Origin of the sequence: Mesorhizobium sp. M0991 (assembly GCF_040318915.1) — a bacterium.
GTDB lineage: Bacteria > Pseudomonadota > Alphaproteobacteria > Rhizobiales > Rhizobiaceae > Mesorhizobium.
Window position 1 is genome coordinate 174328 of sequence record NZ_JAMYNE010000006.1, and the last position, 55739, is coordinate 230066.

Consider the following 55739-nt stretch of genomic DNA (forward strand, 5'->3'; position numbering starts at 1 on the left):
CCGGTGCGATGCTTCGCCAATTTCTTGAGGGTTGCTTGTTCGCGGAACCATTCTCGCAGTGGTCTGGCGGGCATTCCGCCCCAGCGTTCGCCTGCCGGCACGTCTCTCATGAACCGCGAGGCCGCGGCAAGTTGAGCGCCCTGGCCGATGTGCAGATGGCCAGCAATCGCACTATGGCCGCCCACCGCTACGTAGTCCTCCAGCACGGTCGAGCCCGCGATCCCGACCTGGGCAGTGATCACGCAATGACGCCCGATCCGTACGTTGTGCGCAATCTGGACGAGATTATCGATCTTTGTTCCGTCTCCAATGACAGTATTGCCCGCACTACCGCGATCGACCGTGCTGTTGGCTCCGATCTCGACGTCGTTTCCGATCGTGACGCGGCCGAGTTGCGGGACTTTTACATGCCCTGAACCGCTCATCGCGAAGCCGAAACCATCCTGGCCTATACGCGCGCCCGCATAGACGATCGACCGATCACCTAAGCTGCAATGGGCTATTGAGACGCTAGGGCCGATGGAGCAGTCCCAGCCGATCACCACGTCTGGACCCAGCACCACATGGGCGCCTATTGTGGTGCCGGCTCCGATGAACACCCGATCTCCTATGACAACACCAGGATCGAGCACGACGCCGGCGCCGATCTGCGCCGATGGATGCACAAAACATCCCTCGGTGACATCAGGGCTGCCCAAAAGCGGCGGGGTTCGCAATGCCTCGGGGTGTAGCCGGGCAAGCACCTTGGCATAAACAAGGCGGGGATCCCGAACGGTGATGGGAACGGTGCCAGGCGGCACCAGATGGGCGAAGCGCTCCGTGACAAAGCAAGCGCCGGCCTTGGTGGTGCGCAAGGCGTTCGTGTAGCGTGCATGATCAATGTACGCGATATGCCACGACCGTGCCGTCTCAAGGCTCGCCCCGCTCTGCAGAAGCATGTCTGGGTTGGCAGCTGCGGGTAGCAGCACTCCCGCCTCTTTGGCGAGTTCGGCTAAAGCTAATCCGCTCGGCTGAAAGATCGGCGGCACGATCAGGCTCGGTTCATGACAGGACTGGTTTTGGTTTGATTTGATTTGCATTCATCAAAGCGTCGGTCGGCCTGTCGGGGGGCAGGGGAGTGCAGGCCGACCGACTTACCGCGGGTCCGCATACGGACGCGCAGTCCATTAATCCGGATGTCCGGCGATGGAGTTGGTCGATACAAATTCTGCTCTAGCTTTGCGGACGAGCTGGCTTGTCCGTCCAGGACGGCGGCAAACCGAGTTGCCCGCCTGCGAAATCCTTCAGGCCTGGCGACCGACCGAACCTTTCGCAAGCCTGATATTTGGGTTTGCCGCCGAGCCCGGATTTCAGCTTCTGATAAGACGGAAGCTTCGGGAAGCCAAACTTGAATGGTGTTTTGCCCGTGACAAGCATCTTGGAAAAGTCGCTTCCGAAACTCTCCGCCAGAGAGTAGGCGTCGCCAATCTGTGACATCCGCGCGCCTGTTGTCACGAAATTCGCGCCCTTCGACCACACCATCGCAGCCGCCTGTTTTCCATCCTTCGTGGTCGCCTCGGCCTCGACGGCAAGCCCGCCCAGTCCCAGCGGAATCCTCGGGACAGGGACGGAGGAGGACGCGAACGAAGCCCCAATCGACGCCGCGGTCGACAGGCCGGCGACTGTGGCGTTCGTTGGCACGATGCGGGTGACCGTCGCATGAACAACCAGATCGGCGCTTTCTCTGTCTCCCGTGACTACGAAACGATCGCTGACGCCAACGCAAAGCGCGCGGCTAACTACGGTTGCCACTAAGGCCTGATCGGCGGGTTTTATGGAGGATTGCGCTGCGGTTGGCGAAACCAGCGTAGGCTCAATGTACACTGTTTTGCTGACGTCGAGATCCTCGGGGACAGCCTTGTACTCTGCCTTCCTTATTCGCCCGTCGACCTTGGTGAGACCGTCATAGGAGGCCAGCGAGTTGTCCGGCTGGAGTGGCACCGAGGTGCAGCCGGCAACTGCCGATACAAGCAGCGACGGCAGAATCGCGGCGCCGATCGATCTATGCTGCAGCCGACCGGCAGCCTGGTTTGTATGGAAATTTGGCACTTCGTTCTCCTGTTGGGCTTGGGGAATGGAGGGAGGCAGGCGCGTGGCTACTGCGTCTGTTTCGCTGGCTGAGCGGCAGCAACCTTGTCGGTGAACACGGGCCTGTCTTGCCACAGGCTGCCACCAGCCATTTTTGTGTATCCGAGGTTGTAAACGGCGCGCATGTAGTCGGTGTTGAACGGATCGGTCATGCTGTAGGGGAGCTGCTTGTCGATCGAAGCCACGCGAAATCGAATGCCGTTCTTTTGGGCGTAGACGTAAGTGGCCAGCAGCGCACTGCGGGTCTGTGACTTGACAAGGGTGGAATTCGCCCTGGCCATGACAGAAAACGTATTGTTCGTTGTCGTGGTAAATTCTGGCATGAGCGCATTGTTGATGATGATGTACATGTTGAACTTGAGGTTCTTAGGCAGGACGCTTTTGTCCGAATTGGCTATCCACCCCTCCGGGATCGTCAGGATCTGGGTCGCCGAACCGCCGTCGGAGTGCATTTCTTCAAACGCCTCCCCTCCAGCTTCGGCCCGGATGAGGACGGCCGGATAAATGCCGGGGATACTTGCCGAGGCGATGAGTATGTCCTGGAAGAGTTTCAGCGAACCGCGCCGCCCGCTGGCGGCGATGGCGCCCATGTTCCAGATCACCGCTCTTTGGGAATCGAGGTTGGAGGTCAAAACAAGCAGTCGTCGCCCCTTGCGGTGCTCAGTTGCGATCTTTTCCAGTACGTCTTGCGTTACATAGCGCTCGACCATTTTGCGAAGCGGCTCCTGTTTCAGGAGACTTGCTCCGAACAGGCCTTTCGGTAGGAAATCCGCATCGACTAACTCCTTGGCGACACCGCTTGTATAGAGTTCCACGAGGGGCTGGTCGTAGGCAGAGCCTAGGAAGGCATAGGGCGCAATTAGCGCGCCCGTGCTGACACCGCTGACCATGTCGAATTCCGGCCGCTGTCCATTGTCCGACCAAGCCTTGAGCGCCCCGACGCTGAATGCGCCTGCGCCACCGCCGCTCGACAGGACGAGGTAGTTGATTTCCTTGTGTCTCGGGATGGGCAGCCAGGTTTGCGCGTCGCGCAGTTTCCGGGCCGAATCTGCATAAATACGAATGTCGCTGAACCCTTGGATGCTGGCTAGCGTCGCAGCCTTCGGCCCGTAAACAATGCGATCGGGCGCCAAACAGCCCGCAAGGAAGGCCAGCAGGACGATGGCCACCAGTCGATACATGTCTACCGCCTTGTCCCGGGCCATCGCCGGAAGGAACCATCAAGGTCGCCACCGGCGGTCGGCATACCCGCGACCGCTGTTCGCAATCGCGTCTGGCGGCATTAATCCCGATTTGTCGTTGCCGTGGGTTTTGTATTGTTAAGAGTTGTTTCGCCCTGCAATCCTCGCCGGCAAACGCTCTTGCGCTTAGGAAGCCGCGCCGCGGAGTCGAAGGTCGCGACCGTCAATGGTTTGACTTTTTGAAGGAACGGGCTTGGCGACGATCGTCGCACAATGTGCCAATGCCGGGCTAGTACCGCATCTTGCGGTCGGCGGTGCTATGCGGATGGTTGCCCGACCGACCTTAGCATCGAACTGAGCTGGTCCTGATGGCGGACGTTTCGTGCGCTGCCGGTTTGGCCCTTGTTCGTTTGGTTGACTGTAAAGCGCGCGCCCTCTCCCACGGGCCGTCCCCGACGACGCTTACGCCGACACCCGGATCAGATCGGCAGAGATTTTCTCCGCCAACATGATCGTGGGCGCGTAAAGATTCGCCGTGGGGATCGTGGGGAAGATGGATGCGTCCACCACCCTCAGATTGTCGAACCCGTGCACTTTTCCGGACGAGTCCACAACACTCCCCTCTCCACTCCCCATACGCAACGTGCAGGAGGAATGGTAGCTGGATTTCGCGACCCGTTTTGCCCAGGACAGCAACGTCTTATCGGTGCGACAGGCGACCTGTTCCCCGACCTCGCCCTTGAGCTTGGTCACCATGCTGGGCTGGTTCATCAAGTCACGCAATTGCCTGAGTGCGACAACCGCGAGCTTCCGGTCATGCTCTGTTCGTAGGTAGTTGAACCGAAAGGCCGGGGGAGCAAAAGGATCGGCGCTACTCAGCCAAACAAGACCCGTACTTGTAGGCCGCTGAAGGCTGACAACACACTGAAACCCTGGGGCAATGCTGATTTCACCGGCGCCGAAGCTCGATCGCGCCGCAAGACATTCTATCTGCATATCGGGCCGGCTCACCGTCTGATCGGACGATAGCATCGCTCCTACCTCGAAAAGACCAGAGGTCAGCGGGCCGCGCCGAGATAATAACCATTCCAGACCCGGCGTAAGTCCTCCACCAAAGCGCAGGGTTTGAGCGTCCGACTCGCGGGAATCCTTGACTTCATATTCAACACAGAAACAGATGTGGTCGCTCAATCCCTGACCAACTGCCGGCAAGTGAGAGACGACCGGTATGCCTAGCTGTCGCAAATGGTCCGCATGTCCGACACCCGACAGCATGAGCAGTTGCGGCGAGACTAATGCTCCTGCGCAGCAAATGGCTTCTTGATGGACCGGGATCGTGATGCGGGTGCGGTTTTTGACTACCTCGACCGCAACACAACAATGGCCCTGGAAAATGATGCGAACTACGCGCGCGTCGAGCAAGACATCCAGATTTGGCCGGACCGGCCGATTGTGGAGATAGGCGAAGGACGCACTCATTCGGCGCCCGTTGCCGATGTTGTGTTGGATGCGGTGAACGCCGCTTTGATGAGCCGCGTTGTGGTCGTGATTCACGCCGTGACCTGCCTCAACGCCCGCGGCAAGAAAGGCCTGGAACAGAGGATTGTCGGCTTTGGAACGCTCAACCTGAATCGGGCCTTGGCTCCCCCTGAACCGATCGTCGCCACCCTCGAAAGCCTCAGACATTTTCAAGAACGGCAGAACCTCATCGTAACTCCAACCCTGAACGCCATAGCTTGCCCAACTGTCGTAGTCTTCCCTGTTGCCGCGCGTCCAGTTCATCCGGCCGATAGACGAAGAGCCTCCCAACACCTTGCCGCAGGGTTGATAGACGCCGACGTCCTGGCCCCTCCTCATCTCAGGCATACCGAAATATTTCCAGTTATACCGATCGCTTATCAACGGAAGACCTATGGCCGCAGGCATGCTTCCATCGATCGACAGGTCGGACCCGCCCGCCTCAATGAGAACGACCGTTCGGGCAGAATCCTCCGCCAATCGGCTGGCCACCACACTACCGGCCGAACCAGAGCCGATGACCACGTAGTCGTATCCTCCTTTCCTGGGGGACCGCACGACTTGGATCATCTGGGTTCCCTCGATCCATGGTTAAACGGCCTGGCAACCCTGCCCAACGGGGAAGGCCACCATCGCGTCGACGGTGCGCCTGAGCTGCTGCAGGATCAGGTTGTCTTCAGAGCGGCCAGCCGCTGACGTCCGCAGTTTGATGTGGGCTAGGTCGGCGGTGGATGGCTGACGACAAGCTCATCGTTCACTCCCGATCGCGTCCGATCTTCTGGCGATCCGGTAAACCTGCGCAGGCGGCGCGTTTGCGAAAACCCATTCCATAAACGTCGCCTCAAGCCCGATCCGGTCGAGAACGGTGTCAGGTACTGGGCACCGCCAGCCGTAAGTGAACTGATAGACGGCTCCTCCCGGCCGAAGAATGTGAAAAGCGCCGTACAGAATGGCGAAAACACGCCAAGCCGGCATAGTAGAAAGGGGGAGGCTGCTGATCACCGTGCCTATTTTTTCGCCGTCAAAGGGATTGCATCGCCGCAACTCCGTTGCATCGATATCCAGCAACGCGGCGGCGGGGAACTGCCGACGTAGCACGCGGGCAAGGGACGCAGCATTTTCGACGAGCGCAATGCGCTGCTGAGGCACGCCGCGTATGATAAGCTGTCGGGTGAAGACACCGGTTCCGGGCCCAAGCTCAACCACCGGAGACTGCGCAGAACTTATTTCGCGAGTCATTGCCACTGCCAGAGCTCTCCCGGAAGGCACGAGCAAGGCCGTCCGGAAGGGAACCGACATCCAGGTTCGAAATAGAGTAGAGGGATCCAACATTGCGGAGCTCCGCATACCGACAGGCAATATTTGTTATCCGTAAGCCTAAGGCGGAAAACGCCGATCAGGCGGCAGAGTTAAGGGTGGTGCTGGCCGGAAAGTGTCGAAGGGGTAGCGCGCGAGTTAGGTACGGAAGTCCTAGAACCTATAGCCCGCCATGAGCATCCCTGAAGGCTGCACTGTTTTCCGAACAATCGGACTGTCCTTCGCGTCGCCCGTGAGGAAGCCAACCCCTGCCTGCCCGCGCACAAACCAGTTTTGCGATGCCATGTACGTTACCGAAGCTTCGATATCGAAGCGCTTAAGCCCTGCACCTGCATCATACTGCCGCAACCCCGATCTTGCCGACTGCAGAGCAGTCACCCCAAAGTAGCTTTGCATGTGATTTTTGTCGGCGAAGGTCGCCGACGCGCCCGCAGAGAGAATAAATGCGTTGTAGTGATGGGAAACGTTTGCGCCGATTTGACCAATCAGGCCGTCACTGCCCCCGAACGTCCTGTCGACAGATGTATAAATTTCCATCGGCCCCATTTCGTATGAGAGCTGCGCTCCGACGACACCGCCGCCGTCAATGTCACCGAGGCCTTTCAGGTGCTTGGAGTCCTTTTCCTTTCGCCCTCCGCCTATGTCATAGCCGCCCTTCACCGAGACCTTGAAACCGTTGGATTCTAGCACATCGATGCTCAGGCCGCCCGGATCAATGGTAAGACGACCAATGGTTGCGGAGATCATCGGTAGCGGGACGAGTTCGAACTCATCGGATCCTTCGTATTTTGGCGCGTACATAGCTCCGGCGGCAAGCATCACGTTCCAGTCGGCAAGCTTCTGGCGTATGGGGCCGTACCGTCTCTCGTCGACAGCATCCGCAGAGGGCGCTGTTGCAGCCGCTTCATTCTCGAACGGTTCAGCTGCGCCTGCTTGGAACGGCAAAAAAGCGACTGCTGAGAGGCTCGTGGCGACAAGAGCATCCCGCGAGCGGGTTGAGCGAGACTTTGTGGCTGGCATGCGAATCGTCTCCTGGGGATGGTGGAGGTATTCAAAGACGGCAAAAGGGAAGCCCGACGCAGTCGTACCTCCAGCGCACGCACTATCTCGGACTACGAGATTGCTTTGGGTTTTGTGATGTTAAGATATGTTGCGGCTCGACTCGTCTGGTTGCTATGGCGGGGTAACAATCGCGCGGCCTTCGCTCAGATCACGCACATCAGGAGCCAAGTAAAAACTGTGCTTTAGACGAGTTGGCTCAGCAACTGTGCTACACCGGCAATCAGCCCCAACACCAATAGCAACAGCGAGGTATTCACCGACCATTTGATGACGAGGTACAAGGGGCGGTTCGTCGACTTCAGCGCCCTGGTGCCTGCTAGGAACGGCGCGAGCCCCGCAAAGACCCTGTTGGCAAAGCCACGATGGTCTTCCGGGGTATTGGGCACCACCGTGGCTCGTGTCAGGCCTTCGTAGAAGAAATTGAACACTGCACCGACCGGGTTCAAGGGCCTTTTGACATCGCACATGAGGATGAGGCGATCGCAGTCGGTATCGTTGCGCACGAAGTGCAGGTAGGTCTCATCGAACATGATGGCCTCGCCGTCGCGCCAACTCAACTTGCGGCCATCCACATTGATAAAGCAGGCGTCGGAGTTCGGGGTGACAAGACCGAGGTGGTAGAGCAGTGACACGGCCATCGGATCGGCATGCCGTGTCAGTTGCGCGCCCTTGGGAAGATAGGCGAACATCGCTCCATGGACGCTTGGCACGCTCTGGAGGATCTGGACCGTCTTGGGGCAAAGGCGTTTTGCTGAATGGTGCTCATATCCGTACCACTTAATGTAGAAGCGGCTCCAGCCGTACTTGAAGAACGTGCGGAAGCCGACGTCATAGGTTCCCGCCGTGCCCGGCCGTTTGGTGGCGTCGAAGTAGTTCTGGCGCAGCAGTTCAAGGCCTTCCTGGCGAATGGTGTGCCAGTTTTGACGCAGCACCTCGAGTTCAGGAAAATCGGCCGGGTCGAGAACAGCCCTTGATCCGTGCGGCAGCGTTGTCATGTACAAGGCACAATTCAACGGCGAAAAAATTGGCCATCCCTTGCGGATGTATTCAGACAGGCTTTCGTAGCGAACTTCACCCCGGAAGCGGTAGACGTACACGGTGCTCGTGGCCACTAACGTGACCATGACGACAAGAATTAGCATGAGATTTGCCCAGAATGCGCCAGTTGCCGCGATGTTGAGATGCTTCCGTTGCGCCGACCCAAGTCAGACACAGAATGTGTTCATCCGAGGCGCGCTCGCACGTTCGGATGGCGGCATTAGTCCAGATTCGTCGTTGCATTGGATTTTGTGTTGTTAAGAGTTGTTTTCGGTCCAGACGATTCATCACGGGTCGCCGGACGACCATCCGGCTGATGGCGTCGGCGGCGCGAGCACCGGAAACTGCGACCAGGGCCGCAGCTGAGCCGAGAAGCAGGCTCTTGATGTTCATTTTCTGACCTTCAGTGAAGTTAAAAGGAGCTGGTCAAGATTTCAGCCTCGATCCCCGTCCACGAAGCAGCGTGACGCGCCGCCTCTCCGCAAGGGATTATCGATGGGGTCGAATTGATCAATGGTATTTTGCGATCATGAGATGACAATTACTAAGTATATATGCTTATATTGCGTAAATACCACCTATTTCGGCGCGAATTGTATTTATGATCCGCGTGGAACTGATGGCACATTTGCAACGTATGTTACGATTTTACATCTCATCGTGAAACACTATTCTCCCGCAGCCAGCTCACGATGTTTGGTTGTTCGGGAGAAGGCCTCCTATGCAATCGCGTCCGTTAGCGCGCGGAAATATGCCCAATGAAGCAATTTCGATCGGGTCGGGCCGAGACAGGCGCTGGGCAGGTTTGGCTGGCGAGGGAGCAGCCGACACTTGCGCAGTGACCGAGCGCGCCGGCCTCGGCATGAGGCAAGCTCATCGATCGCCGTGGCCATTTCGGTTGCTGATGGAACTTTTGACCGGAGCGAACCCGCCACGGTGGCCGGCAACAAAACTTCATCGACCGCCTTGGTTTTGTCCCGCTTTTGACATCGCCAGGATCTCGGCCGCGGCTACGTTCGAATGCGATAAAGACGGAGACCGTTTATGGCCCATGACGATCTAAAGCGGGCAGACATCCTGAAAGACCCACTCATAAGACAGATGATGCGTGCGGACCGGGTCTCTTTGAGAGAGATGAAGAAACTGCTTCAGGATGCGGCGGCGCGGTCGCACCGGTGTCATGGCAAGGACGAGCCCTTGCGGACGCAGGAGACGCCGCCCTCACCGCGATAAGACTTTGAACGCGGCCGTCAAACGTCACGCATCCTGCGTCCTGCTACGTGGTCGACTGCCTGCCCTTGGCGAGCGCCTGCCGCGTTGAAGCGTGTCGTTGCATCTCGTCAGTCTTGCTGTTTTTGACCGGAACAACCTGCTCCGGCGGCAACGATATCGTTGCCCGTAGCCCATGCGGCGATATGTTCTCGAGCAACAGCGAGCCACCATGGCTCTTTGCGATCTCATCCGCGATCGAAAGACCCAGACCAAAACCGCTGTTGGTATTCGAGGATCTGGCCTCATCTGCCTTGTAAAAAGGCTCTAGAGCCTTCTCGTGGAGACCTTCTGCAAGGCCGGGGCCATCGTCCTGCACAACAATGGACACTTTGCTTGGCGGGAAATTGGACAATTGGACATGCACGATCTCGCCGAATCTGACGGCATTTTCCACGATGTTGGTGACTGCCCGCGTCAGCCCTTTCTGCTTGCATGAATATCCGAATCTCTCGGGGCCGACGTAAATGACCGTGTGTCCAACATCGGAGAACCCGGCAACGATTGTCTTTATCAGGGCTGCAATATCAACTTTTCGAAGCGGCTCGTCGCGGGCCGTGCTGCTCAGATACTGGAGGCTTTCCTCGATCATCGCTGTCAATGTGGCGATATCGTCAAGCATCGCTTGTTTGGACGGGATCTCCTTTGATCGCTCCACCCGCATTCTTAGCCGCGTCAGTGGTGTTCTCAAGTCGTGGCTCACTGCGGTCAGCATCCGCGTGCGGTCATCAACCATCTTGCGAATTCCGCGCCGCATGTCGTTAAGCGCCGTTGCGAGGGTGCGAAGCTCCTTGGCGCCTGCGACAGTGAACAACTGCTCCTCGTTGCCGTCGAGCCGCAGGCTCTTTGCAGCTTCGGCAAAGCGGACGAGAGGCGACGTGATCACGCCGCCGATATAGAGGACCAGCAGAAGCATCGGCAGGATCAACATCAGAATCTTGGCAATGAGTTCGACAATCGTGCCGAAGACGGCTGGATAGGTATCGGCGTCAGAGAACCGGACCAGGAGGCCGCGCTTGGCGTCGACACGCACCGCCAAGGCATTGTGTTCAGCATCCTGCGGAACAACCGTGGCCTCAAAATCAGGGGGCAGCACGTCGCGGAGATCATCGGCGATGAATTGCATATCCCCTTGGTGGCTGCTTCCGACGTTAGGATCACGCCACGGTAAAATCCTCATCTCCAGACCGGTGGGAGCGCTCGCGCGCAGCAGCTTCTCGGCGTCGGCATCGTCCGCGCTGTTTCTGAGTTGCTCTACGATCAATTCGATCTGCGTGCTTCTGACCGCAACCACTTGCTTGGCCTGGAAGATGTACGGCTCCGGCAAGAGCGCGACAACGCTAAGGAGCACTGCCGGAATAGGGATCGCGGCGAGCACGACGAACTGGAGCCGAATGGGCGCCCGTCTGAACCGACCGATCATATGGCTACCGCGACCTCCGGAGTGAAGATGTAGCCTCCCAGCCGCACTGTCTTGATGAAAGTGGGCTCCTTATAGTTCGGCTCTATCTTTTGCCGGATACGGCTCACATGCACATCAATGCTGCGCTCGACAGGTCCGGCAGCGCCAGCGTGGGTACGCGCAAGTATGTCGTGCCGGTTCATCACCTGTCGAGGATTCTCGCAGAACACAAGCAGCACATCGAATTCCGCCGTCGTAAGCGGCACATGCACACCGTCAACGTCAGTTAATTCGCGTGTGACAGGGTCAATGCGCCAGCCCGCGAACGTCATCGGGTCTTGGCTTGGCTTGACTTGGTTTGAATACGACGAACGGCGCAACAGCGCCTTTATTCTCGCCAACAGCTCCCTGGAGCTGAACGGTTTTGTGACATAGTCGTCGGCACCCATTTCAAGCCCAACGACCCTGTCCACCTCTTTCGTCAGAGCGGTGAGCATCAGGATGGGCATCGTATCGGATGCCCTGATCCTTCTGCAAATGCTAAAACCGTCCTCTCCGGGCAGCATTCCGTCCAGCACAATAAGGTTGAACTCTCTCTTTCTTAAGACGCGGTCCATCTCCATCGCCGATCCGACCGTCTCGGCAGCATAACCAGCATCCTTCATCAACTCGATCAGCATGGTCGCTATATCCCGGTCATCCTCGACGACGAGGATTCGGGCTGAAGCTTGAGTTAGGACATTGTATCCGACGCTATCCATAGGTTTGGCCATTTTCGTTGCCCTTTCCCTTCCGGAATAACACGCAGTACATGATGGCTGTCAGCAACAATTGTGTTTAGTTTTGTTGCTGCACCCCCACAGGCCGCCTCCGGGCCCGACAGCCGCTGCATCTACGGCCCCATGAATGACGCGCACCGGTACTTCCGGCGGCCGCTGCGTCTTAGCAACTCTTAACAATACAAAACCCACGGCAATGACAAAACCGGACTAATGCCGCCCCAGGCGCGATTGGACATTCGCGAAATGTGCGGTGCTGCCAGTGGAGATCTTGGTCTTCCCCCAGCTGGTTGGCCCGAAACAAGGCGGTAAACATGCATCGACGGGCGGCTGTCACCATGATGGCTTTTCTTGCTGGCAGTTTCGCGCCGGACCGCATTGCCTGCCGATCGAAGGTAGCGACGAACGCGGCCTGTCGCAGGATTGCCGGTGCAAGCGGAATTGCGGTGTGCCTGATCGTCTCAGGCTGCACGACCGTCGCCGGCGTTCAGGAACCTGGCTTGAAGATCGCGAATGTCTGGCACGCGACCTTTCCGCACGGCGGCCGGGCAGGCGATCTCGTGTCCTGGTGGTCGACCTTTTCCGATCCATCGCTGACAGCCCTTGTTGCGTCGGCGCAGGCTGAAAGCCCTACTCTCGAATCCGCTGCGGCAGAGATCGAGAGAGGGCGCGCCACGTTGGCGTCCATGCGGGCCGGCCTTCTTCCCGCCGTTGTCGGATCGGGGTCCCTCGCCCGCGCGGGAACGGGCGGTAATAAAGCGAACCAAGTCGATAGCGCCACGACCACGAGCGGCAGCCTCGACGCCTCTTGGGAAATCGATCTGTTCGGCAAGACTCGGCAGAGGAGCGAGGCTGCGCGGCTGCGGGTCCACGAGCGCACCGCCGATTGGCACGATGCGCGCGTCTCACTCGCGGCGGAGGTGGCGGACTACTATGTGCAGTACCGTGCCTGCCGGCAGCTGGAGCAAGTCTACACCACCGAACTCGCCTCGCAGCGCGAGACGATCCGGGCAATGGAAATGGCCGCAACCTCCGGCCTTACGTCGAGCGCCGACCTTGCGCTAGGGCGCGCGAGTGCTGCTACCTCGGCCTCGACACGGACCGCGCAGCGTGCCGAGTGCGAGGTTCTCGTCAAATCTCTGGCCCGCCTTACTGGCGGTGACGAGCCTCACGTCCGCGATATTCTGGCGATGGGCAAGCAAGGGTTACCCGCACCGAGGATCCTCAAGCTGTCCGCTGTGCCTGCCGACGCCTTACGGCAGCGCCCCGACATCGACGCCCTTGAACTTGAGGTCGCCGCATCGCTCGCCGAGATCGGCGCGGCAAAAGCCGATCTCTATCCGAGCCTCAGCCTCAGCGGCTCGGTCACGATCGACAGTTCATCGCTGATGGGAACCTCTCTGCCCTGGTCCTTCGGCCCGGCCATCTCAATTCCGCTCTTCGACGGCGGCTCGCGCCGGGCAGCCGTGAGCAGCGCGGCAGCCGCATATAAGGTGGCGGTGGCCGCCTACAAATCAGGTGTGCTGGACGCGGTCGCCGAAGTCGAGACCGCACTCGTGCGGATCGACAGTACGCGACGGCAGATCGGCGACGCCAGTGTCGCGGCGCGCAACTATCGCGCCTACTTCAAAGCCGTGGATTCGAACTGGAAGGCCGGTGGCGCAAGCCTGCTCGACCGCGAGGAAGCCCGGCGTTCGGCGCAGTCGGCGGAGGTCTCGCTCATCGAAATCCGTCGTGACTCCGTGCGCTATTGGATCGCCCTCTACAAGGCGCTCGGCGGCGGCTGGGATGCGAGCGCCTCCACACCCAGGGACCTGCCGCAAGAATTGAAAGAAAACCTGCTCTGATGCGATCTTCACCTTTTCTCCTCGCCGCTTTCCTGAGCGGAACTCTTGTTTTCGCGGCAGAGATTGCACTTGCGCAACAGAACGAGGCGCCAGCGCTTACCGTCGCAGTGGCAAAGCCAGCGGAACGCCAGTGGCCTGAAACGATACCGGCCAGCGGCTGGCTGAAGCCTTGGCACGAAGCGGTCATTGCCGCGGAAATCGGCGGCCTGCGTGTGACCGATGTCCTTGCTGATGTCGGGTCGGTCGTCTTGAAGGATCAGCCCCTCGTTCGGCTGGCCGACGAAACGGTGCGCGCGGAACTGCGCAAGGAAGAGGCTGTGCTGGCGAGTGCGAAGGCGGACCTCGCAAAAGCCAGGGCTAGTGCGGACCGAGCACGCAAGGTGCAGGGAAGCGGTGCGCTTTCTGAGGAGAAGATCACTGAATACCTGATCGCCGAGCAGACTGCGATCGCGAGTGTCGAATCCGCCGAAGCCTCGCTGGAAAGCCAGAGGATCAAGCTTGCTCAGACGACCATTATGGCACCGGACGACGGGCTGATCACCGCCCGTTCGGTCCAACTCGGCGCTGTCGTCTCCTCCGGCACGGAGCTATTCCGTCTCGTGCGCCAGCAGCGCGTCGAGTGGCAGGCGGAAGTGTCTGCACGCTATTTGCCTCGCATCAAAGAAGGCCTGACCGCCACGATCATCAGCCCGGAGGGGCGCGTCAAAGGGACCGTGCGGCTCGTCGGGCCGACGGTCAGCACCGATACCGGAAGGGTGCTCGCCTATGTGGCGCTGCCGGCGGACGCGCACCCGCCCATCGGCCTCTACGTCACCGGCCAGATTGAGCTTGCGACCACGCAGGCCGTCACCGTGCCCGAGACGGCGCTCGTGATGCGTGATGGCATCGCTTACGTCTTCACCGTGGATACAGACAGGCGTGCGTCACGCGTCCGTGTTGAAACCGGCCGCCGCAATGGCAGCGAAGTGGAGATCCTCTCGGGCCTTGATCCCTGGGCCGACGTGGTGACGGCGGGCGGCGCCTTCCTTTCGGACAGGGCTCTTGTCCGGGTAGAGGAGGACGCACGATGAACTTTTCCGCCTGGTCGATCCGCAATCCGGTTCCCGCAATCCTGCTATTCATCCTACTCACCGTTAGCGGCCTGCTCGCCTTCGATCGCTTAGCGGTACAGAATTTCCCCGACATGGTGCTGCCGACTGTCCAGATCAACGCCGCGTTCGAAGGTGCCGCACCGGCCCAACTCGAAACCGAAGTCGCGCGCAAGATCGAGGACAAGCTCGCCTCTCTGAGCCTCCTAGAGCATGTCACTACCACGATTACGGACGGCGCGGTCAGCATCAATGTCTCATTTCAGTTGGAGAAGGACGGCGAGGCAGCGCTGAACGAGGTGCGCAATGCCGTCGACGGTATGAGCGGCGACCTGCCTGCCCAGATGCAGACACCAAGCGTGACGAAAACGACGGTGCAAGGCTCACCGATCCTTACTTATGCCGTGCGCTCCGTCCGCCTCAATGAGACGGAACTCTCCTGGTTCGTCGACAACGACATGACAAAGGCCTTACTTGCCGTGCCCGGCGTCGGCCAGGTCAGCCGCATTGGCGGCATCAATCGTGAGGTGCAGATCGATCTCAATCCCCAACTCATGAGTTCGCTCGGCCTCAGCGCCGCAACCGTTTCCGCGCGGCTCAAATCCATGCAGTCGGACGCTTCTGGCGGCCGGGCGGAAATCGGCGGCAGCAAGCAGGTGATCCGCACGCTCGGCGCGGTTTCTTCGATTGAGGCATTAAGGGCGCTCGCTATCCCGCTCCCAAGTGGCGCCCTGGTGCGTCTCGACGAGATCAGCACCGTTACGGACAGCTTCGCTGACCGGGGGTCCATCGCCTATCTCGATGGCGAGCCGGTGATCGCAGTGCAGGTCAAACGCTCGAACGGCTTTTCGGATACGGGCGTCGCGGCAGCCATCCGGACTGGCATGCAGAACTTCGCCGCCGCCAAGCCCGATGTTGAGATCGTCGAGGCCTACAGCACGACCGGGCCGATCATTGAAAACTATGACGGCTCCATGCACATGCTCTACGAGGGCGCCATCCTCGCGATCGTCGTGGTCTGGCTCTTCCTGCGCGACTGGAGGGCGACTGTCCTTTCGGCGGTTGCGCTGCCACTATCGGTCATTCCGACCTTTCTTGTGATGTATCTGGCGGATTTCAGCCTCAACACGGTGACGCTGCTCGCGCTCTCTCTCGTGGTCGGCATCCTGATCGATGATGCGATTGTCGAAATCGAGAACATCGCGCGCCATCTGCAAATGGGCAAACACCCGAAGGAGGCCGCGCTTGAGGCCGCCGACGAGATTGGCCTTGCCGTCATCGCCACGACCTTCACGCTCGTCGCCGTCTTCCTGCCGACTGCCTTCATGAGCGGTATTCCCGGCCTGATCTTCCGTCAGTTCGGGGTGACGGCAGCCGTGGCGGTCCTCGCCTCACTGGTCGTCGCGCGCCTGCTGACGCCGATGATGGCCGCCTACATGATGAAAGCGCATCCCGTCGAGGCAAAGGACGGCTGGATCATGCGCGCCTACATGGCCGTCGTCAGAATCTGCCTGCAGCGCCGCAAACTAACGGTCCTTGGCGTCATGCTGTTTCTCGGCCTTTCCATGTCGACGATCCCGTTCCTCAGTTCCGGCTTTCTGCCCGCTTCGGATGATGCGCAGACGCAAGTCACCTTGACGCTGCAACCTGGCAGCACCATTGGGCAGACGGAGGCGATCACGCGGCGAGCCGCCGAGATCGTTTCCCGACTGCCGGACGTGACGCATGTGTTCTCCTCCGTGGGAAGCGTCTCTTCGAATGACTTGATCGATTCCTCGACGACCGCCGATACGGGGGCCGCTTCGCTCGTGGTCGATCTCAAGAAGATCGGCGATCGCACCCGCACGCAGACCGAGATCGAGAATGATATCCGGCAGGCACTTTCCGTCCTTCCCGGCACCAGGATCGCTGTGGGGACGGGCGGCAACGGCACGACATTGGAGATCACGTTGGCGAGCGACGATTCCGATGCGCTCGGCCAGGCAGCCGGCGCGCTCGAAGAGCAACTGCGCACCCTCAGGAGAGTCGGCGCGGTCACCTCCAGTGCCTCCCTGCAGGCGCCGGAAATCCAGATCGTCACGAACCTCGACAGCGCGGCCGCTCTCGGCGTGACGGCGGAAGCGATTTCCGAGGCGGTTCGCGTGGCAACCAACGGCGACTATTCCTCTTCGCTCGCGAAGCTCAACCTGCCACAGCGCCAGCTTCCTATCCGTGTCCGATTTGACCCCAGCAACCGGACGACGTTTGATGACATTGCCAATCTTCGCGTTGCCGGCGCCAGGGGCAGCGTCGATGTTGGCTCGGTCGCCGAGATCAGCATCGGCGGCAGCCCGTCGGAAATCAGCCGCATCGACCGCTCGCGAAATGTCACGCTATCGCTCGAGTTGAACGGGCGCATCCTCGGCGACGTCTATCGCGAGGCACAGGCATTGCCTGCCCTTCGCAACCTCCCGGAAGGCGTCCGGCTCGTCGAGCAAGGAGAATTAGAGCGCAGCTCCGAGCTCTTTGGCAGTTTCGCCATCGCTATGGGGATCGGAATATTCTGTATCTATGCCGTGCTGGTCCTCCTATTCCACGACTTCCTTCAACCGGTCACGATCCTTATGGCGCTTCCACTGTCTCTCGGCGGCGCCCTGATGCCGTTGGTGCTGACCGGCACGAGCTTTTCCATGCCGGTGGTGATCGGGCTGCTCATGCTGATGGGCGTAGTGACGAAGAATTCGATCCTGCTGGTCGAATACGCGATCATCTCACGCCGCGCTGGCCTCTCACGCTTCGACGCCCTGGTCGACGCCTGCCACAAGCGCGCTCGCCCGATCGTGATGACGACGATCGCGATGGGCGGCGGCATGCTTCCGGTAGCCCTCAGTCTCAGCGGCGGCGACTCCAGTTTCCGTCAACCCATGGCAATTGTTGTCATCGGCGGCCTGATGACTTCCACCGTCTTTAGCCTCGTCGCGATCCCCGTCATCTTCACCTTCGTCGATGACTTTCTCAGGCTTCTCAAACGGCTTGCCGCCCTAGGAGAGCATGAGACCTCGCCGGCTTCCACACCTGAAGACGCAGTGCAGTTCGAGGCACCGCTTCGGCGGGAGCGGTCCTGGGACGCACCTCGACTACGATCCGGCCTTCGTGAAACAGGCGCGGGATCGAACTGGCCTGCCACGCCAGCGGACGGACTTTCTCATCCTCCTGCCGAACGACCCGCGCGTCGGAATTGAGGCCGATGAGTGCTAGCACTTTGGCCGCATTGGCTAGCCGCGCTGTCCGTCTATTCGGCCATGGCGGGTGCAGATCGCGAGCGCCTGCTACGACTGGCCAGCTGTCCGTCAAGTCCATTCTCATCATTCAGACAAAGTATATTGGTGACGTTGTTTTGACGTCAGCTTTGGTGCGCAATCTACGTCTCGCCTACCCGGATGCCACCGTGACCATGCTTTGCGCCCCCGGTCTTCGGCGGTTCATAGTCAGCCAAAACATCGCGGACGAAGCAATCGGGTTCGACCGCCGCGGCAAGGGAAAGAGCCTCTTCCAGCGGCTAAGAGCGTATCTGAGCTTGGTCTCTGATCTCCGCCAACGAAGGTACGATCTCACTATTGATCTGAGTGATTCCAAGACATCCAGGATTCTGCACCGATTGCTCGACGCGCCGCTGCGGGTTGGCTTCGATCCTCCCGAGAGGCCACTGAGATTCTGGGAGGTTCAACCGGCAAACGTTTACGCCGCCACCTGTGGTCACGGCGGCATCCACTATCTGTACCGAATATCTTTCTCCTCTAAAGGCTCTCAACATTGACCTCGCTGACTCCACACCAAGGCTTGTGCCCACATGCGCCGCTCAAAGTGAAAGCGCACAAATCCTGGCGCAAAGGAGTTTGGTCAAAAACGCCTATATCGTCGTCCATGCAGGGGCACGATTTGAGGGGCGATGCTGGCAACCGGAGCGGTTTGCAGCGGCAATCGATGAAGTCTATGCCGCCACCGGCCTTCGGTCTTTGCTGATTGGTGGCCGGGACGAGACAACAGCCGAGCAGACAATACTCGCATTGGCTGTGTCACCTGTGGCGAGCGTGGTTGGGAAGGTCTCGCTTGAAACACTGACGGCATTGCTTGGCGACGCCGTTATCTTTCTAGGAAATGAGAGTGGTCCCATGCATCTTGCGGCATCAGTAGGGACTCCTGTCGTCGGCCTTTACGGCTTGACACCGCCGGACATATGGGGGCCGCTCGGAGTTCCGCATCGGATCGTGGCGCCTCGGCTGCCCTGCCAATGCGCTGCTCCCAACTTGTGCAAGCCGAACAATCCCGGTGGCGTCTACTGTGTGCATCGCGTGCGAGTAGAGGAGGTCACCACAGCTACCCTCGACCTGATCGAGTTCGAAACGCTCAAATCAATACCGAATCGTTAAGCTCAGCTCAGCTAGTTCGTTGAAGCGGCGGACCTAACAACTGGCCGGATCGACGGCGAGCGGCCTAGGTCCATCAGATCAAAGCCGGGCCTCGATCCAGAACCGAGATATCGTAAACTACACTCTGCGTCTCATGAACGGCCAAGTCAGCAAAATACCCCTATTCACCCCCGCCGTCGGTTACTGCTCATCGCCTTGAGATAGCCTCTTGCGAGTCGACAATCGCCTCCCGCGCTATGACAATGTCTTTCCGGGTGAGAGCATTGCATTCCCTCGCAAGCGCGATTCGAACCGTTATTGCGCGTTCATTTTCCGCAAGACGGCAGCGCGTTCCCGGATAACGAACATTCGATCCCAGCTAACGGCAATCGCATCCCACATAACGACAACGGATTCCCTGTTAATTCACCGGCGGCCGCGAATATTCACGCAAATCTGGTCGATGTTCCCTGACGCCTCGCGCAGGAAATCTCCCACTAAGTAGCTGACATCGCTACAAGATATTGATGTTCTGCCCGCCCAAAGCGCGCATTTCGCACAAATACCCTGCTTTTTGCCTGTTAGCAGGAAATATCAAACGGAGACTGGTTCGCCACAGACCGGTCGGTTCACCATGCTTTCAATAGGTTACCCGAGGGATGCATCGGTCATCAGCCGTGGACGCGTGCAAGGAAGTCGCGCACCAACGCAAGCGCCTCATCGAAATGGGTTTCCAGTAGCCAGTGGCCGGCGCCATCGAGGAGGTGGAACTCAGCTTGCGGCAAGTCGCGTTTGTAGGCGCGGGCCGATGCGGCCGGCATATAGCCGTCCTCGGGACCCCAGACGATCAGTGTCGGCGGTTGCCGTTTGCGCAGATAAGCTTGGTATTTCGGGAACCAGTTAAGGTTCCCCTCCAGCTTCTCCATCAGGCCGACCGCAAGCCGCCGACGGGCTGGCGTGTCCATCAGAGGCCAATGGAGTTTCCACAGATCCGGTGGCACGCGCTCGGCCACGGCCTCGCCAACTTCACCGATGAACTCGTGCCGGAAGCCCTCCTCGCTGACCGCATCTTCCAGCGGGCGATGCTTCTCGGACGTCTTGTCGTTCCAATACATCTTGATGGCTGCGTATTTCGGGCCGAGCACGTCTTCGTAGATGTCGCCGTTCTGGATGATAAGCGCGGCAACGCGCTCCGGATAGGCGATGGCGTGGCGCAATCCGATCTGCGAGCCATAGTCGTGCAGCCACAGCGCATAGCGGGATAGGCCGAGCGCGTCAGCGAAAGCCGCCAGAAACCCGGCATAGGCATCGAAATCGTAGCCGAATGCAGCCATGTCGGGCGTGGCGCTGTAACCGAAGCCAGGAAAATCCGGCGCGAACGTGTGCCAGCGATCTGCCAGTCCAGGCATCAGCCTTCGAAACTGATAGGACGAGCAGGGATAGCCGTGCGGCAACAGAAGCACCGGAGCGTCGGCCGGGCCGTCCTCGCGAAAGAAAATGGCGTCTCCGTTAACTTTGACTTGGCGGTGTCGCAACTTTGCCTCCTCGATCGAAAGGCTGCAACCTCCCGCATCCCGTTGTTTACGATGCTCTCGCTGGAAGGTTCCGTGGAAAAATAGACGCGGCAACTGACTTCCAAAACACAAATACGGTGACACAGTGCACTTTGTCTTGTTCGCGCGATTGTCGCTTTCTGTACTGCTCCGCTCGGCCAGTCCGGGCATGAGTTCGGGCCACGTGGTCCCCCGCACCGTCCAAGGCCAATTCGCAAACTCATGATCAGGCGGAGGGTTCCCGGGTCGCGCCGTTGGAAGCGGCCAAGGAACCCGCCGCCGATCAGATCGTTTCGCGGTATCTGGCCAGATCAACCGGACGGAGGAGAGACATGCTCGAAATTCTGCATGCTCACAATCGCGCGACACCGAACATCGGCCGGCTCGGCCAGTTCGGGCTTTGGCACGATGCTGCGTGACGTCGACTATGTCCTGCGAAAACTCGACTGGATGCGCGCCGAAGGCATCTGGCCCAACGGCTTGCGGTATCTGTGGACCGATGCATTCGGGGTCGTGCTCTACGTTTCGCTTTATACGGAAACTGGCGAACAGCGCTGGCTGGACGCGGCCGAGCGGCTGGTGGCCGATGTCGAGCGTGTGCTCGGCCGCCGGCGCGGACTGAGGATCGGCGAAGCGGCCGATCGCGACGGCCAGTATTTCCACTATCTGGCGATGTGGCTGTTCGCCCTGGCGCGTCTCGGCGATCTGAAGCCGGAATACCGCAAGCGCGGCATTACGCTGGCGCGGGACATTCACCCGGCGTTTGTGGTCCCCGGCCGCGGCGTGATCTGGAAGATGCAGGAGGATTTGAGCGGTCCTTACCCCGGCTACGGCCTCGGCAGCATGGATGCCTATGACGGCTACGTCTCTTACCGAATGCTCGACGACGAGGAACTGGCGCCCGAGATCGCGCAAATGCGTGAACTGATGGAGCGCGATTGGCGCACCCTCGACATCGAGCAGGACCTCGGCCTCGGCATGATGTTGTGGCTCGCCCATTTCTTTCCCGACGAGCCGTGGGCCGACGCCCAGACGAGGCGTTCGCTGCGAACCCTGGAAACGATGTGGGTCGACCCGCCCGGCTATTTCAGCCGCGCCCCATGGCTGCGCGATACCAAGTTCGCCTTCACCAATTACGGCGTATCGCTCGGCCTGCAGGCCGCCGGCATCTGGCCGGGGCGTGTCGATAGGCTGAACGCCTTCTTCGAGGACTGGCGCTCCGGCGACGAATACGACCGCGAGGCGATCACCTGGGTGATGGCCTGCACCTCGCATCTTCCCGGTGCTTTTCTGACCCGGGGTGGCGAGAGATCGATTGAAAGCGACGAACCTCGGGAACGTTCCCGTGCCGGCGCGGTTGTCGATGGAAGTGCATCGAGACGCAAGGAACGCGGTTGAAATGGCCATTCTCTTGGGAAAACCGGGAAGCTGTTGGGTGGCGGCGGCCAGGTCCACGAACTATCCCCAGCTCGAAGGTTCGATCCATGCGGACGCCGTTGTCGTGGGTGCTGGAATTGTCGGGCTGACGACGGCGCTTCGGCTTTGCGAGGCGGGCCGGTCGGTGGTCGTCCTCGAAGGCCTGCGCACGGGCGGACAGGTGACCGGCCGCTCGACGGCCAAGATCACCACGCAGCATGCGCTGATCTATCGTCATCTCATCGACAGCGTTGGCCGGGACCTGGCGCAGACCTATGCCGATGCGAATTCCGCCGGCGCCCGACAAATCCGCGATTGGGTTAACAACTGCGCCATCGTCTGCGATTTCGAGAGCAAGGACGCCTATACGTACACCTGCGATGAAAGCCGGCGCGCGAAGGTCGCGGCCGAGGCGGAGGCCGCGCGCCAGGTCGGGCTGGAGGCCGAGGTTCTCGAACGCGCACCGCTGCCTTTCGAAACGGCCGCGGCATTACGGTTCCCCGATCAGGCGCAGTTCAATCCGGCGATGTATCTGGTTGGCCTGGCGGAAGCGGTGACGGCCCGCGGCGGTCGGATCTTCGAAAACAGCCGCGCCACCTCGATCGACGAGGCAAGCCGCTGGCGCGTCGTCACAGATGGCGGCGCCGTTGATGCCGGGCACGTCGTCGTCGCCACCAACATGACGGTGAAGAGCCCCATGGGCATGGCGAACCGGACGCAACCGCGCTGCCACACCGTGATGGCCTTTCGGCTCGATGATCCCCTCCCTGTCGACGGCATGTTCATCGGCATCGACGACCCGACGCATTCCATCCGCACGGGCCGTGATGCCGAAGGTCCGCTGCTGGTCGTGCTTGGCCCCAAATTCAACACCGGCTGGGATGGCGACGTGGCGAAGCGGTTTGTCGAACTGGAAAAATGGGCAAGAAAGAACGTTCCGGTCGGCGACGTCGCGTGGCGCTGGTGCAACGAGGATTATGATACGGCCGACAGGATCCCATATGCCGGCGAACCCGATCCCGCCAAGGCCGCCGGCTTCCACATTGCCACGGGCTTCAACGCCTGGGGCATCACCAACGGGACGGCCGTGGGCACGATGATCGCCGACCTGATTTGCGACCGCCCGAGCCCACTGCAAAAACTCTACGATCCGGCGCGGCCCTATCCCGAGGGCTTCCACAAGAATGGCCGCAGCCAATCGATCGTCTCGAGCACCCACGACATTGCGCCCGGCATGGGTGGCGTGATCGTCAGGGGAGACGAAAAGATTGCGGCGTGGAGAGACACCGAAGGCGCACTCCAGGCGGTTTCGGCGACGTGCACCCACAAGGGCTGCACCGTGACCTGGAACAATGCGGACCACACCTGGGATTGTCCCTGCCACGGCTCGATCTTCGCCGCCGACGGTTCGGTCATCCACGGCCCTGCCCGAAAACCGCTTGCCCAGATTACATTGTGAAGGCGGCGACCGGCACGGCCCGCGTCACGCCGGCCGTTCGTAGGTTCCGACCAACTCCGTCTCCTCCAATGCGTGTTTCTGGGCTTGCTTCCAGACCTGATGCACGCCCGCCTGCCCCGGAACGCTGAGGCTCGGCACATCGAGCGCGGCCAGCAGAAAGTGGTAATGGTGGACGCCATGCCCTGCAGGCGGCTGCGGACCATCGTAATAGGCATTGCCGAAATCGTTGGTGCCTTGCCTGAGGGCCGATGGACCGGGCTTGCCGTCTTCGGCCTCGGCGAGTCCGCCGGCATCCGGCGGGATATTGAACACCGCCCAGTGCCCGAAAATCCCGCTTGGCGCATCGGGATCCCGCACGACAAGAACAAGGCTCTTGGTACCATCCGGGACACCGGACCACTTCAGCGGCGGCGAGACGTTCTGGCCGTCACGCGCATATTTTTCGGGAATTCTTCCGCCTGCCCGGAACGCCGGGCTGATAAGGGTGAGTGGCATTGCTATCTCCCCAAGAAGGTTGCGACCGAGAAACCCGCGCGGCGCCGTTCACGCCGCTTGCTGAGCTTCAGCGACGCGTCTTATCTCTCCTGGCAGGGATTCCCAGACCTTGTGCATCTGTCCTTCTCCGACGTGATGGGCGAGCACCTTGGACACGACCCTGAATGCATCCTTGGAATCGACCGGACGGGCAAATTCCAGCTCCGCCTTGATCTTGGCCAGAAACTCGTCGAGCGACCGCATCTTCTCGGGAGCTTTGGAAGGCTGATATTGGTCATAGAAGGCGCCGCGCACCAGAATCGGCAGCTGCGAGCCTAGGTGGGCTGCAAGATCCGGTTGCATACGGTCGCGCAGGGCGTGCAGCACCGCGCCGAGAACGTGCCAGGCGACCTGCCGATCCGGTCCAATCTCGTCCATGATCTCGTCGAGCCAGATGTTCGTGGTCTGCAGTGTCTTGTCGAATACGTCGAGTCCGGTGGCGTTCATCGAAATCCTCCTTCCATTCAAATCCGACTAGGCTGATATGACCAAACAGCCGTGCCTGCCCGTTGTTCCCCGATGCGCATGTCCTGGTGCGCATTCATTGTCGGAGGTTTCGTCATGAGGGGATTCGGGCCGGCTTTTTGCCGCTGTTTTTTCGACCGCCTTTCTTGGCCGACGCTCGGAACATCCTCATGGGTGGACGAGTTTTGTTTGCCGTCGCCGATCACATGGCGACGAGTGATGCAGACACGAAAAACAGGAGAAGAACCATGGCACATCACGATTTGGCGCCCAGGACGCCATCGCGCAGCCTCTACCCGTCCGCGCGAGACCCACTCACGTCATTCCACCGGCAGATCGATCGCCTGTTCGACGACTTCTTTGCGCCAATGGCCGAAGCGACTACGGCCAGCGATCTTTGGCCGAGCGTCGACGTATATGAAACAGACCAAGCCTATAAGGTCACCGCCGAATTGCCGGGGCTCGAGCAGAAGGATGTTGAGCTCAAGCTGCGCGACAACACCCTCTCCATTACGGGCGAGAAGCGTTCGGAGCACAAGGAAAGCGACCGCGGCCACACCTACAGCGAACGCAGTTATGGCCGGTTTCAGCGGACGATCCCCCTGGAAGCGGAGATCGATGCCGACAAGGTGCAGGCCACTTTCAGGAACGGCGTTTTGACTGTCGAGCTTCCGAAGAATCCCGCTGCAAAGGACAAGACACGCCGCATAGAAGTGAAAGCGCGATAGTAGCCAAACTGAAGGCTGCCTGAGCAGGCTGCGTTCACCCCCGAGGGAGGGAGAACGGCGAGCACGGCGGCAACCGCTCAGGCGAGCGTCTAGCGCCGGGGATCGTCCGTTGCCTCGGAAACGCCTTCGAGAGCGATTTTGGCGGCTTCCTTATCGGTCCGCCCGAGGTCGGCCAGGGCAATGACGCCGACGAGGCGCTTGTCGTGGTTGATCACCGGAAGACGACGCACCTGATGCTTGGCCATGATCTTCGCCGCATCGGTGATATCGGCGTCGTCGAAGCACCAATAGACATGCTCGGACATGACCTCGCGAACGGTCGTGTTGCCGGCTGAGCGCTCCTCGGCGACACCGCGCATCACGATGTCGCGGTCTGTCACCATGCCGACCAGCCTGTCATTCTCGCCGACCGGAAGGGCGCCGAGATTGTCGGCCCGCATTTTCCGGGCGGCATCCCTGATTGTAGTGTTCGGGCCGACCAGTTCGGTCCGACGGCTCATGATCTCCTGAACTTGCATGGGACATTCCTCTCTCTGATTGCTGAGGCAACAAGCCGCCAGACGCGCCTGTTGCCGCGCATCGCGAAATCGCCGGACGAGGCATGTACGGATCGCTATCTTCGATCTTCCCGATCCGCGCTAACCCGTGCCGGTGCCGGCACCTCGCGATCGAAACTATTCTTGGAACGTCCAGGCAGCGAGCGAGTTCCAAAATGGTACCGGTGCCGCAGCCATCCCACGGCATGTGGCCGCAGGCTGGTGACAAAACATCTACCGGGAAAACAGATGCACGCGGATTGAAGGTCATGGCTATCATCTTTTCAGATCGCCGCGAGGCCGGGCGGCGACTCGCCGGGGAGCTCGTTCGCTTTGCCGGCCGCGACGACGTGATCGTATTGGCGCTGCCCCGAGGCGGCGTGCCGGTCGGCTACGAGGTCGCGCGGGCACTCAAGGCACCGCTCGACGTCTTCGTCGTGCGCAAGCTCGGCGTCCCCGGTCACGAGGAACTGGCCATGGGGGCGATTGCGCCCTCAGGCGTACGTGTCCTGAACGACGAAATCGTCAGCGGTCTCGCGATCCCGCCACATGTCATCGACGCGGTCGCCGCAAAGGAGGAAAAAGAGCTTCTGCGCCGCGAGCACCTCTATAGGGACGGGCGCCCCCCACCGCAGTTGAATGGACGGACCATTATCCTCGTGGATGACGGGCTTGCGACCGGATCGACCATGCGGGCCGGGATCAAGGCGCTGCGAAAAAACCACGCCGCCCATATTGTCGCGGCCGTTCCCGTCGGTAGCCCCGACACTTGCGACGCGATGCGGGCGGACGCCGACGAGGTCGTTTGCGCGACGACACCAGAGCCGTTGCTGGGTGTCGGGCGCTGGTACGTGGATTTCTCACAAACGAGCGATGAAGAGGTCCGCGCGCTCCTCGCCAGCTGCGTGCCCAAGCCTGCGGCTTCCGACAAGCCTGCCGCTTCCGAAGAAGAATTGGCCGGGCGCGCGAGCGCGGGTCCGGTGCCTGGTACCAGATCGACATAGCGGAGGTGGATATGCACCGGCATAGCGAGCACATCGTGCATGTTCCCGTGGGGCCTGTCACGCTTGAGGGCAATCTTTCGTTGCCCTCGGATGCTCGTGGCCTTGTGCTCTTCGCCCACGGCAGCGGAAGCAGCCGCCACAGCCCGCGCAACCGCTACGTGGCCGGAAGGCTGAACGAGGCGAACCTCGCCACCTTCCTCGTCGACCTGTTGATGGCCGAAGAGGAGCGGATCGACCAGGTCACGGCCGAGTTGCGCTTCAATATCGGACTGCTCGCCGACCGGCTGGTCGGCGTCACGGATTGGCTCGATGCCTCGCCGGACACATCGGGGTTGCGTCTTGGCTATTTCGGCGCGAGCACGGGCGCCGGTGCCGCCCTGGTGGCGGCGGCCGAGCGGCCCGACCAGGCCGCGGCCGTGGTTTCGCGTGGTGGCCGGCCCGATCTTGCAGCGCTCGCCCTGCCGCGCGTTCGGGCGCCGACCTTGCTCGTCGTCGGAGGCGCGGACACGCAAGTGATCGCGCTCAACCGCTCGGCGCTGGCGGCGCTCCGCAGCGAGAAGGAGCTCGCCATCGTCCCTGGCGCGACACATCTGTTCGAAGAACCCGGCGCCCTGGACGAAGTCGCGGATCTCGCTACCCAATGGTTCTTGCGCCATCTGATTTCGGACAGATCGGCGTCGACGTCCTGACAGCCGGGGCGTGGCTCACCAGTGCCGGGATCATTTGCGTCCTCAACGCGTTATGATCCTCATAAGACCGCGCGCAGCTGCAACCCGAATGGCTGTCGCAGCCCGTATGTGGGAGAAAGACAATGCCGGACAAGAAAACCATAGAGAAGGCCCGAAAGGACAAGCGCGAGGGCAAATCGCCGAGCACGCAGGCCGGCGAGTTCGTGCACGAGGAGATCGATAAAATCCGCCGCGGCGAGCACGGCGCGCGCTCGACACAGCAGGCTATCGCCATCGGGCTTTCCGAGGCGAGACGCGCAGGTGTAGACCTGCCCCCACCCAAAAAGGGCAAGGTGAAGGAGAGCACGCGCAAAAGCGCCGAATACGCCTATGAGGCCGGCCAGGGCGAACGCAAGCCGAAACGCCGCCCGCGGGTCTCGAAAGCCGTCTCTAAGGTGCTCGAGCACGAGCCGAAGAGCACGGCGTCGCACGAGGCGCTGGCGCAGCAGGCCAAGCGTGCGGCCTCGCGCCGGACGGCCGAGGAGCGTTCCGCAGCCGCAAGGAAAGCCGCCGAGACGAAAGGCGCCAGCGGAAGGAAGGCGGCGGCGCAGAAGGCCGCCAGAACGCGGGTACACCACGCATAGTTCAAAGACGGCAGTTCGCCTCCAGGAAACCCGATCTGGACGCCACGGCCGCCGCCAGCAAAGGCAAGACGTCGACAAGGCCGCCGGCGATAAACGCCTATTCCTCCCAGACCCCCTTCCCGGCGCAGATCGTCCATCGTGCGCGAAATGCCTTCGCGCAAGATCGACACCATGTCGTCGATCTGCTCGCGCGTGATGATCAGCGGCGGCGACATTACGCACATGTTGATCAGCGGCCTGACCAGCAGGCTGAGCTCGTCGCAATGCGCGTCGATTCCGGTCGGCAGCTCGATCCGCCTCGCTTATGACCCTGAGGCTCTGATGGCGATGGCCGACTGAATAATTTCTAGCGCAGCAATGCGGCCGGCGACGATGGCGCCCTCGACGTAGCCCGGAAATGATGGCGACAGCTCCGACGAGGCGAAATGGATCGGCGACGCGCCAGCACGGATAATGCGTTCGGCATCAGTTGCCGTCGCATCGACGATCAGATCGCTGTAACCGCCGCCGCTCCAGCGATCCCCGGTCCAGTCGCGATAGCTGAGATCGATAATGCCGGCCGCCTCGATACCGAGCGCCTCTTCCAGCTTTGATGTCACCTTTGCGCGTAACGCTGCGTCGTCCAGATCCCGCCAGCGCTGCGCCAGCGGCCCGCCGATGAAGACGACAAGTGCTGCATGATCCTCGTCCCTGCTTGCATCGCAGGCAAAGAGCCCGTGCGGATCGCGCCACATCACCATGCCGCTCAAGCCCCTGTCGCGCCAGAAAGCCTTGGGATAGCGCACCAGCATTTTGATCACCGCGCCGCTTTGCCAGACGCCGAGGGCTCTCTTCAGCACAGCCGGCAGCGGCGGCACGAAATCCACTCTCGAGGCCATCATCGGCGGTACGGCGACCAGTACCGCTCGTGCCTCGATCGCGCCGGCAGGCGAAACGACGCGAACCCCTCCCGGCCCGTCCTCAATGGCCTCGACAGCTGTATTCAGCCGCAGTCGATCGCCGAGATCCCGCGCAAGATCATCCGCCAGCGAATGCATGGTTTCGCGCACGAAATACTGCAGCTCCGACACCTCGTTGGTGACGCGTCGATCATTGTCGATCAGGTACCACAGCGGCAGCCTTTCCATTGCCAGGCACCACAGGCCCTCGATCATCGACCGAAAGGCGGCCTTGGCATCGTCGGGATCGGCCTGGCGATCGAGCCATGCCGCGACCGTCAAGCCGGCAATGGCCGGGTCGTTCGGTGCGATCGCATTCATCCGCTCGCGTATTCGCATCGCGGTGCCGTAAGTGCGCCCGGCTTGCGCCTCGCTCATTCGCGGCTGCGTGACGAATTCGCCTGCGACATGGGTCTCGACCAATGTCTTGCGGCGCGCTCGCACCAGCGCCATCAATTCCGGCATGTCTTCGCACAGGAACTGGCCGCCGCTGTCGATCCGCTCGCCGAGCCCGTTCTGCACGGCTTCGACGCGTCCGCCGACACGGTCGCGGGCTTCGAGCACCACGAAATCGACGCCAGCCTTCTTCAGCTCAAGCGCTGCCGACAAACCGGTGAAGCCGGCGCCGAGGATGGCCACATCGGCTCGTTCGATCGTGGACTTCATCAGCCGGCCTTGATCTTCTCGAATTCCGCGACCCACCGCTGCTTGAGCTCAGGCGCCACCGGCTGAGGATGGGAACCGGGGTCCTCGTAACGGGACTGGTCAAACAAAACGAGGTCCTTGTCCGGCCCCAGCGCCGCAGCCGAAGCCACCAGCGCTCTCAGAGGTCGCGTCAATGTCTTCATTGCTGTTCCATCCTCTTTTGATTGTTTCACGCCGGCTTGGCACCGCTGGCTGCAGATTTCGGATAGTGCTTGGGGAATGCCGCGGACAGGAACTCGTTCGCGGCCTGCAGTGCCGTCTCGCGTGTGGTGTCTTCGGTGCCCATCATCAAACGCAGCCACAGACCATCCAGCATGGCGCTGAGCGCCAGCGCCATGACTTGTGGTTCATAGGCATAGAAGCCGCTCTGCTTGAGCGCCGCGCAAAGATCGATGAAGATGTTCTGGTAGACGGCATCGCGTGCGCTGCTCAGCGCCTGATATTTCGGCCGCGATTTGGCCTCGCCCCAGAAGGCACACCAGGCAGCCAGCTTGCGCTTGTTGCAGATCGAGCGGTCGAAATCGGCCGCGACCAATGCCTGCAACTGGCGGGCGGGATCATCGCCGGCCTTTTGCAAGGCGCTGCGCCAATGCGCCGAATACTCGTCATACATGTATTGCAAAGTGGCAACGAGCAGCTTCTCCTTGCTCTCGAAATGGAAATTGACGATGCCGCGCGACAAGCCGGCGCCGTCGGCGACGTCGGCCATAGTCGTTTCCGAATAGCCGCGCTTGGCCAATGAATCGATTGTCGCTTCGATCAGTTGAAGCTGCCTTGTCTCTTTCGACGCCTTGCGGCCGCGCTTTTCGGAATCGCTTTTTCGCGCCGGTTCGAGGAGGGCTTCGCGCGCCTCTGTTGTCTTCATCGGGTGATGGTCTCCAGCATCGCCGGCTAGCCGACCGGCTTCGGCCGCGAAGATCAGTGGGATGGTGCTCGCCACTGTCAAGCACCTTCTGCAGGGCTGCTCGGGTTCGAATGTTCTCGTCGAGATAGGCATCCTTGGAGAAAACGATGTCGAAGGCACCGTTGGCAAAAGGTGGCGATCCCGGCGATGCGTGGACCAGATCGGCGCCCCCGCCTGCAGCGGACCTTTGGGTCGAGATCTATGCCAGGCGCGAGCTGCGGTATCACCAGCTGTTGAAGCGTGCCAAACTGGTGCCGCGGCCGTTCGTCAGGCTCGACCGCCGCACCGCCAATCCGCCCGCGGATTTTAAGAGATGACTGACGACACTTACAGTCGCGAAATCGATGCCGAAGCCGCCGAGCAGTGGCAGCTGGTCAACATGCCGCTCGGCGAAAAATGGTCGGGCCGAACCCGCTATGCCGCGGCCATGTTCTTCTACAAGCGCGGCGAGATGGACGCCGAAACGCTGGAAGTCTACCGCATCTGTGCGCGGCTGGATTCCACCGATCCGCTGCCGATCATCCGCGACCGCGGCGTCGGCCAGGACTGGCTGAAGCGCATGGGCGCCTAGTAATTCCCGCCTAGGCCTGTTGAGATTCAGGTCAGGCCGAGTCGAAAACGATGGTTTCCGAGAACCGGGGCGGAGCGTACTTAAGTACGTGAGCACCGGAAGCGCAGGAAGCCATCGTTTGCAGGCCGGCCTCACCTGAATATCGACAGGCTTAGCCGATGGTCTTTTCCAGCATGCCGAGCCAGTTGCGATAGGCGATCTTCTCGATCAGCGCGCGCCCGAAGCCGCGTGCCGCGAACGCGTCGAGCAGTCTTGGCAGGCCGGCAACGTCGCCTATCACGGCCGGGATCATGGCGCCGTCGAAATCCGAGCCTAGGCCGACGCCGTCTTCGCCCAGCGCCTGCAGCAGCGAATCGACATGGCGCATCATGATGTCGAGGCTGGTGTCGGCGTTCATCCTGCCGTCCTCTCGTAGGAACCCGGTGGCGAAGTTCAGCCCGACCATGCCGCCGGAGTCGCGGATCGCGCCGAGCTGCCATTCGGTGAGATTGCGCGAATGGCCGCAGATCGCGTGCACGTTGGAATGGGTCGCGACCAGCGGTGCGTCGCTGATCTCGACGACGTCGCGGAAACCTTTTTCGTTGAGATGCGAAAGATCGATCATGATCTTCAGCTGGTTGCAGGCTTTCACCAGCGCCTTGCCGGCATCGGTCAGCCCCGGCCCTGTATCGGGCGACGACGGGAAGCGGAACGGCACGCCGTGGCCGAAGGCATTGGGACGGCTCCAGACGATGCCGAGCGAGCGCAAGCCGGCTGCGTGGAGAACGTCGAGCAAGGTGAGCTCAGGGTCGATCGCCTCGACCCCTTCGATATGGAACACCGCCGCAATCGAGCCTTGCGCCATCGCCTTCCTCACATCGCCGGCGCTGCGGCAGACGGTAAGCGCCGAAGCCCGCTCCAGCCTGAACAGGATCGAGGCCATCGCTACGGTGGAGTTGAGCGCATCGGCGCGAGGAACCTCGGGCGGCAAGGGCTCGCTGTCGCTCGGTGCCAGCGGCACGGCGCCGCGTTTGGATTTCTCGACAGGCGGCGGGAAGATCGCGAACATGCCGCCGGCAAATCCGCCTTTCTTCGCGCGTGGCAGGTCGATATGGCCACCCGGCGTCCCCTCGACGAACAGCTTTTCGACGTCCGCATCCTTCGACTGGTAGAGCCTGAGCAGCGTGTCGTTGTGGCCGTCGAAGACGGGAACGAGATCGGATTCGGTCATGGAGGGCCATTCGGTTGAAGTGGTCGGACCGCAGACGGCGAGCCGGTTTGTTGGCAATACTTAGGCAAGACGGGCGCTCTGCGCAAATCCCGTATGTTTGCCTTGTGTTTGTACGCCGCCAATGGCCGAAGGGGCACGCGGTAAAGCCGCGCACCCTTTCTCCTGTCATTCATCGAGGGGCTGCCTCTTACCGCTTCAGCACGTCCGCCCATTCCGGATGGCGGCGGAATTGAGCATTGGCGAACGGGCAAAGCGGGATGATCGTCTTGCCCGCCGCACGTGCATCCTCGACGGCACGGGTGACCAGGCGAAGCCCCGCGCCCTGGCCGCGAAATGCATCCGGCACTTCGGTATGGTCGATGATGATCTGGTGCTCACCGATCTTGGTGAAGGTCATCTCCGCCTCGGCGCCGCCCGGCCCACGCAGGAAGTAGCGGCCCTTCGAGCCGCGGTCCTCCAGCTCGATCTCCGGCAATAGGTCAGACATGGCTTGCGGTCCTTTCATCCGGCGCAAGGGCGAACAACCGCCGCGCCGCCTCGATCTCGGTTGGCCGCACCTCATGGCCGCCGTCATGCCACTCGACTGTGACATCGGCGCCATCGGCGCGCAAATAGGCTTCAAGCCGCGCCGTCAAATCAGGCGGACAGATCGGGTCCCGCCTGCCGGCGGTGACCAGGATGCGGCTGCCGCCAAGGCTGCCCTTGACCTCCGGCTCGAACGGGATCAGCGGATGCATCAGCACCGTTGCGTCGAACAGCGACGGCTCGGCAAACAGCACCGAGGCCAGGATGTTGGCGCCGTTGGAGTAACCGAGGCCGAGCACCGAAGATGGCTTTGCCGCCTCGACATGCGCCTTGACGAAGCCGGCCATCTTGTCCGTCGCTCGCGTGAGGTCGCCCATGTCGTAAACGCCCTCGCCGGTCCGGCGGAAGAAGCGTGCGGCGCCTTGTTCCGAGACATCGCCGCGCGGGGCGACGATCGTCGCTTGCGGCGCAAGATCGCGCCCAAGCGACAGAAGCTGGGCCTCGTCGCCGCCGGTGCCATGAAAGACGAAGAGCAACGCGCCATCAGGCGAACCGGGCAGCACCTTGTGAATATACGAATCCTTGCTCATGACCTTGTCCTCAATCTTCCAGTTTCTGCAGATGCTGCTCGAGATAGGGCCGCAAATGCTGGTGTTGCGACGGCAGTTTCAGCGCCTCGCCGAGATGGGCGGTATCCTCGTCGCGGTCGAAGCCCGGCTCGTTGGTGGCGACTTCGAACAGCACGCCGCCCGGTGTGCGGAAATAGATCGCCCAGAAATAATCGCGGTCGATCACCGGCGTCACCTGATAACCTGTATCGAGCAGCGCCTTGCGCACTTCGAGCTGCTTGGCGCGGTTCTCGACGGCGAAAGCGACATGGTGGACCGAGCCGGCGCCGAGATTGGCGAAGCCGGCCCCTGGCAGCGATTCGATATCGACGACGTCGGCGCCGTTGCCGTTCTTCACCGCCAGCCGCCTGACGTTGCCGGACTTGTCGACCTCCTCATAACCTATGAATTTCAGCAGCTCTTCGGTGGCGCCGCCATCTTTCAGCCTGAGCGACACCGAGTGAAAACCGCGGATCGCCTCGTCGGTGGGAATGCCACCCTTGGCCCATGGCGCACGGCTGTCCGCTCTGTCCTCGACCAGTGCAAACCCGTCGCCGTCGGGACCGGCGAAGACAAGACGCTTCTCGCCGAACGTCTCCTCGCCGGACAGCCCGGTGACACCTTGCTCGGCAAACCGTTTCTCCCAATAGCCAAGCGTGCCCTCGGGCACCGAGTAAGCGGTGGTACCGACTTCGCCGACGCCATGGCGGCCTTTGCCAATGTTCGGGAACGGGAAATAGGTCATCACCGAGCCGGGCGTGCCGACCTCGTCGCCGTAATAGAGGTGGTAGACATCGGGTGCGTCGAAATTGACGGTTTTCTTGACCCGCCGCAGGCCGAGCGTCCCGGTGAAGAATTCATTGTTCTGGCGCGCATCGCTGGCCATCGAGGTGACGTGATGCAGGCCCTTGACCTGGTCGAGCATGTTTCTGCTCCTTTCCTTGTGCCGGTGCGGCCCTTGCCGCTGTCCACGCAAATATGAGCATCCGCCTCCTGGCCGCAAAGGCGGCAAACACAGAATGGACTGTGCTGTTAAAGTGAACGACGAAGCAGGTTTTGTTCACCATTCGGCAAACTGGACCGGCTTGCATACTCGCCGAAATTGCGCTCCATGAGCGACGCATGTAGCCAGCGTGAGGATACCGCGGTTGAGTGGAAAACGCCCCAACATTCTCCTGATCACCTGCGACCAGTGGCGCGGCGACTGCCTGTCCGCTGCTGGGCACAAGGTGGTAAAGACGCCGAATGCCGACGCGCTGGCTACCGAGGGCGTTTTGTTCCAGAAGCACTATGGCGGCGCCGCACCTTGCTCGCCGGCGCGCGCCTGCCTCTACACCGGCCTCTACCAGATGAACAATCGTGTCTGCCGCAACGGCACACCGCTCGATGCCCGCCACGGCAACATAGCGCTCTGGGCGCGCGCCTTCGGCTATGATCCGACGCTCTTCGGTTATACGGACATGGCGCGCGACCCGCGCACGCTGGCGCCTGGCGACCCGCAGCTGAAGAGCTATGAAGGCGTGCTGCCCGGCTTCACCGTGCGTCAGCTTCTGCCCGAGCACCAGAAGCCCTGGCTGTCATGGCTCAAGGCGCGCGGCGTCGATGCCGGCGCCGGCTCCCCCGCCATCCACCGCCCGGTGGGCGAAATCCTGGAAAACGACGGCGGGATTCAGCAACGCTCCGCCAATCTATTCGAAAGACGAGACGCCGTCGGCCTTCCTGGCCGGCGAATTCATCCGCTGGCTCGGCGAGCAGGAGCGCGATACGCCGTGGTTCGCGCATCTTTCCTTCATCAGCCCCCACCCGCCCTTCATCGTGCCGGCGCCTTACAACGCCATGTACGATCCGGCCATCGGTCCAGCTTTTGACCGCGCCGAAAGCTGGCAGGCCGAAGCAGCAAGCCACCCTTATCTCGCCTATGAACTTGACCGGCAGGAACGGTCGAAATTCCGTCCCGGCTCGGAGGGCAAGGTGCGCGACTGGGGCGACGATAATTTTCGCCGCATCCGGGCGCTCTATTACGGCATGATCTCGGAGGTCGACGCGCAGCTTGGCCGTGTCTGGCAAGCGGTCAAGGCGGCCGATGCGTGGGACGACACCGTCATCGTGCTGACCTCAGACCACGCCGAGATGATGGGCGATCATTTCATGCTGGGCAAGGGCGGTTTCTTCGACGGCAGCTTCCATATTCCGCTGATCATTCGCGATCCGCGCCGCCCCAAGGCTGCCGGCAGCAGCGTCGACCGCTTCACCGAGGCGGTGGATTTGGCGCCGACCTTGCTCGAGCTCACTGGGCTCGAGCTCACTGGCGGCGAAGTGCTGCCGCATCTCGACGGCCGCTCGCTGGCGCCTTTCCTGGACGCAACGGAGCCGGACAATTGGCGCGATACGGCGCATTGGGAGTTCGATTTCCGCTCGATCGCGGATGGTGATGCCGAACGGTATTTCGGCATCGGTCCGCGTCAGTGCAATTTCGCTGTCATCCGCACGCAAAAGTTCAAATATGTGCATTTCGGCGGCGGCCTGCCGCCCTTGCTCTTCGACCTTGAAAAAAAAGCCGGCGAGTTGACCAACGTCGCTGACGACCCAGCCTATCTGCCGGCGCGGTTGGAATTTGCCGAGAAGTTGCTCGCCTGGCGGGCCGAGCATCTCGACCAGTCTCTGGCGCTCGCCGAATTGACGGACAATGGCGTTGCCGGCCATGTCGCCGGCTTTCCCTCGAGATAAGCAAAGCCCGCGCCGTGGCCGGCGCCGGCTTCTCTGTCGGCCTGTGTGCAGCTTAGCGCATGATCATGCGCTGTTTGTCGCGACTTTGCGCATAGGTGGCCTTGTCATAGGGGGCCTGCGCCTCAAGCTGCTCCTTGGTGAAGTTCGTGTAGAGATAGCGCTTGCCGTTCTTGTCGGTCATGAATTTCAGGTTGTCCATGCCGACCGCCACCTCCTTCTCGCCGACGCCAAGGAAGCCGCCGACGTCGATGATGACTGCGTCGACCTTCTTGTCGCTGCCCAGCACGATATCGCCAATTTCGCCGACGTTGACATCGTTGGCGCCGTAAACGGTTGTTCCAACCAGATCCTCGGCCCGGATTTCGCCCATCGGCATTTCGGTTAGCGTCGACTTGTCGATCGACCCGGTCTTGGTCTGGTCGGCCGCCGAGTTAGCCGGAGGCGCTGCTGCCGGAGCGTTTTGAGCCGTCTTGCTGGCTTGGTCAGTGTTGTTGGTCGTCGCGGTGTTGCTGGCCGTCACGGTAGGCGTGACGGTGGCGGGCGCAGTAGCCGCGGCATCATTCGACGCAGTGGTTGCCGGGGCCGGATCATAGGGCTTGCGGTCGAAGTCCGGCTGCGCCTGCAGCTCTTCTTTGGTCGTTTGCGCGACCAGCCAGCGATCGCCGTTCCTTTCGGCCCATTGCGCCTTGTCAAAATCATAGGCGACGTTTTTTTCGCCGATGCCGAGGAAGCCGCCGACACCGATGATCAGCGATTGCGCCTTGGCTTCCTTGTTGATGACGATGTCGTTCACGTCACCGATGTTTTGGGCGTCGTCGCCGGTGCCGTTGTAGACGGTCTCGCCGATGATATTGGTGGCGAGATTGCCTTCGGCGCGCTTCACTGGCTCAGCCGGCGCGGCAGGCGCAGGGGTTGTATTTTGCGCGCTGGTGGAAGGGGCGGCAGGCGCCGCATTATCGGCCGAAGCTGGTGGCGGAGGTGGATCGTAAGGAGTCCGGTCGAAATCCGGCTGGGCCGTCAACTCATCCTTCGTCGTTTGCGCTATCAGCCAACGGTCGCCATTTCTTTCGGCCCATTGCATCTTGCTGTAGTCGAAAGTGACGTTCTTGGTTCCTATGCCAAGAAAACCGCCGACGCCGATGACGACGGATTTTACCTCGCCGCGCTCGTCGAAGACGACGTCGCTGACCTTGCCGATATTCTGGGCATCGTCGCCGGTGCCATTATAGACGGATTCGCCGATGATGTTGGTGGCAAGGCTGCCCTCGGCACGTATCGCCGGAGCGGTATCCTGGGCGGCGGGTGGTTGCGCCGGCGCCGGGGTCGTCGCCGATTGCGCAAATGCACCCGTCGCAATCAATGTTGCGACTGCTGTCGTGGTTAAAAGGGTGCGGATCATCTTAGTGTCTCCTCGTCGGTGATTTCGTGCACGCCCTGCCCGCCTGGCGTCACTGCGGGCGCAGCGTCTTCTGCATGTTCACAACGTTGTGACCACACTGTTGTTCCGAAAAAAGCCGTGGTGCACCCCGTGCGATGTCAATGGTTCTCGGATTCGCCGCGCTGGTCGAACGGAACATTTTCTCGGCCGCCCCGTTCCACTCCCGGCTGGGCCCCGTCCCGGCCCGATAGGTGCTGGAAAATGGAACGGCCATGCGGTTTGCAGCGGTGCTGAACAAGGACGGGGGCACCCTGCGCACCATCGATCTTGAGGCCTTCGCCAGCCGGATGCGCGGCACGCTTGAGACTGCCGGCCACTCGATCGATATCGAAATCGTCGCCGGCAAGGATATCGTCGCCACGCTGGACGGCATAGCTTCCAGGCGCGGCATCGACGTCGTGCTGGCGGGCGGCGGCGACGGCACTATTTCGGCCGCGGCAGCCCGTTTGATGAATGGGGAGAAGGCGCTGGCAATTCTGCCGGCTGGCACAATGAACCTTTTTGCGCGCGGCCTCGGTATTCCGCAGACCCTCGATGCGGCACTGAAATCGTTTGCGGACGGCGAGGTGATGGCGATTGACATTGCAACAGCCAACGGCCGGCCTTTCGTGCATCAATTCTCGATCGGCATGCACGCCAGGATGGTGCAACTGCGCCAGAAGATGGAATTCGGCTCGCGGCTGGGGAAGATGCGTGCCTCGGTGCGAGCCGCTTGGGCAACGATCAACAATCCACCGGCGATGAAAGTAACGCTGACGATCGGTGAGGCCGAGATCAGAACCCGGATCACCGGTATCGGCATCACCAACAATCTGTTCGGCGAGGGCCACCTGCCCTATGCCGATAATCCGGCAGGCGGCGTGCTGGGCATCTATGTCACCGTGGCACGGCGGCGCGGCGAATTGATCAGGTTCCTCTTTGACGTCGCCCGTGGGAAATGGCGCGGCAACGAGCATGTCGAAATCCATCAGGCAAACCGCGCCGTTTTGAAAATCCATTCGACGAACAGGAAAGTTCAGGCCGTCATGGACGGCGAACTGGTAAAGCTCGATCGCGAGACGACCGTCGAAATCCATCCGCGCGCGCTGAATGTTCTCGTCCCGGCGCGCGCCGCCGAGGCAAAGGTTGCCTGACGTGGGGTAGCGTGATGTGGGGTTGCGTAATGCGAGCTGACACGAGCGATGGAGAGAATCTAGCCGCTGGGCGTGTTGCCCTGCTCGGTCTTCGGCGTCTCGATCATCCAGCCGTAGATTTCGGCGACGCCCCAGGCGATAAAAGCCAGCAACAGCGCGGCGATCAGGATACGAAGGACATGCCGACCCCGCCGCCCTTGACGGGCTTTGTTTTCAGGAATGATTTTTGGCATTGTCTGGCTCCATATTTGGCGCCGGCAGGCGTAACTAGCGGGGCGTTGGCTGGTAACGGTCCCCCGCCGCGAAAGTTCCGGCTCGGCAAGGCGACAAACGGGCCGATTGGCCTGATCAATCAGCGGGGCCGGCCACTGGGGGCATAGTGGACGACAATAGCCAGAAAACGCCGGGCCTGCCGGCCGATATTCGCCGTATGGTGGGCGCCGCGGACCGCCTTGCCGTGCTGCACGGCCTCGACGCGCTGGACAGGGCTGCCGATCCTGATTTCGATCGTATCGGTGGTCTTGCCGCTTCGGCGATGCAAACGCCTGTCGCACTGATCACGCTGGTCGATGCCGAGCGGCAGTGGTTCAAGTCCTGTATCGGTCTCGACCAGACCGAAATCGCAACCGAGACATCGTTCTGCGCCTATACCATCGCAGCCGGCGACGTGCCGATGGTGGTGGCCGACGCGGCGGCGGATCCGCGGTTCAAAGCCAATCCGCTGGTCACCGGCGAGCATCATATCCGCTTTTACGCAGGCGTGCCGATCGTCGTCGACGGCGCGCTGATCGGCACGCTGTGCGTGCTCGACCGGAAGTCGCACGCACGTCCCTCTTCTGTCCAGCTCGACCAGCTGTCGGCGCTGGCTGGCCTCGCCGCCAGCCTGTTCACGCTGAAGGATGCAACCCGCAGCGCGGCGATTGCCGAGGCCGCACTGGTTCGAGAGGAAAAGCGGCGCGCTATCGCGCTTGACGCGGCTTCGCTTGCCAGCTGGGCATGGGATATCCGCAGCGACATGATCGACTGCGATGTCCTGCTGTCCGAATTGTTCAACCTGCCCAAGTCGAACAGGCTGAGGGCGCGCGACATCCTGACCGCCATCGACCTGCGCGACGTTCACCAGACCGAAACACGCTTTCGCGACGCGCTGACCGGCAGCGACGACTATTTTGGCGAATACCGTGTCAAAGGCCTCGATCCGCCACGATGGATCGCAACGCGCGGCCGCGTCATAGAACGCGACGGCGAGGGCAAGCCGACGCTGATCTTCGGCGTCAACTACGACATTACCGAACGCAAACTTGGCGACGAACGTCAACGGCTGTTGCTGCGCGAGCTCAACCACCGCGTCAAGAACACTTTGGCAACCGTACAGGCGCTGGCGACGCAGACCGTTCGCCATGCCCGCCAGCCAAGCGAATTCCTCCAAGCCTTCAGCGCCAGGCTGCAGGCACTGGGCGTTGCGCACAGCCTGCTGTCGGACCGCGAGTGGCGCGGCATCGGCATCCGCGAGCTGGTGGAGATCGAGCTAAAGCCGTTCCAAGCCGCCGGACAATCGCGGATGGCGATCTCCGGCGCCGATGTCCTGCTCTCACCCGACCAGGCAGTCGGGCTAGGGCTGATCCTGCATGAACTGGCAAGCAACGCACTGCAATACGGGTCGCTCTCGGTTTCTTCCGGAAAGGTCGATCTCGATTGGAGGGTACAAGGCAGGAAGGATGCACGGCGTCTGTTGCTGGCCTGGCGCGAAAGCGGCGGCCCGCGGGTTGCGCCGCCCGAACGCCATGGCTTCGGCTCGATCCTGATCCGCCGCAGCCTGGCCAAGGTCATTTCCAGCGAGGTGACCCATGAATTCCGGCCGGACGGCGTGGTCGCCGAAATATCGATTCCGCTCGAAGATTTGTGACGCCAACATTTTGCGACCGGCGCCAGAATCGTTTGCCCCGAACTATCCCCTCCGAACTATTCCCGTTTGCCGGTATCCGGATCATCGGAGCCGCGCTTCACGTTCTCGCGGTAGATGGCGTAAGCAGCGAGTGCTATCGCCGGGCCGAGAATCGCGCTCAGTCCAGCCTTTCCCGGGCCACCTTTGCCCTTGAGCAGCGCCGGCAGCACGGCGAGTGCCGCAGTGATGCCGATAGCCTTCATGTCGGCGTTGCGTCGCTTCGCCCGGCGTCTGGCGCGCGAGCCAGCCGACATCCGGTAGACGAGCAGGATGAGACCGGCGATTGCCAGAAAGCCGATCCCGAAGCTCAGGGAGGCTGCCATCGGCCCATAGCGGGCCGCCGTCCAGATATAGGCCGCCCCGACCAGGAAGCCGAGGCCGCACAGCGCCGCGAGCGCTGCGACCGAATAGACAATCGCAGCGACGCGCGCGCGTTGCACCGCCGCAATGGTTTCGCCCGAGGCGAGGCCCGAGATCAGCGATGCAAGCATTCCCATGCGTGCAGAACTAGCGGCGAGCGAGAAGCGCGAAGAGGAATCCGACGCCTGCGGCGATCGCCAGCGAAGTCACCGGTTTTTCGCGCATATGCGCTATCATCTGCGCCTCGATGTCCCTGGCGTTGCTGCGCAGGCTGTCGAAGGCTGCCTCGCCCTGGGTTCGCAACTGCTCGACGCTTTCGGCCGCGGCTCGCCGTGCTGCCCCGTAGCCATGTTCGCCAGTTTTGGCCAACAGCTTGGTAAGTTGGTCGATGTCGGCCTTCAGTTGTGCGATGTCGGCCTCAATATCGGAATTCGTGCGGGCTTCGTTCGCGGCCTTTCCTGCGGCAGTCGCCATTGCTTCACTCTCCATGCTTTTGCTCGGTCGAAACGCTCGACAGACCCCAAGGTTCCGGCACGAACCTCTTCTAACCCTATCTCCGGCAGCGCGCGTTGCAAATGCCTTGCACGGGCCGAGGCCGACGCATCCGCGCCGGCACGTCTTTTTTAAATGACAGCATGCCAAATAACGATCATGACTTCCCCCGTTTCACGTTAGAGACGCATTCAAGGAGATATTGCTGCGTGCGCGCATCACTTGACGGTTTGCGGATTCTTATCCTGGAAGATGAGTTCCTGATTGCCATGGATATCGAGCAGCTTTGCCGCGACTACGGCGCGCTCGATGTGGTCATCGCCCGTGATCTGACTGAGATCGAACAGCAAGACGTTGCCGCGCAGTTCGATGTGGCCATCGTCGACCTCATGCTGAGCGGCGTTTCGACGCTCCAATTTGCTTCGCGGCTGCGTGAAGCGGGCATCCCGTTCGTCTTCGCCTCGGGCTATTCGGATACCGACGAGATCAAGAAATCCTTTCCCGGCGTCAGACTGGTCACCAAGCCCTATTCGGGAGACGATCTCGTCGAAGCAGTGGCGGCGGCCCGCAGGCGAACGCCTCTCCGCTGAGGCGCGGAGCGGTTCGAACACGGCCACGCTTCACGCAGCCGTCGACCCGGTTACCTGAGCCGAAATTGCGTCCGGGCCATACTCGTCTTCACCGGAGATCTTCAGGATTTCCTGCAGCCGAGTGCGGGCGCGGCTGACGCGGCTCTTGATCGTTCCGACGGCGCAACCGCAGATCTCGGCCGCTTCCTCGTAGGAAAAGCCCGATGCGCCGATGAGGATAATGGCTTCGCGCTGGTCTTCGGGCAGCAACTCGAGCGCGCCGCGAAAGTCTTCGAGGTCAAGCTGGCCGTGCTGGGCCGGATGAACGGCAAGCCTGGCCGTCATGACGCCATCGCTGTCCTGCACCTCGCGGCCGCGCTTGCGCATCTGCGAATAGAATTCGTTGCGCAAGATCGTGAACAGCCATGCCTTCAGATTGGTGCCGGGCTGGAAGCTTTCATGCTTGTCCCAGGCCTTGACCAACGTTTCCTGCACCAGGTCGTCGGCCTTGTCGGCGTTTTGCGTCAGCGACACGGCAAAAGCCCGCAGGCTCGGGATCGAGCCGAGCAAGTCGGTCTTGAAGCCCTGGGAGACGGCCGCCATGCCTCAGTCCTTCTTTTGCACAGGTTCGGCCTTTTCCAACTGGCTGAGCAGTTGGGCGAAGCGATCCGGCACATTGTCGGAGACCAGCTCGTCGTAGTATTGTTTGAGTTTGCGGCCGATTTCCGAGTTCGGCCCAAGCGGGTCGCGGGAAGCAGCCCGGCGCCCGTTGCCAACGCCAGCCGTGGTAGCTTTCGTCATGTTCTTCATTTCGCCCTTTGTCCCAGCCTTAAGCCGCCCTTCAACACATAACGCAAGGCAAGCGGCAGCCTCGTCTGGTTGCCCAACCCCGCCCTAAACGCCAGCCCGCATACTTAGTTCCGCATGACCGGAACTTTTTCGCACAACCCGCGTTTCTAACTTTGGGGTTGCGAGCCGTTTTTAGCTATAACATGCAATCACGTCATATGAGGGAGACGTCCGATATGAGCCTATCAGCAACCATCGCTCCGCACCTGCCGTTCCTGCGCCGCTTCTCGCGCGCCGTATCCGGATCGCAGGAGAGCGGCGACGCGCTGGTCGCCGCAATGCTCGAGGCCATCATTGCCGATGTCGACATCTTTCCGGACGCATCGAACGACCGCATCGCGCTCTACAAGGTCTTTGCCAAGCTCTTCACCTCAGTGGCCATTCGCGTTCCGCAGGAGCATGCCCAGTCGGCATGGGAACAGCGCGCCGCAGCCAATCTGAATGCAATTGCGCCTCGTCCCCGCCAAGCCTTTCTGCTGGTCGCGGTCGAAGGCTTCAGCGAAGACGAGGCGGCGGAGATTCTCGAAGTCGACGAACAGGAATTCTCCGAACTTCTCGCGCAGGCGAGCAACGAGATCTCCCGTCAGGTGGCAACCGACGTGCTGATCATCGAGGATGAGCCGCTGATCGCCATGGATATCGAAGAAATGGTCGAAAGCCTCGGCCACCGCGTCGTCGGAACGGCGCGCACCCACGCCGAGGCGGTGGCGATGTTCGGCAAGGCGAGGCCAAAGATGGTGCTTGCCGATATTCAGCTTGCCGACGGCAGTTCGGGCATCGCGGCCGTCAATGAGATCCTATCGTCGACCTCGGTGCCGGTGATCTTCATCACCGCCTTTCCCGAGCGCCTGCTCACCGGCGAGCGGCCGGAACCGGCTTTCCTCGTCACCAAGCCGTTCAATCCGGATATGGTCAAGGCTCTTATCAGCCAGGCCCTGTTCTTTGACCGGCACGCGAAAGCCGCAGCATAAAACAGCTAGCGGCCGAGTTGCGGCCGCCAGGGTGTGGGATAGCCACTCCCCTTGGACCGGATGGGGGCGTGACGCCGGCTTAACACACGACAGCCAACTGCTGCCGAACCTGACGAGGACCTTTTCGCACACACCGCAGCAATTCGGGCCATAACGATTTTCAGCATCGTCTTTTTCGGAAAATGGTGGAACAAACGGAGGCGAATCACGTTTTCACCGCAGCATTGGAAGGAGATGGATCATGCTTTACTGGGCGCTCGTATTTCTCGTCGTGGCGATCATCGCCGGTGCGCTTGGTTTCGGCGGTATCGCTGGCACCTCGGCCGGTATAGCGCAGATATTGTTCTTCATCTTTCTCGCCTTCCTGATCATATCGCTTATTGCCGGCCTGATCAGACGAGCGTGAATGCCAAGCGGCCATTCAAGCGAACACTGGAAGCCGCACCCCTCAAACGGTTTCCAGCCACCGCCGGGCAGTGTCCTCTAACGGGATGCCGCTCGGCGGACCGCTTTTTAAGGCTTGATACGAAGCTCCTCCTTTTGGAACCCATTTTTCCGCGAGCCGTTCAGCCCGACATGGGTTGAGCAAATTGACCGATGCGTTCCAGAGTCGGAAAAATGAAAGACCGCGGCCAGAGTGATGAGATCATCGCTTTGCATCCCGCCGAAAGCGGAATGCAGCTTGGCCGGGCACTTCTCCATGCACTGCACAATGCCGGGATTTCCGTCCTATACCAGGATCGCGAAATGAAGACGGTGTGGGCGCGCAACATGCGCGCCCCATGGACTTCCGATGCCTCCGACAACAACGGCATCTTGCCGCCGGCGCAGGCGGAGCGTATCGGCGCCGCTAAGCACGACGTCATCGTCTCCGGCAATCCTCAACATCTCGAACTCAGCGTGCCGGCCGATGACGGCGCCCGCTGGTTTCAGGTGTGGATAGACGCCGACCGCAGCGAGACCGGCGCGGTGCAGGGCGTCGTGACCACCATGGTCGAAACAACCGAGCAGAAACGCCGGGAGCAGACGTTGAAGGCGCTGCTGCGCGAAGTCAGTCATCGCTCCAAGAACCTTTTGGCCATCATCCAGAGCATCGCCACCCAGACGGGCCGTTATTCCGGCAGCATTGACGATTTCCTGACGCGTTTCCGGGGCCGATTGCAGTCGCTGGCCTCCTCGCAGGACCTGGTTACGTCATCCAATTGGCGGGGAGCGGCGCTGCGCGAGCTGGTTTCCGGTCAGGTCGGCAGGTACGGCGCGGACCCCTTGCACAGCCTACGCTTCCGCGGCGCAAATCCATATCTCAACCCCAATGCCGCCTTGCACATCGGCTTGGCCATGCATGAGCTCGCCGTCAATTCGGTCAGCTATGGCGCACTGTCGCGCAGCGACGGTTTCGTCGAGGTGACGGCCGATCTGACGGCAGCTTCCGCTGGCGAGCCTGCGCTGTCGCTGACATGGGCCGAAGTGATCGGAGCCAACGACAATCAACGTAGCGAGAAGCGTTTTGGCAGCGTCGCGCTTGAACGCGTCGTGCCCACTTCTTTGAATGGAACGGCGACACTTGAGATCACCGGGAACCGCCTCGAATACCGCCTTGTCGTTCCTCACGGCAATTTCGAGACGGATTGAACGAACGGCGGTCGGCGCGAGAAGGCTTGCTACGCATCGCCAACCTTAACCGACTGTTCACCATAAGGTCCGATCCTGTCCGAACGTGCCGATCCACCGGACATCGATTGAGTTTGGCACAATATGAAAGGAATGGGCCTTGACGGCTGCCGACTTGAACAGACTGGAACACGCCGCTCGCGTCTCGATGAGCGGTTTTCAGGATCCCGACGCGTCCGCAGCGCCCGCGCCTCGTGCATCGCCCCTCCGCTTCGCCGCCGTCGCGCTTATGGCCGCTATCGTCCTGACCGCCGCGTCCCAGCTGATCTGATCGAGCTCGCCAAGGTCCGCCGCCGGCTTCCGCTGCTCACGTCTGCTTGATCGCTCTGTCGTCACAGGAACTTTGAGGGATTTTGGCCGTTTCCATGGCGAGAGGGTCCCGCCATGGAGCACATTGCCGCCTTGCTGCTGGTTGTCGGCTGTTCGAATGCCATGACCGCGTGCCGTGAATTGCCGGCGCCGGTAAGCGTTTTCGAAACCACTGCCGAGTGCATGACCGCGCGCCCATTCGCGGTCATCGACCTGCAGGGCCAAGCCCAATATGTCGTCGCCAGATGCCTTGCCGTCGATCCTGCGCTCGAGGACGACTATGACAGCATCATCTGGAACGTGCGTCCCGACGGCACGCTCGATGCGTCCTTGGAGATTTCCGGGTTCGTGGTAGCATCGAACGGCGCACGCCCCGAAAAAGACTATCTTAATCAACAATGAAATCGTGCGGGCAAAGGCCGTACTTTCATGCTAAATGGCGGCTGGAGCTTATTAAAGTGAGGACAAAAGTGAGGATGACTCCATGCGGAAGATGATTATTGCCATGGTTGCCGTGGTTGCGGTCAGCGGCTGCACCACCACGGAAGAGAACGTGGGTATCGGCACTGTGGGCGGCGCGCTCATTGGCGGCGCTGTCGGCGGCGGCAAGGGCGCTTTGATCGGCGCCGGCGCTGGTGCGATTGGCGGTCTGCTCGTTCGCCGTCTGCAAAATGGCTACTGCCAGTACAGAGATCGTCACGGCCGGATCTACACAGCTCGCTGCAACTAGTTTCGAGCTCCAGGCGAACAGCAAACGCGGAGACGGGCCACCTGTCTCCGCGTTTGCCCTTTTAAGGCGCTGTTGCGACGCGGGTCATGAGGCGGCGTTTCAGGCCGGCAGCGGAACCTTGATTTCGACGTTCAAGCCATCTTCGCGAAAATCGCGCCTGATTGTGCCACGCAATTCGCGTGTGACATTGAGATCGATCAGTCTGGTGCCAAAACCGCTCTTTGCCGGTGTCTCGAGCTTCTTCTGACCGGCCTCACGCCAGTTGAGAGCCAATGTCCGGGCGCCGCCGCGGCCTTCGAGCGACCAGTCGACCTTCAGCGCACCGACTGAATTGCCGGCCTCGCCATGCTTCAGCGCATTCGTCGCCAGTTCATGAAAGACGAGGCCGAGTGCCTGCGTCGTCTTTTCGTCGAGAAGAACCTCCGGTCCCGACAACAGCCCTTCAGGAAGCTCGCTGCCGAACACCTGGCCAAGCTCGATGCGCAGCAGGTCGCCGAGATCGGCTTTCTGCCAGCGTGAGCGCGTCAACATGTCCTGGGAAGCCGCCATCGCCTGCAGCCGGGCCGAGAAAGACGTCGAGAATTCCTGGACGTCGGCGGTGTGCGATGCTGTCTGGCGCGCGATTGCCAGCACCCGCGTGATCGAGTTCTTGATGCGATGCTTCATCTCCTGCAGCATCAGGTCTTTTTCCAGCAGGCTCTTTTCGGTCGTTTCGTGAAGCAGCGAGACCGCCTCATAGGCCCGCTCCTGATAGCGGGCCACCAGCGCAATGGCGCCGGCAAGCAGCAGCCCGAACAATCCGAGCATCACCGGGATGGCGCGCGAGGAAGGTTGCGAGAAAGCACTTGTCGGCCTGAACAGGACGACCCACTGCCGGCCGGCGACCGTGATCTTGCGGGTGACCAGCAGCCTGTCGCCGAGGCTCGAAACAGGCGGCGTTTCCGACTGGAACAGCAGGTTGTCGCTGTCCACCGTGCCGTCATAGATCTCGGTGTTGACCGGCAGCAATGGTGCCCGGCTGAGCGCAGCCTGGAACAGGTCACGGGCGCGGAAGGCCGCATAAAGGAAGCCGGCAGTCGAGGATCTCGACGCGTTTACGGCGTCCGGCGCGGTTTCCACATTGAGCCGGACGAAGACGAGGAACCCGGCAAAGGTCTGCGCGGCACCCGTATCCTTGCCGAGCTGCACGAGCCCGCTGGCATGCTGCTGGTCGTCGGCCATCGCCTTTTCGATCGCCTCGCGCTGCACCGGCCCGGCAAACATGTCGTAGCCGATGCTGGATTTATTGGACGGATCCAGCGGTTCGAACAGCACGATGGGCGTACGCCACGGCAAGTTCGTGTCGGGATAGATCGGATGGCTTGCGCCGTGATCGTGCAGGATATCGCGCTCGACCGCCGCCTCGTTTCCCGTCTTCGCCAGGCGGAGGAAGCCGATGCCGCGCAGGCCAGCGAAATTATTGTCGATGTCGAGCGCTTTGAAGAAAGCCTTGAACTCGCCTTGCGAGATACCGCCATTGCGCGCGTCGAACAGCGCCCGGGTTGAGCGCAGCAGCGACAGGTCCAGGTCGATGCGGCTTTCAATCCGGTTAAGCGCGTCGTCGGCCGTCGCCTCGAATTTTATGCGGGCCGCCTCCTGGGTGGCAAAATAGGCAAAACCCGCCATCGTCAGGCTGATCAGCGCGACGGCGATAAAAGCGACGGTCGGAAAAAGCTTCTTCAATTGCTGATACGTCCCGTGGACGGTTCGGCATCTTTATGGGCAAGTCCCGACGCCAACACAATGGCGAGGCCAAAGCATGGTGACGGCTGGCATATTTTGGCGGCTTGTGATTAGCCGGCTAATTCTCATTCATGCGGCGATCTTCAGGGCGCCCGGCCCCGGAATGGCGCCGGGTGGGCACTTGCCGAGGATGATCATGCCGAGCACTTCGTCCTGGGTGACGTCGGTCGTGCGTGCCGTGCCGACAACCCGACCGTTCTTCATGACGCAGACACGGTCGGCAAGCTCGAACACGTCATGGATGTCGTGGCTGATCAGGAAGATGCCGATGCCGTCGGCCTTGAGCTGCCTGACCAGTTCGCCGACCTGTGCCGTCTCCTGCGGCCCGAGTGCCGCCGTCGGCTCGTCCATGATCAGGATGCGGGCGTTGAACAGGATGGCGCGGGCGATCGCAACCGACTGCCGCTGGCCCCCCGAGAGCTTTACCACCGGCTCCTTGAAGCGTTGGAAACGCGGATTAAGCCTACCCATCACCTTGCGCGCCTCAGCCTCCATGGCGACGTCGTCGAGCGTACCCCAGGCGGTCATCAACTCGCGGCCGAGAAACAGGTTGGCGGCCGCATCGACATTGTCGGCCAGCGCCAGCGTCTGGTAGATCGTCTCGATGCCGTACTTCTTGGCGTCGCGGGGGTTGGAGATCGAAGCCTCCTCGCCGTTGACGAAAATCTGGCCCGCATCGCGCTTGTAGGCGCCGGACAGGATTTTTATCAACGTCGATTTGCCGGCACCGTTATGGCCGAGCAAAGCCATCACCTCGCCCGGGAAAAGATCGACCGAGGCATCGTCGACGGCGCGAATGCCGCCGAAGGCGATCGAAATGTTGCGCATGTCGATCAGCGGCGTGGGAGCGGTCTTGTCTGCCATGCTTGTTCTTCCTCCCTATAGATCCTGCTTGAGCATGATCTTGTCCGAAAGCCGGTTTCCACCTTGCGGGATCATGCTCAGACCCGTTTGCGATAGACGGTATCGAGCCACACCGCGACCACCAGCACGGCGCCGACAACAATGCTCTGCAGCGGCGAATCGATGCCGAGTAGCACCATGCCGGATTGCAGCGACTGCATCAAAAGCGCGCCGAGCATGGCGCCGAGCACGGTGCCGGAGCCGCCGGCGAGCGACGTGCCGCCGATCACCGCCGCCGCGATAACCAGGAGCTCGTCCAGCGTGCCCAGCGCATTGGTCGACGAGTTCTGCCTGGCTGACGAGATCGCTGCGGCGATCGTCGCCAGCACGCCCATGATCATGAACACCTTCATAGTCACCCAGCGCGTGTTGATACCGGCAAGGTTGGCTGCTTCCGGATTGCCGCCGATGGCGAAGACATAGCGGCCGAAACGGGTACGCTTGGCGATGAAGGTCATGATCAGCCCTACGGCTACAGCCATCAGCACGGGTATGGCGATGCCATGGGCGATGAACAACCCGCCTTCGGGAACGGTTATATTGTTGGCCGCCGCATATCTGTTCACGATGCCGACCGGCCAAGGATAGGAATTGGCGAGCCATATGGCGCCCATGATGACAAGGCAAGTGACGGCCCCGAGGAACGTCTCGGCCCAGATCGGGCGTAACGGGAAGCGGAACCGCTTGCGCTGCACCCGCCCGTTGAGCAGCATGAACACAACCGCAAGGCATGCGACAATTCCGACGATCCAGCTCCATCGCGCGCCGATCGAACCCGCCGGTCCGCCGCCCATCAGCTGGAAAGTGGCATCAAGCGGCGCAATCGTCTGCCCACTGGCGACCCACCATGCGGCACCCCGCCAGACCAGAAGGCCGCCCAGCGTCACGATGAAGGCCGGCACCTCGAGATAAGCGATGATGTATCCCTGGAACGCTCCGATCAGAAGGCCAAGCGCCAGGCCGATGGCCAGCGCCACGATCCAGATCCAGGGGTTGCCTAATTGCAGACCGACCATTCGCACCAGGAAATGCACCTGCGCAAAGCCCATGACCACGCCGATCAGGCCTTCGGCGGAGCCGACCGACAGGTCGATATTGCGCATGACGATAACCAGCACCATTCCGGCGGCCATTATGGCCACGGCGGAAGTCTGCACCGACAGGTTCCAGAGATTGCGTGGCGTCAGGAAGGTCCGGCTGTCGAACTCGAACGGATTGACGCCGAGCCGTACGCTAGAAACGACATGCAGGCCGACCCAGATGACCAGCAGCGCGCCGACCATGCCGAGCATGCGCGTGTCGAGTTCGGTTGCCTTGAGAAATCGGGCAACGATGCCGAGCTCGGATTCCCGCGCCCGGTCTGCGGTCGAGCTGTCGACCGGCGTGTTGGAAGTCGTGTCGGTCATTATGTTTCTCCCGCCGGGTTGCCGTCTGCCGCGGATGCCGGAAGCAGCCTAGAAGTTATCCGCCGGAAGCGGAAAAACAACTCTTGTTGAAAAAACGCCGCGGCGAGCGGCCGCGGCGTTCGGACTTCTCGGAAACGTCGGGTCAGTTGCAGACCGCAACAGTGCCCGCCGCCACACCCGCGCAGACCTCTTCTTTCTTGATCCAGCCGGCATCGATGACGACGTTGAGGTTATCTTTGGTGATGGCGACCGGGGTCAGGAACAGGGATTTTACGGTGTTGCCGCCGGGCGTGGTGAAATCCTTCACGCCGGCAATGTCGGTCATCTGCTTGCCGTCGGCCAGTTGCGAGGCGATCTCGGCGGCGTTCTTGCCGAGCTCGCGCGCATCCTTCCACACCGACACGGTCTGCGTGCCGAGCGCGATGCGGTTCAGCGCGGCGTGGTCGCCGTCCTGGCCCGAAACCGGAACAGATCCGGCCAGCCCTTGCGCCGTCAATGCGGCGACGACGCCGCCGGCAGTACCGTCATTGGCCGCGACCACTGCATCGACCTTGTTGTCGTTCGCGGTCAGGAACTGTTCCATGTTCTTCTGGGCGTTGGCCGGCAGCCAGCCGTCGGTATAGGCCTCGCCGACATTCTTGATCTTGCCGCTGTCTATTGCGTCCTTCAGTACTTCCATCGAACCGGCAAACAGGAAATCGGCATTCGGATCGGCGCCCGAGCCCTTGATGAAGACGTAGTTGCCTTCCGGTTTCACCTTGAACACTTCGCGGGCCTGCATGCGGCCGACTTCCTTGTTGTCGAAGGTCAGGTAGAAGACGTCCTTGTTCTCGATCAGCCGGTCGTAGCCGACAACCGGAATACCTTCGTCCAGCGCCTTTTGCACGGCCGGCCCGATGGCCGAGGCGTCCTGCGCCAGGATGATCAGTGCGTTGGCGCCCTGCGAGATCAGGCTCTCGACGTCGGTGAGCTGCTTGCCGGGGTTGGACTGTGCGTCGGCGGAAATATACTTGTCGCCGGCGGCCTCGATGGCCGCCTTCATTGCGGCCTCGTCGGTCTTCCAGCGCTCTTCCTGGAAGTTCGACCAGGAAACGCCGATGACCTTGTCTTTAGCCTGCGCCACCGACGCCAGCGCCAGCGTCATGGCGACACCCGCCAGAATGGCGGTCGTGAATTTCTTCATCATATCCTCCCTGCGCCGCGTACGGCGTGACCATTGGCCCAAAGACCAGCTTAGAGGCCCCTAATTTTTTCGAGCCTCGAAAAAATACTGGCCCGATCTCCGGCTGCTGTCAACATCGATTCTGATGGATTTTGATGAGTCTGAGAGTTTTTTCGAGCGTCGGAATAAACGATGACAGCGCCACCTGCATCTGACACTATTTGCCTGCATCCGACACTATTTGTCGGACATTACCGACGGCTTCCGGTTCATGAGCGGCCGCGGCAACCGGGAGGAAAGCAAAACGATGTCGGTCGGAATCCGCCATGACGATTTGCGCCGGCGCAACCGGGCGATGGTGATCTCGGCAGTCCGCCGGGTTGGCCAGCCATCGCGTACGGAGATCGCCGCAGCCACCGGCCTCAGCCATTCGACCATATCGGCGATCTCCTCCGACCTGATACGGGAAGGCATCCTCGCCGAGAGCAAGGCAAGCGAGCCCGTTTCGTTGAAACGCGGTCGTCCGCAGGTCGGCCTCGCCCTCAACCCGGAAGCGGCGGCGGTGCTGACCGTGGTGTTGTCGCTCAATTTCCTGTCGGCCGCCATCATCGACTATGCGGGACACGTCGTAGCCGAGGAACAGCGCCGGCTGGACACGCTGACCATGCCGCGCGACGAGCTGATCCGCGAATGCATGGCCGTCGTCCGGCGCCGGCTGGAGGATCCAGACCTTGACGTCCGCAGTGTCGCCCGCATCGCCCTGGCGATTCAGGGCATTACCGACTCCCCTGCACGCGCCATGCTGTGGTCGCCGATCACGCCGCAGACGGACATCGCCTTTGCCGATATGCTGGAAGATCAATTCGGCATCCCGGCCACGGTGGAGAACGACTGCAATATGATGGCGGTGGCTTTGCGCTGGCGCGATCCGGATCGCTATCGCGACGACTTCATCGCCATCCTGCTTTCGCACGGCATCGGCATGGGGCTGGTGTTGAAGGGCGAGCTGTTCACCGGCACGCATTCCTCCGGCGGCGAGTTTGGCCACATGATCCATCGTCCGGGCGGCGCGCTCTGCCGATGCGGGCGGCGCGGCTGCATCGAGGCCTATGCCGGCAACTACGCCATCTGGCGCAACGCCAGGCAGATGAGCGAAGACAGCGAACCCATCGCCGACGTCAGCGACGCCGACATGCGCGCGCTGGCGGCCCGGGCGCGCGAGAAGGATGGGCCGGAACGCGAGGCCTACCGCAAGGCCGGCGAGGCGCTGGGTTTCGGTCTCGGCTCGCTGTTCGCGCTGATCGATCCGGCACCGGTCGCGATGGTCGGCGCCAGTGCCGCCGCCTTCGATCTGATCGAGCCGGCCTTGCGCCAGGCCATCGCCCAGACCGCCGGCGGCCAGCATTCGGGTTCGATCTCCTTCGATACCGAGCCGAACGAATTGCCGCTGATCCGCGAAGGCTGTGCGATGCGGGCGTTAAGCTTCGTCGACCAGGAGATTTTCGCGCCGGGCGCGCAAATGAGGCCCCGCGTCAGAAAGAACGTGGCCTGACCCGGCGGATCAATCTTCCCTGATCGCGTAGCCGGCACCGCGGATGGTGCGGATGACATCAGGCATGCGGCCGTTGTTGACGGCTTTGCGCAGCCGGCCGACATGCACGTCGACGGTGCGTTCGTCGATATAGATCGTCTCGCCCCAGACATTATCGAGCAACTGGCTGCGCGAGAAGACGCGGCCCGGATGCCGCATCATGAACTCGAGCAACCGGAATTCGGTCGGCCCGAGCCTGATTTCGCTCTTCTTGCGATAGACCCTGTGCGATTCGCGATCGAGCACGATGTCGCCGACCTTCAGCACGCTTGACAACACTTCCGGCTTGGCGCGCCGCAGCAGCGCCTTGACCCTGGCCATGAATTCCGGTGTCGAAAATGGTTTGACCAGATAGTCGTCGGCGCCGGTCGAAAGACCGCGCACCCGGTCGCTCTCCTCGCCGCGCGCGGTCAGCATGATGATCGGCAGCCGCTCGGTTTCGGGGCGCACCCGCAACCGGCGGCAGAGCTCGATGCCGGAAACCGCTGGTATCATCCAGTCGAGCACCAGAAGATCGGGCACATTCTCCTGCAAACGGATCTCGGCTTCGTCGCCGCGTGTCACCACCTCGACCTGGTAGCCTTCGGATTCGAGATTGTAGCGGAGCAGCACACCCAACGGCTCCTCGTCCTCCACCACCATTATGCGTGGTGCGATCATCGGCTGGGCACCCCCATTATGTCACCGGCGCGGACATTGTCGTTTCGTCCTGCTTCGGACGATTGACCGGCAATTGCTCGCCGGTCAGCACATAATACGCATTTTCGGCGATGTTGGTGACATGGTCGCCGATCCGCTCCAGATTCTTGGCGCAGAACAGCAGATGCGTGCAAGCGGTGATGTTGCGCGGATCTTCCATCATGTAGGTCAACAGCTCGCGGAACACGGACGTGTATTTGACGTCGATGCGCTCGTCTGCGGCACGCAGCTTGGCCAACGCGGCCGCATCGCCTGCGGCATATTCCTCAATGACGCCCTGCACCTGGATGAGCACCAGCTGCGCCATCGCGTCGATGGAATGCGACAGGTCGCGCGGCGTGACGCTGAGGCCGACCGCACTCACACGCTTGGCGATGTTCTTGGCAAGGTCGCCGATGCGTTCGAGGTCGCCGGCCATACGGATCGCTCCGACGACATGGCGAAGATCGTGGGCCATCGGCTGGCGTTTGGCGATCAGGGTGATGGCGCGATCGTCCAGTTCGCGTTGACGCGCATCCATGATGGCGTCGTCGGAAACGACGCGTTGCGCCAGCACGTTGTCGGAATTCAACAGGGCCTTGGTCGCCCCGCCGACCATCGAACCGGCGAGGTCGGCCATGTCGCGGATCAGCTTGCTGATCTGCTCGAGATCCTCGTCGAAAGAAGCGACTGTGTGTTCGCCCATGGTCCTGTCCTCATATGCATGATCGGAACGGCTCAGCCGAAGCGGCCGGTGATGTAGTCCTGCGTGCGCTTCTCGCGGGGCGACGTGAAGATCTTCTCGGTCCGGTCGAACTCGACCAGCTCACCCAGATACATGAAGGCGGTCTGGCGCGACACGCGCGCCGCCTGCTGCATGTTGTGAGTGACGATGACGATCGTGTAGTCGGCTTGCAATTCGTCGATCAGTTCCTCGATCTTGGCCGTCGACAACGGGTCGAGCGCCGAAGCCGGTTCGTCGAGCAGAATGACTTCCGGCTTCACGGCCACGGTGCGGGCGATACAGAGCCGCTGCTGCTGGCCGCCGGACAGGCTCAAGCCACTGGCGTTGAGCTTGTCCTTGACCTCGCTCCACAGCGCGGCGCGCTTCAACGCCTGTTCGACGCGGCCGTCCATCTCGGACTTGCCGAGATTCTCGTAGAGCCTGACGCCGAAGGCGATGTTCTCGTAGATCGACATCGGGAACGGCGTCGGCTTCTGGAACACCATGCCGATCTTGGTGCGCAGCAGATTGAGATCCTGCGACCGGTCGAGAATATTCTTGCCGTCGAGCAGCACCTGGCCCTCGGCTGTCTGTTTCGGGTAGAGCTCATAGATGCGGTTGAACACACGCAGCAGCGTCGATTTCCCGCAGCCCGAAGGCCCAATGAAGGCCGTGACACTGCGCTCGGGCAGCGACAGGCTAATGTCCTTCAGCGCCTTGCTCTGGCCGTAGTAGAAGTTGAGGTTCTTGACCTCGATCTTCGTCTTCTCGGCGACCGTTTCGGTCATCGTCATGTCCGGGGACAACATCTGTGT

55 protein-coding genes and 3 pseudogenes (3 of these 58 cut by a window edge) are annotated in these 55739 nt (G+C 61.4%); 23 read left to right on the forward strand and 35 right to left on the reverse strand.

Going from position 1 to position 55739, the window contains the following annotated elements:
• The 9 genes from lpxD to NKH70_RS11945 all read right to left on the reverse strand — a co-directional run.
• A protein-coding gene (gene lpxD / locus NKH70_RS11905; RefSeq protein ID WP_352910113.1) for a UDP-3-O-(3-hydroxymyristoyl)glucosamine N-acyltransferase crosses the window boundary here: on the reverse strand, positions 1 to 1079 show its 5' portion. It extends 49 nt beyond the left edge of the window; the window shows 1079 of its 1128 coding nt (coding positions 1–1079); the start codon lies at positions 1077 to 1079; the stop codon falls past the left edge of the window.
• Between the two features lie 133 nt (positions 1080 to 1212).
• Positions 1213 to 2202 carry a DUF3313 domain-containing protein gene (locus tag NKH70_RS11910; RefSeq protein ID WP_353025327.1) on the reverse strand — a complete coding sequence of 330 codons (990 nt, stop codon included), beginning with the start codon at positions 2200 to 2202 and terminating at the stop codon, positions 1213 to 1215.
• Entirely contained in the window at positions 2136 to 3308 is a 1173-nt protein-coding gene (locus NKH70_RS11915) for a patatin-like phospholipase family protein (protein WP_352910108.1), read from the reverse strand. The genes NKH70_RS11910 and NKH70_RS11915 overlap by 67 nt, the downstream gene beginning before the upstream one ends.
• Before the next feature lie 462 nt (positions 3309 to 3770).
• The gene (locus NKH70_RS11920) at positions 3771 to 5396 is read right to left on the reverse strand and encodes a GMC family oxidoreductase (protein ID WP_352910105.1); all 1626 of its coding nucleotides are present in this window, start codon (positions 5394 to 5396) and stop codon (positions 3771 to 3773) included.
• 177 nt (positions 5397 to 5573) lie between these two features.
• The gene (locus NKH70_RS11925; protein ID WP_352910781.1) at positions 5574 to 6065 is read right to left on the reverse strand and encodes a class I SAM-dependent methyltransferase; all 492 of its coding nucleotides are present in this window, start codon (positions 6063 to 6065) and stop codon (positions 5574 to 5576) included.
• A 231-nt stretch (positions 6066 to 6296) separates the two neighbouring features.
• Positions 6297 to 7163, reverse strand: coding sequence for a MipA/OmpV family protein (locus tag NKH70_RS11930; protein WP_352978960.1), 867 nt, complete (start codon positions 7161 to 7163; stop codon positions 6297 to 6299).
• Between the two features lie 224 nt (positions 7164 to 7387).
• Complete coding sequence (locus NKH70_RS11935) at positions 7388 to 8347, reverse strand: aspartyl/asparaginyl beta-hydroxylase domain-containing protein (protein WP_352978962.1); 960 nt, start codon at positions 8345 to 8347, stop codon at positions 7388 to 7390.
• Between the two features lie 1172 nt (positions 8348 to 9519).
• Positions 9520 to 10935, reverse strand: a complete 1416-nt coding sequence (locus NKH70_RS11940) for a sensor histidine kinase (RefSeq protein ID WP_352910098.1) — start codon at positions 10933 to 10935, stop codon at positions 9520 to 9522.
• Complete coding sequence (locus NKH70_RS11945) at positions 10932 to 11687, reverse strand: response regulator (protein ID WP_352910097.1); 756 nt, start codon at positions 11685 to 11687, stop codon at positions 10932 to 10934. Before NKH70_RS11945 ends, NKH70_RS11940 begins: the two co-directional genes overlap by 4 nt.
• A 452-nt stretch (positions 11688 to 12139) precedes the next feature.
• Here NKH70_RS11945 and NKH70_RS11950 point away from each other — a divergent pair, with 452 nt between their 5' ends.
• From NKH70_RS11950 to NKH70_RS11965, 4 genes are all read left to right on the forward strand, one after another.
• Positions 12140 to 13540 (forward strand): efflux transporter outer membrane subunit, encoded by a 1401-nt coding sequence (locus NKH70_RS11950; RefSeq protein ID WP_352910094.1) that lies wholly within the window; start codon positions 12140 to 12142, stop codon positions 13538 to 13540.
• Positions 13540 to 14610, forward strand: coding sequence for an efflux RND transporter periplasmic adaptor subunit (locus tag NKH70_RS11955; RefSeq protein ID WP_352978967.1), 1071 nt, complete (start codon positions 13540 to 13542; stop codon positions 14608 to 14610). The genes NKH70_RS11950 and NKH70_RS11955 overlap by 1 nt, the downstream gene beginning before the upstream one ends.
• On the forward strand, positions 14607 to 17849 hold the full coding sequence (locus tag NKH70_RS11960; RefSeq protein WP_352910092.1) for an efflux RND transporter permease subunit: 3243 nt from the start codon (positions 14607 to 14609) through the stop codon (positions 17847 to 17849). The genes NKH70_RS11955 and NKH70_RS11960 overlap by 4 nt, the downstream gene beginning before the upstream one ends.
• Positions 17850 to 18359: 510 nt before the next feature.
• A complete protein-coding gene (locus tag NKH70_RS11965) occupies positions 18360 to 19037 on the forward strand; it encodes a glycosyltransferase family 9 protein (RefSeq protein ID WP_352910089.1) in 678 nt (225 codons plus the stop codon).
• Between the two features lie 650 nt (positions 19038 to 19687).
• Here NKH70_RS11965 and NKH70_RS11970 read toward each other — a convergent pair.
• Complete coding sequence (locus tag NKH70_RS11970) at positions 19688 to 20551, reverse strand: alpha/beta fold hydrolase (RefSeq protein ID WP_245278662.1); 864 nt, start codon at positions 20549 to 20551, stop codon at positions 19688 to 19690.
• 366 nt (positions 20552 to 20917) lie between these two features.
• Here NKH70_RS11970 and NKH70_RS11975 point away from each other — a divergent pair, with 366 nt between their 5' ends.
• Together NKH70_RS11975 and NKH70_RS11980 are read left to right on the forward strand one after the other, a co-directional pair.
• On the forward strand, positions 20918 to 21967 hold the full coding sequence (locus NKH70_RS11975; RefSeq protein ID WP_353015084.1) for a hypothetical protein: 1050 nt from the start codon (positions 20918 to 20920) through the stop codon (positions 21965 to 21967).
• A 1-nt stretch (position 21968) separates the two neighbouring features.
• Positions 21969 to 23444, forward strand: a complete 1476-nt coding sequence (locus NKH70_RS11980; protein ID WP_352978973.1) for an FAD-dependent oxidoreductase — start codon at positions 21969 to 21971, stop codon at positions 23442 to 23444.
• A gap of 24 nt (positions 23445 to 23468) precedes the next feature.
• On the opposite strand, the gene NKH70_RS11985 is transcribed toward NKH70_RS11980, so the two are convergent.
• Together NKH70_RS11985 and NKH70_RS11990 are read right to left on the reverse strand one after the other, a co-directional pair.
• Entirely contained in the window at positions 23469 to 23939 is a 471-nt protein-coding gene (locus tag NKH70_RS11985) for a YbhB/YbcL family Raf kinase inhibitor-like protein (RefSeq protein WP_352471470.1), read from the reverse strand.
• A 48-nt stretch (positions 23940 to 23987) separates the two neighbouring features.
• Positions 23988 to 24425: a DUF2267 domain-containing protein gene (locus NKH70_RS11990; protein ID WP_352714257.1), complete on the reverse strand. Its 438-nt coding sequence runs from the start codon at positions 24423 to 24425 to the stop codon at positions 23988 to 23990.
• 188 nt (positions 24426 to 24613) lie between these two features.
• Here NKH70_RS11990 and NKH70_RS11995 point away from each other — a divergent pair, with 188 nt between their 5' ends.
• Entirely contained in the window at positions 24614 to 25171 is a 558-nt protein-coding gene (locus NKH70_RS11995; RefSeq protein WP_352910082.1) for an Hsp20/alpha crystallin family protein, read from the forward strand.
• A gap of 89 nt (positions 25172 to 25260) precedes the next feature.
• On the opposite strand, the gene NKH70_RS12000 is transcribed toward NKH70_RS11995, so the two are convergent.
• Positions 25261 to 25671, reverse strand: coding sequence for a CBS domain-containing protein (locus NKH70_RS12000; protein WP_352458287.1), 411 nt, complete (start codon positions 25669 to 25671; stop codon positions 25261 to 25263).
• A gap of 305 nt (positions 25672 to 25976) precedes the next feature.
• Here NKH70_RS12000 and NKH70_RS12005 point away from each other — a divergent pair, with 305 nt between their 5' ends.
• From NKH70_RS12005 to NKH70_RS12015, 3 genes are all read left to right on the forward strand, one after another.
• On the forward strand, positions 25977 to 26711 hold the full coding sequence (locus NKH70_RS12005) for a phosphoribosyltransferase (RefSeq protein WP_352910080.1): 735 nt from the start codon (positions 25977 to 25979) through the stop codon (positions 26709 to 26711).
• Positions 26712 to 26722: 11 nt separating this feature from the next.
• Complete coding sequence (locus NKH70_RS12010; RefSeq protein WP_353015086.1) at positions 26723 to 27400, forward strand: dienelactone hydrolase family protein; 678 nt, start codon at positions 26723 to 26725, stop codon at positions 27398 to 27400.
• A 122-nt stretch (positions 27401 to 27522) separates the two neighbouring features.
• Positions 27523 to 28023, forward strand: coding sequence for a DUF6496 domain-containing protein (locus tag NKH70_RS12015; RefSeq protein ID WP_353025331.1), 501 nt, complete (start codon positions 27523 to 27525; stop codon positions 28021 to 28023).
• 113 nt (positions 28024 to 28136) lie between these two features.
• Here NKH70_RS12015 and NKH70_RS12020 read toward each other — a convergent pair.
• The 4 genes and pseudogenes from NKH70_RS12020 to betI form a co-directional block, all read right to left on the reverse strand.
• Positions 28137 to 28298, reverse strand: a pseudogene (locus NKH70_RS12020) (aspartate aminotransferase family protein); the annotation flags it as partial.
• 27 nt (positions 28299 to 28325) lie between these two features.
• Positions 28326 to 29627 carry a flavin monoamine oxidase family protein gene (locus NKH70_RS12025; RefSeq protein ID WP_352910074.1) on the reverse strand — a complete coding sequence of 434 codons (1302 nt, stop codon included), beginning with the start codon at positions 29625 to 29627 and terminating at the stop codon, positions 28326 to 28328.
• The gene (locus tag NKH70_RS12030; RefSeq protein ID WP_352910071.1) at positions 29627 to 29809 is read right to left on the reverse strand and encodes a hypothetical protein; all 183 of its coding nucleotides are present in this window, start codon (positions 29807 to 29809) and stop codon (positions 29627 to 29629) included. Before NKH70_RS12030 ends, NKH70_RS12025 begins: the two co-directional genes overlap by 1 nt.
• A gap of 26 nt (positions 29810 to 29835) precedes the next feature.
• Positions 29836 to 30531 (reverse strand): transcriptional regulator BetI, encoded by a 696-nt coding sequence (gene betI, locus NKH70_RS12035; RefSeq protein WP_352714584.1) that lies wholly within the window; start codon positions 30529 to 30531, stop codon positions 29836 to 29838.
• Between the two features lie 221 nt (positions 30532 to 30752).
• Here betI and NKH70_RS12040 point away from each other — a divergent pair.
• Both NKH70_RS12040 and NKH70_RS12045 read left to right on the forward strand, forming a co-directional pair.
• A pseudogene (locus tag NKH70_RS12040) lies at positions 30753 to 30887 on the forward strand (aminomethyl transferase family protein); the annotation flags it as partial.
• A complete protein-coding gene (locus NKH70_RS12045; RefSeq protein ID WP_352910069.1) occupies positions 30884 to 31141 on the forward strand; it encodes a hypothetical protein in 258 nt (85 codons plus the stop codon). The pseudogene NKH70_RS12040 and the gene NKH70_RS12045, both read left to right, overlap by 4 nt.
• A gap of 151 nt (positions 31142 to 31292) precedes the next feature.
• Here NKH70_RS12045 and NKH70_RS12050 read toward each other — a convergent pair whose 3' ends face one another.
• The 4 genes from NKH70_RS12050 to NKH70_RS12065 all read right to left on the reverse strand — a co-directional run bounded on the left by NKH70_RS12050 (position 31293) and on the right by NKH70_RS12065 (position 34409).
• On the reverse strand, positions 31293 to 32351 hold the full coding sequence (locus tag NKH70_RS12050; RefSeq protein ID WP_352469348.1) for a dipeptidase: 1059 nt from the start codon (positions 32349 to 32351) through the stop codon (positions 31293 to 31295).
• A gap of 187 nt (positions 32352 to 32538) precedes the next feature.
• Complete coding sequence (locus NKH70_RS12055) at positions 32539 to 32838, reverse strand: GNAT family N-acetyltransferase (protein WP_254816591.1); 300 nt, start codon at positions 32836 to 32838, stop codon at positions 32539 to 32541.
• A complete protein-coding gene (locus NKH70_RS12060; protein ID WP_352910066.1) occupies positions 32831 to 33466 on the reverse strand; it encodes an alpha/beta hydrolase in 636 nt (211 codons plus the stop codon). Before NKH70_RS12060 ends, NKH70_RS12055 begins: the two co-directional genes overlap by 8 nt.
• Positions 33467 to 33476: 10 nt before the next feature.
• Entirely contained in the window at positions 33477 to 34409 is a 933-nt protein-coding gene (locus NKH70_RS12065) for a VOC family protein (RefSeq protein WP_353025333.1), read from the reverse strand.
• Positions 34410 to 34632: 223 nt separating this feature from the next.
• Here NKH70_RS12065 and NKH70_RS12070 point away from each other — a divergent pair.
• Positions 34633 to 36211 (forward strand): annotated as a pseudogene (locus NKH70_RS12070) (alkaline phosphatase family protein).
• A 52-nt stretch (positions 36212 to 36263) separates the two neighbouring features.
• Here NKH70_RS12070 and NKH70_RS12075 read toward each other — a convergent pair.
• Positions 36264 to 37610 (reverse strand): PRC-barrel domain-containing protein, encoded by a 1347-nt coding sequence (locus NKH70_RS12075; protein ID WP_352910062.1) that lies wholly within the window; start codon positions 37608 to 37610, stop codon positions 36264 to 36266.
• Between the two features lie 251 nt (positions 37611 to 37861).
• On the opposite strand from NKH70_RS12075, the gene NKH70_RS12080 reads away from it, so the two are divergent.
• On the forward strand, positions 37862 to 38782 hold the full coding sequence (locus NKH70_RS12080) for a diacylglycerol/lipid kinase family protein (protein WP_352714276.1): 921 nt from the start codon (positions 37862 to 37864) through the stop codon (positions 38780 to 38782).
• A 59-nt stretch (positions 38783 to 38841) separates the two neighbouring features.
• Here the strand turns inward: NKH70_RS12080 and NKH70_RS12085 are convergent, their stop codons facing one another.
• Positions 38842 to 39015 carry a hypothetical protein gene (locus NKH70_RS12085; protein ID WP_352468959.1) on the reverse strand — a complete coding sequence of 58 codons (174 nt, stop codon included), beginning with the start codon at positions 39013 to 39015 and terminating at the stop codon, positions 38842 to 38844.
• 197 nt (positions 39016 to 39212) lie between these two features.
• Between NKH70_RS12085 and NKH70_RS12090 the strand changes: the two genes are divergently transcribed.
• Entirely contained in the window at positions 39213 to 40688 is a 1476-nt protein-coding gene (locus NKH70_RS12090) for a sensor histidine kinase (RefSeq protein WP_353025352.1), read from the forward strand.
• Between the two features lie 56 nt (positions 40689 to 40744).
• On the opposite strand, the gene NKH70_RS12095 is transcribed toward NKH70_RS12090, so the two are convergent.
• Together NKH70_RS12095 and NKH70_RS12100 are read right to left on the reverse strand one after the other, a co-directional pair.
• Positions 40745 to 41224 (reverse strand): hypothetical protein, encoded by a 480-nt coding sequence (locus NKH70_RS12095; protein WP_352910059.1) that lies wholly within the window; start codon positions 41222 to 41224, stop codon positions 40745 to 40747.
• A 10-nt stretch (positions 41225 to 41234) separates the two neighbouring features.
• Positions 41235 to 41561 (reverse strand): ElaB/YgaM/YqjD family protein, encoded by a 327-nt coding sequence (locus NKH70_RS12100; protein ID WP_023678546.1) that lies wholly within the window; start codon positions 41559 to 41561, stop codon positions 41235 to 41237.
• 227 nt (positions 41562 to 41788) lie between these two features.
• Here NKH70_RS12100 and NKH70_RS12105 point away from each other — a divergent pair, with 227 nt between their 5' ends.
• On the forward strand, positions 41789 to 42169 hold the full coding sequence (locus NKH70_RS12105) for a response regulator (protein WP_352714279.1): 381 nt from the start codon (positions 41789 to 41791) through the stop codon (positions 42167 to 42169).
• Positions 42170 to 42199: 30 nt separating this feature from the next.
• On the opposite strand, the gene NKH70_RS12110 is transcribed toward NKH70_RS12105, so the two are convergent.
• Together NKH70_RS12110 and NKH70_RS12115 are read right to left on the reverse strand one after the other, a co-directional pair.
• Positions 42200 to 42751, reverse strand: a complete 552-nt coding sequence (locus NKH70_RS12110; RefSeq protein ID WP_023678544.1) for a sigma-70 family RNA polymerase sigma factor — start codon at positions 42749 to 42751, stop codon at positions 42200 to 42202.
• Positions 42752 to 42754: 3 nt separating this feature from the next.
• Positions 42755 to 42958 (reverse strand): NepR family anti-sigma factor, encoded by a 204-nt coding sequence (locus tag NKH70_RS12115; RefSeq protein WP_023720919.1) that lies wholly within the window; start codon positions 42956 to 42958, stop codon positions 42755 to 42757.
• A gap of 215 nt (positions 42959 to 43173) precedes the next feature.
• On the opposite strand from NKH70_RS12115, the gene NKH70_RS12120 reads away from it, so the two are divergent.
• The 6 genes from NKH70_RS12120 (at position 43174) to NKH70_RS12145 (ending at position 46678) form a co-directional block, all read left to right on the forward strand.
• On the forward strand, positions 43174 to 43968 hold the full coding sequence (locus tag NKH70_RS12120) for a response regulator (protein WP_353025334.1): 795 nt from the start codon (positions 43174 to 43176) through the stop codon (positions 43966 to 43968).
• A 241-nt stretch (positions 43969 to 44209) separates the two neighbouring features.
• Positions 44210 to 44374: a DUF1328 domain-containing protein gene (locus tag NKH70_RS12125; RefSeq protein WP_023678541.1), complete on the forward strand. Its 165-nt coding sequence runs from the start codon at positions 44210 to 44212 to the stop codon at positions 44372 to 44374.
• 191 nt (positions 44375 to 44565) lie between these two features.
• Positions 44566 to 45600: a sensor histidine kinase gene (locus NKH70_RS12130; RefSeq protein ID WP_352451150.1), complete on the forward strand. Its 1035-nt coding sequence runs from the start codon at positions 44566 to 44568 to the stop codon at positions 45598 to 45600.
• Between the two features lie 139 nt (positions 45601 to 45739).
• Entirely contained in the window at positions 45740 to 45910 is a 171-nt protein-coding gene (locus tag NKH70_RS12135; protein WP_352468954.1) for a hypothetical protein, read from the forward strand.
• Positions 45911 to 46023: 113 nt separating this feature from the next.
• Positions 46024 to 46350, forward strand: coding sequence for a hypothetical protein (locus tag NKH70_RS12140; protein WP_352714281.1), 327 nt, complete (start codon positions 46024 to 46026; stop codon positions 46348 to 46350).
• Positions 46351 to 46432: 82 nt separating this feature from the next.
• Positions 46433 to 46678 carry a YMGG-like glycine zipper-containing protein gene (locus NKH70_RS12145; protein WP_006328050.1) on the forward strand — a complete coding sequence of 82 codons (246 nt, stop codon included), beginning with the start codon at positions 46433 to 46435 and terminating at the stop codon, positions 46676 to 46678.
• A gap of 99 nt (positions 46679 to 46777) precedes the next feature.
• Here the strand turns inward: NKH70_RS12145 and NKH70_RS12150 are convergent, their stop codons facing one another.
• The 4 genes from NKH70_RS12150 to xylF form a co-directional block, all read right to left on the reverse strand.
• On the reverse strand, positions 46778 to 48400 hold the full coding sequence (locus NKH70_RS12150; protein WP_352714283.1) for a CHASE domain-containing protein: 1623 nt from the start codon (positions 48398 to 48400) through the stop codon (positions 46778 to 46780).
• A gap of 129 nt (positions 48401 to 48529) precedes the next feature.
• Entirely contained in the window at positions 48530 to 49324 is a 795-nt protein-coding gene (locus tag NKH70_RS12155; protein ID WP_352910054.1) for an ATP-binding cassette domain-containing protein, read from the reverse strand.
• 77 nt (positions 49325 to 49401) lie between these two features.
• Entirely contained in the window at positions 49402 to 50769 is a 1368-nt protein-coding gene (locus NKH70_RS12160; RefSeq protein WP_352910052.1) for a sugar ABC transporter permease, read from the reverse strand.
• A gap of 142 nt (positions 50770 to 50911) precedes the next feature.
• Complete coding sequence (xylF, locus tag NKH70_RS12165) at positions 50912 to 51952, reverse strand: D-xylose ABC transporter substrate-binding protein (protein WP_292655550.1); 1041 nt, start codon at positions 51950 to 51952, stop codon at positions 50912 to 50914.
• Between the two features lie 286 nt (positions 51953 to 52238).
• Here xylF and NKH70_RS12170 point away from each other — a divergent pair, with 286 nt between their 5' ends.
• The gene (locus tag NKH70_RS12170; protein WP_352910050.1) at positions 52239 to 53483 is read left to right on the forward strand and encodes an ROK family protein; all 1245 of its coding nucleotides are present in this window, start codon (positions 52239 to 52241) and stop codon (positions 53481 to 53483) included.
• Positions 53484 to 53492: 9 nt separating this feature from the next.
• Here the strand turns inward: NKH70_RS12170 and phoB are convergent, their stop codons facing one another.
• Positions 53493 to 54182 (reverse strand): phosphate regulon transcriptional regulator PhoB, encoded by a 690-nt coding sequence (phoB, locus tag NKH70_RS12175; protein WP_031212149.1) that lies wholly within the window; start codon positions 54180 to 54182, stop codon positions 53493 to 53495.
• A gap of 16 nt (positions 54183 to 54198) precedes the next feature.
• Complete coding sequence (gene phoU / locus NKH70_RS12180; RefSeq protein WP_254816572.1) at positions 54199 to 54906, reverse strand: phosphate signaling complex protein PhoU; 708 nt, start codon at positions 54904 to 54906, stop codon at positions 54199 to 54201.
• Between the two features lie 32 nt (positions 54907 to 54938).
• Positions 54939 to 55739, reverse strand: the 3' portion of a protein-coding gene (gene pstB, locus NKH70_RS12185; RefSeq protein ID WP_292655560.1) for a phosphate ABC transporter ATP-binding protein PstB. It continues 3 nt past the right edge of the window; the window shows 801 of its 804 coding nt (coding positions 4–804); the start codon falls outside the window, past its right edge; its stop codon occupies positions 54939 to 54941.
• Position 55739: a 1-nt sliver of a phosphate ABC transporter permease PstA gene (pstA, locus tag NKH70_RS12190; protein ID WP_023678532.1), read on the reverse strand. Its footprint extends 851 nt past the window's final position; only 1 of the gene's 852 nt is visible here; its start codon lies beyond the right edge, outside the window — the gene reads right to left on this strand; the stop codon is cut by the window's right edge — 1 of its three bases falls inside, at position 55739. The genes pstB and pstA overlap by 4 nt, the downstream gene beginning before the upstream one ends.

Bases quoted from the DNA above. Each gene is read 5' to 3' on its own strand.
- NKH70_RS11925 (WP_352910781.1), bottom strand. From the start codon at position 6,065: ATGACTCGCGAAATAAGTTCTGCGCAGTCTCCGGTGGTTGAGCTTGGG.
- NKH70_RS12025 (WP_352910074.1), bottom strand. From the start codon at position 29,627: ATGAAGTCCACGATCGAACGAGCCGATGTGGCCATCCTCGGCGCCGGC.
- NKH70_RS11940 (WP_352910098.1), bottom strand. From the start codon at position 10,935: ATGATCGGTCGGTTCAGACGGGCGCCCATTCGGCTCCAGTTCGTCGTG.
- NKH70_RS12045 (WP_352910069.1), top strand. From the start codon at position 30,884: ATGACTGACGACACTTACAGTCGCGAAATCGATGCCGAAGCCGCCGAG.
- NKH70_RS12060 (WP_352910066.1), bottom strand. From the start codon at position 33,466: ATGAGCAAGGATTCGTATATTCACAAGGTGCTGCCCGGTTCGCCTGAT.
- NKH70_RS12075 (WP_352910062.1), bottom strand. From the start codon at position 37,610: ATGATCCGCACCCTTTTAACCACGACAGCAGTCGCAACATTGATTGCG.
- NKH70_RS12115 (WP_023720919.1), bottom strand. From the start codon at position 42,958: ATGAAGAACATGACGAAAGCTACCACGGCTGGCGTTGGCAACGGGCGC.
- NKH70_RS12080 (WP_352714276.1), top strand. From the start codon at position 37,862: ATGCGGTTTGCAGCGGTGCTGAACAAGGACGGGGGCACCCTGCGCACC.
- NKH70_RS12145 (WP_006328050.1), top strand. From the start codon at position 46,433: ATGCGGAAGATGATTATTGCCATGGTTGCCGTGGTTGCGGTCAGCGGC.
- NKH70_RS12140 (WP_352714281.1), top strand. From the start codon at position 46,024: ATGGAGCACATTGCCGCCTTGCTGCTGGTTGTCGGCTGTTCGAATGCC.
- phoU (WP_254816572.1), bottom strand. From the start codon at position 54,906: ATGGGCGAACACACAGTCGCTTCTTTCGACGAGGATCTCGAGCAGATC.
- NKH70_RS12030 (WP_352910071.1), bottom strand. From the start codon at position 29,809: ATGAAGACATTGACGCGACCTCTGAGAGCGCTGGTGGCTTCGGCTGCG.
- NKH70_RS11915 (WP_352910108.1), bottom strand. From the start codon at position 3,308: ATGTATCGACTGGTGGCCATCGTCCTGCTGGCCTTCCTTGCGGGCTGT.
- NKH70_RS11960 (WP_352910092.1), top strand. From the start codon at position 14,607: ATGAACTTTTCCGCCTGGTCGATCCGCAATCCGGTTCCCGCAATCCTG.
- NKH70_RS12065 (WP_353025333.1), bottom strand. From the start codon at position 34,409: ATGCTCGACCAGGTCAAGGGCCTGCATCACGTCACCTCGATGGCCAGC.
- NKH70_RS12000 (WP_352458287.1), bottom strand. From the start codon at position 25,671: ATGAGCCGTCGGACCGAACTGGTCGGCCCGAACACTACAATCAGGGAT.
- NKH70_RS12110 (WP_023678544.1), bottom strand. From the start codon at position 42,751: ATGGCGGCCGTCTCCCAGGGCTTCAAGACCGACTTGCTCGGCTCGATC.
- NKH70_RS12090 (WP_353025352.1), top strand. From the start codon at position 39,213: ATGGTGGGCGCCGCGGACCGCCTTGCCGTGCTGCACGGCCTCGACGCG.
- NKH70_RS12055 (WP_254816591.1), bottom strand. From the start codon at position 32,838: ATGTCTGACCTATTGCCGGAGATCGAGCTGGAGGACCGCGGCTCGAAG.
- NKH70_RS11995 (WP_352910082.1), top strand. From the start codon at position 24,614: ATGGGTGGACGAGTTTTGTTTGCCGTCGCCGATCACATGGCGACGAGT.
- NKH70_RS12005 (WP_352910080.1), top strand. From the start codon at position 25,977: ATGGCTATCATCTTTTCAGATCGCCGCGAGGCCGGGCGGCGACTCGCC.
- xylF (WP_292655550.1), bottom strand. From the start codon at position 51,952: ATGAAGAAATTCACGACCGCCATTCTGGCGGGTGTCGCCATGACGCTG.
- NKH70_RS11920 (WP_352910105.1), bottom strand. From the start codon at position 5,396: ATGATCCAAGTCGTGCGGTCCCCCAGGAAAGGAGGATACGACTACGTG.
- NKH70_RS12010 (WP_353015086.1), top strand. From the start codon at position 26,723: ATGCACCGGCATAGCGAGCACATCGTGCATGTTCCCGTGGGGCCTGTC.
- NKH70_RS11955 (WP_352978967.1), top strand. From the start codon at position 13,540: ATGCGATCTTCACCTTTTCTCCTCGCCGCTTTCCTGAGCGGAACTCTT.
- NKH70_RS12015 (WP_353025331.1), top strand. From the start codon at position 27,523: ATGCCGGACAAGAAAACCATAGAGAAGGCCCGAAAGGACAAGCGCGAG.
- NKH70_RS12120 (WP_353025334.1), top strand. From the start codon at position 43,174: ATGAGCCTATCAGCAACCATCGCTCCGCACCTGCCGTTCCTGCGCCGC.
- NKH70_RS11980 (WP_352978973.1), top strand. From the start codon at position 21,969: ATGGCCATTCTCTTGGGAAAACCGGGAAGCTGTTGGGTGGCGGCGGCC.
- betI (WP_352714584.1), bottom strand. From the start codon at position 30,531: ATGAAGACAACAGAGGCGCGCGAAGCCCTCCTCGAACCGGCGCGAAAA.
- NKH70_RS12095 (WP_352910059.1), bottom strand. From the start codon at position 41,224: ATGGGAATGCTTGCATCGCTGATCTCGGGCCTCGCCTCGGGCGAAACC.
- NKH70_RS12125 (WP_023678541.1), top strand. From the start codon at position 44,210: ATGCTTTACTGGGCGCTCGTATTTCTCGTCGTGGCGATCATCGCCGGT.
- NKH70_RS12085 (WP_352468959.1), bottom strand. From the start codon at position 39,015: ATGCCAAAAATCATTCCTGAAAACAAAGCCCGTCAAGGGCGGCGGGGT.
- NKH70_RS12155 (WP_352910054.1), bottom strand. From the start codon at position 49,324: ATGGCAGACAAGACCGCTCCCACGCCGCTGATCGACATGCGCAACATT.
- NKH70_RS12050 (WP_352469348.1), bottom strand. From the start codon at position 32,351: ATGACCGAATCCGATCTCGTTCCCGTCTTCGACGGCCACAACGACACG.
- NKH70_RS11975 (WP_353015084.1), top strand. From the start codon at position 20,918: ATGCTCACAATCGCGCGACACCGAACATCGGCCGGCTCGGCCAGTTCG.
- NKH70_RS11990 (WP_352714257.1), bottom strand. From the start codon at position 24,425: ATGAACGCCACCGGACTCGACGTATTCGACAAGACACTGCAGACCACG.
- NKH70_RS11930 (WP_352978960.1), bottom strand. From the start codon at position 7,163: ATGCCAGCCACAAAGTCTCGCTCAACCCGCTCGCGGGATGCTCTTGTC.
- phoB (WP_031212149.1), bottom strand. From the start codon at position 54,182: ATGATCGCACCACGCATAATGGTGGTGGAGGACGAGGAGCCGTTGGGT.
- NKH70_RS11985 (WP_352471470.1), bottom strand. From the start codon at position 23,939: ATGCCACTCACCCTTATCAGCCCGGCGTTCCGGGCAGGCGGAAGAATT.
- NKH70_RS11935 (WP_352978962.1), bottom strand. From the start codon at position 8,347: ATGCTAATTCTTGTCGTCATGGTCACGTTAGTGGCCACGAGCACCGTG.
- NKH70_RS12130 (WP_352451150.1), top strand. From the start codon at position 44,566: ATGCGTTCCAGAGTCGGAAAAATGAAAGACCGCGGCCAGAGTGATGAG.
- NKH70_RS12100 (WP_023678546.1), bottom strand. From the start codon at position 41,561: ATGGCGACTGCCGCAGGAAAGGCCGCGAACGAAGCCCGCACGAATTCC.
- NKH70_RS12160 (WP_352910052.1), bottom strand. From the start codon at position 50,769: ATGACCGACACGACTTCCAACACGCCGGTCGACAGCTCGACCGCAGAC.
- NKH70_RS11945 (WP_352910097.1), bottom strand. From the start codon at position 11,687: ATGGCCAAACCTATGGATAGCGTCGGATACAATGTCCTAACTCAAGCT.
- NKH70_RS12170 (WP_352910050.1), top strand. From the start codon at position 52,239: ATGTCGGTCGGAATCCGCCATGACGATTTGCGCCGGCGCAACCGGGCG.